The 53,057-nt window shown below is 63.9% G+C and carries 64 protein-coding genes (2 of these 64 cut by a window edge); 34 read left to right on the top strand and 30 right to left on the bottom strand.

The genetic code is table 11. The features are described 5' to 3' along the window. From ACQY4G_RS05550 to ACQY4G_RS05525, 6 genes are all read left to right on the top strand, one after another. On the top strand, positions 1–406 hold the 3' portion of the coding sequence (locus tag ACQY4G_RS05550; RefSeq protein ID WP_421989331.1) for a DUF2141 domain-containing protein. The gene continues 80 nt to the left of window position 1, outside the view; the window shows 406 of its 486 coding nt (coding positions 81–486); the start codon falls outside the window, past its left edge; it ends in the stop codon at positions 404–406. A gap of 102 nt (positions 407–508) precedes the next feature. Then, entirely contained in the window at positions 509–2,452 is a 1,944-nt protein-coding gene (locus tag ACQY4G_RS05545; protein ID WP_421989329.1) for a PAS domain-containing protein, read from the top strand. Positions 2,453–2,511: 59 nt separating this feature from the next. Further along, positions 2,512–3,618 (top strand): phosphatase domain-containing protein, encoded by a 1,107-nt coding sequence (locus ACQY4G_RS05540; protein WP_421989327.1) that lies wholly within the window; start codon positions 2,512–2,514, stop codon positions 3,616–3,618. A gap of 8 nt (positions 3,619–3,626) precedes the next feature. After that, entirely contained in the window at positions 3,627–4,529 is a 903-nt protein-coding gene (locus ACQY4G_RS05535) for an alpha/beta hydrolase (protein ID WP_421989325.1), read from the top strand. An 11-nt stretch (positions 4,530–4,540) separates the two neighbouring features. After that, positions 4,541–5,920, top strand: coding sequence for a M48 family metalloprotease (locus ACQY4G_RS05530; protein ID WP_421989323.1), 1,380 nt, complete (start codon positions 4,541–4,543; stop codon positions 5,918–5,920). 19 nt (positions 5,921–5,939) lie between these two features. Continuing rightward, on the top strand, positions 5,940–6,626 hold the full coding sequence (locus ACQY4G_RS05525) for a DsbA family protein (RefSeq protein ID WP_421989321.1): 687 nt from the start codon (positions 5,940–5,942) through the stop codon (positions 6,624–6,626). Between the two features lie 4 nt (positions 6,627–6,630). On the opposite strand, the gene ACQY4G_RS05520 is transcribed toward ACQY4G_RS05525, so the two are convergent. Beyond that, a complete protein-coding gene (locus ACQY4G_RS05520; protein ID WP_421989319.1) occupies positions 6,631–7,242 on the bottom strand; it encodes an HD domain-containing protein in 612 nt (203 codons plus the stop codon). 82 nt (positions 7,243–7,324) lie between these two features. Between ACQY4G_RS05520 and ACQY4G_RS05515 the strand changes: the two genes are divergently transcribed. From ACQY4G_RS05515 to ACQY4G_RS05490, 6 genes are all read left to right on the top strand, one after another. Beyond that, positions 7,325–8,557 (top strand): sensor histidine kinase, encoded by a 1,233-nt coding sequence (locus ACQY4G_RS05515; RefSeq protein WP_291168478.1) that lies wholly within the window; start codon positions 7,325–7,327, stop codon positions 8,555–8,557. Further along, the gene (locus ACQY4G_RS05510) at positions 8,554–9,351 is read left to right on the top strand and encodes a LytR/AlgR family response regulator transcription factor (RefSeq protein ID WP_067692277.1); all 798 of its coding nucleotides are present in this window, start codon (positions 8,554–8,556) and stop codon (positions 9,349–9,351) included. The genes ACQY4G_RS05515 and ACQY4G_RS05510 overlap by 4 nt, the downstream gene beginning before the upstream one ends. 74 nt (positions 9,352–9,425) lie before the next feature. Next, the gene (gene nadC / locus ACQY4G_RS05505) at positions 9,426–10,286 is read left to right on the top strand and encodes a carboxylating nicotinate-nucleotide diphosphorylase (protein WP_421989317.1); all 861 of its coding nucleotides are present in this window, start codon (positions 9,426–9,428) and stop codon (positions 10,284–10,286) included. Between the two features lie 40 nt (positions 10,287–10,326). Continuing rightward, complete coding sequence (locus tag ACQY4G_RS05500; protein WP_421989315.1) at positions 10,327–10,749, top strand: hypothetical protein; 423 nt, start codon at positions 10,327–10,329, stop codon at positions 10,747–10,749. After that, complete coding sequence (locus ACQY4G_RS05495; protein ID WP_421989313.1) at positions 10,736–11,449, top strand: ribonuclease T; 714 nt, start codon at positions 10,736–10,738, stop codon at positions 11,447–11,449. Before ACQY4G_RS05500 ends, ACQY4G_RS05495 begins: the two co-directional genes overlap by 14 nt. Positions 11,450–11,711: 262 nt before the next feature. Next, entirely contained in the window at positions 11,712–12,146 is a 435-nt protein-coding gene (locus tag ACQY4G_RS05490; RefSeq protein WP_421989311.1) for a pyridoxamine 5'-phosphate oxidase family protein, read from the top strand. A gap of 211 nt (positions 12,147–12,357) precedes the next feature. Here ACQY4G_RS05490 and ACQY4G_RS05485 read toward each other — a convergent pair whose 3' ends face one another. After that, on the bottom strand, positions 12,358–12,813 hold the full coding sequence (locus ACQY4G_RS05485) for a nucleoside deaminase (RefSeq protein WP_421989309.1): 456 nt from the start codon (positions 12,811–12,813) through the stop codon (positions 12,358–12,360). Between the two features lie 158 nt (positions 12,814–12,971). Here ACQY4G_RS05485 and rpmB point away from each other — a divergent pair, with 158 nt between their 5' ends. Further along, positions 12,972–13,262, top strand: coding sequence for a 50S ribosomal protein L28 (rpmB, locus tag ACQY4G_RS05480; RefSeq protein ID WP_421989308.1), 291 nt, complete (start codon positions 12,972–12,974; stop codon positions 13,260–13,262). A 56-nt stretch (positions 13,263–13,318) separates the two neighbouring features. Here rpmB and ACQY4G_RS05475 read toward each other — a convergent pair whose 3' ends face one another. From ACQY4G_RS05475 to xseA, 4 genes are read right to left on the bottom strand one after another with little or no spacing between them, the layout of a single operon-like run. Next, positions 13,319–14,299 (bottom strand): esterase-like activity of phytase family protein, encoded by a 981-nt coding sequence (locus ACQY4G_RS05475; RefSeq protein WP_421989306.1) that lies wholly within the window; start codon positions 14,297–14,299, stop codon positions 13,319–13,321. Between the two features lie 44 nt (positions 14,300–14,343). Next, positions 14,344–15,270, bottom strand: coding sequence for a M23 family metallopeptidase (locus ACQY4G_RS05470; protein WP_421989304.1), 927 nt, complete (start codon positions 15,268–15,270; stop codon positions 14,344–14,346). Then, entirely contained in the window at positions 15,267–15,476 is a 210-nt protein-coding gene (locus tag ACQY4G_RS05465; protein ID WP_421989302.1) for a DUF2093 domain-containing protein, read from the bottom strand. The genes ACQY4G_RS05470 and ACQY4G_RS05465 overlap by 4 nt, the downstream gene beginning before the upstream one ends. 24 nt (positions 15,477–15,500) lie before the next feature. Next, entirely contained in the window at positions 15,501–16,958 is a 1,458-nt protein-coding gene (gene xseA, locus ACQY4G_RS05460; RefSeq protein ID WP_421989300.1) for an exodeoxyribonuclease VII large subunit, read from the bottom strand. Here xseA and purD point away from each other — a divergent pair. From purD to ACQY4G_RS05445, 3 genes are all read left to right on the top strand, one after another. Continuing rightward, positions 16,957–18,231 carry a phosphoribosylamine--glycine ligase gene (gene purD, locus ACQY4G_RS05455; protein ID WP_421989298.1) on the top strand — a complete coding sequence of 425 codons (1,275 nt, stop codon included), beginning with the start codon at positions 16,957–16,959 and terminating at the stop codon, positions 18,229–18,231. The genes xseA and purD overlap by 2 nt on opposite strands. Before the next feature lie 294 nt (positions 18,232–18,525). Further along, positions 18,526–19,557 carry an Acg family FMN-binding oxidoreductase gene (locus ACQY4G_RS05450; protein WP_421989296.1) on the top strand — a complete coding sequence of 344 codons (1,032 nt, stop codon included), beginning with the start codon at positions 18,526–18,528 and terminating at the stop codon, positions 19,555–19,557. A 10-nt stretch (positions 19,558–19,567) separates the two neighbouring features. Beyond that, positions 19,568–20,056, top strand: a complete 489-nt coding sequence (locus tag ACQY4G_RS05445; RefSeq protein WP_421989294.1) for a flavodoxin family protein — start codon at positions 19,568–19,570, stop codon at positions 20,054–20,056. A gap of 42 nt (positions 20,057–20,098) precedes the next feature. Here ACQY4G_RS05445 and ACQY4G_RS05440 read toward each other — a convergent pair whose 3' ends face one another. Beyond that, positions 20,099–21,094: an adenosine kinase gene (locus ACQY4G_RS05440; RefSeq protein WP_421989292.1), complete on the bottom strand. Its 996-nt coding sequence runs from the start codon at positions 21,092–21,094 to the stop codon at positions 20,099–20,101. Positions 21,095–21,206: 112 nt separating this feature from the next. Between ACQY4G_RS05440 and ACQY4G_RS05435 the strand changes: the two genes are divergently transcribed. After that, positions 21,207–21,899, top strand: a complete 693-nt coding sequence (locus ACQY4G_RS05435) for an EI24 domain-containing protein (protein ID WP_421989290.1) — start codon at positions 21,207–21,209, stop codon at positions 21,897–21,899. Further along, positions 21,892–22,311: a hypothetical protein gene (locus tag ACQY4G_RS05430; protein ID WP_425061723.1), complete on the top strand. Its 420-nt coding sequence runs from the start codon at positions 21,892–21,894 to the stop codon at positions 22,309–22,311. Before ACQY4G_RS05435 ends, ACQY4G_RS05430 begins: the two co-directional genes overlap by 8 nt. Positions 22,312–22,324: 13 nt before the next feature. Here the strand turns inward: ACQY4G_RS05430 and ACQY4G_RS05425 are convergent, their stop codons facing one another. From ACQY4G_RS05425 to ACQY4G_RS05380, 10 genes are all read right to left on the bottom strand, one after another. Next, positions 22,325–22,684 (bottom strand): HesB/IscA family protein, encoded by a 360-nt coding sequence (locus tag ACQY4G_RS05425; protein WP_421989286.1) that lies wholly within the window; start codon positions 22,682–22,684, stop codon positions 22,325–22,327. Beyond that, a complete protein-coding gene (locus ACQY4G_RS05420; RefSeq protein ID WP_421989284.1) occupies positions 22,684–23,190 on the bottom strand; it encodes an SUF system Fe-S cluster assembly protein in 507 nt (168 codons plus the stop codon). Before ACQY4G_RS05420 ends, ACQY4G_RS05425 begins: the two co-directional genes overlap by 1 nt. Further along, the gene (locus tag ACQY4G_RS05415; RefSeq protein ID WP_421989282.1) at positions 23,187–24,416 is read right to left on the bottom strand and encodes a cysteine desulfurase; all 1,230 of its coding nucleotides are present in this window, start codon (positions 24,414–24,416) and stop codon (positions 23,187–23,189) included. The genes ACQY4G_RS05420 and ACQY4G_RS05415 overlap by 4 nt, the downstream gene beginning before the upstream one ends. Further along, the gene (locus ACQY4G_RS05410; protein WP_421989280.1) at positions 24,413–25,171 is read right to left on the bottom strand and encodes a SufD family Fe-S cluster assembly protein; all 759 of its coding nucleotides are present in this window, start codon (positions 25,169–25,171) and stop codon (positions 24,413–24,415) included. The genes ACQY4G_RS05415 and ACQY4G_RS05410 overlap by 4 nt, the downstream gene beginning before the upstream one ends. Then, positions 25,164–25,925, bottom strand: a complete 762-nt coding sequence (sufC, locus tag ACQY4G_RS05405; RefSeq protein WP_421989278.1) for a Fe-S cluster assembly ATPase SufC — start codon at positions 25,923–25,925, stop codon at positions 25,164–25,166. Before sufC ends, ACQY4G_RS05410 begins: the two co-directional genes overlap by 8 nt. Before the next feature lie 2 nt (positions 25,926–25,927). Further along, complete coding sequence (locus ACQY4G_RS05400; RefSeq protein WP_421989276.1) at positions 25,928–26,458, bottom strand: DUF559 domain-containing protein; 531 nt, start codon at positions 26,456–26,458, stop codon at positions 25,928–25,930. After that, on the bottom strand, positions 26,455–26,823 hold the full coding sequence (locus tag ACQY4G_RS05395; RefSeq protein WP_421989274.1) for a hypothetical protein: 369 nt from the start codon (positions 26,821–26,823) through the stop codon (positions 26,455–26,457). Before ACQY4G_RS05395 ends, ACQY4G_RS05400 begins: the two co-directional genes overlap by 4 nt. Beyond that, a complete protein-coding gene (sufB, locus tag ACQY4G_RS05390; RefSeq protein ID WP_067692210.1) occupies positions 26,823–28,319 on the bottom strand; it encodes a Fe-S cluster assembly protein SufB in 1,497 nt (498 codons plus the stop codon). Before sufB ends, ACQY4G_RS05395 begins: the two co-directional genes overlap by 1 nt. Beyond that, complete coding sequence (locus ACQY4G_RS05385; protein ID WP_067692207.1) at positions 28,316–28,726, bottom strand: SUF system Fe-S cluster assembly regulator; 411 nt, start codon at positions 28,724–28,726, stop codon at positions 28,316–28,318. Before ACQY4G_RS05385 ends, sufB begins: the two co-directional genes overlap by 4 nt. A 104-nt stretch (positions 28,727–28,830) precedes the next feature. Beyond that, positions 28,831–29,640 (bottom strand): helix-turn-helix domain-containing protein, encoded by an 810-nt coding sequence (locus tag ACQY4G_RS05380; protein ID WP_198147677.1) that lies wholly within the window; start codon positions 29,638–29,640, stop codon positions 28,831–28,833. 461 nt (positions 29,641–30,101) lie between these two features. Here ACQY4G_RS05380 and ACQY4G_RS05375 point away from each other — a divergent pair, with 461 nt between their 5' ends. The 3 genes from ACQY4G_RS05375 (at position 30,102) to ACQY4G_RS05365 (ending at position 34,755) form a co-directional block, all read left to right on the top strand. Then, positions 30,102–31,130 carry a quinone-dependent dihydroorotate dehydrogenase gene (locus ACQY4G_RS05375; protein WP_421993574.1) on the top strand — a complete coding sequence of 343 codons (1,029 nt, stop codon included), beginning with the start codon at positions 30,102–30,104 and terminating at the stop codon, positions 31,128–31,130. Positions 31,131–31,141: 11 nt separating this feature from the next. Beyond that, positions 31,142–32,857, top strand: a complete 1,716-nt coding sequence (gene ggt / locus ACQY4G_RS05370; RefSeq protein WP_421989272.1) for a gamma-glutamyltransferase — start codon at positions 31,142–31,144, stop codon at positions 32,855–32,857. A 95-nt stretch (positions 32,858–32,952) separates the two neighbouring features. Continuing rightward, positions 32,953–34,755, top strand: a complete 1,803-nt coding sequence (locus ACQY4G_RS05365) for an AMP-dependent synthetase/ligase (RefSeq protein ID WP_421989270.1) — start codon at positions 32,953–32,955, stop codon at positions 34,753–34,755. On the opposite strand, the gene ACQY4G_RS05360 is transcribed toward ACQY4G_RS05365, so the two are convergent. The 3 genes from ACQY4G_RS05360 to ACQY4G_RS05350 form a co-directional block, all read right to left on the bottom strand. Next, positions 34,752–35,279: a hypothetical protein gene (locus tag ACQY4G_RS05360; RefSeq protein ID WP_291168424.1), complete on the bottom strand. Its 528-nt coding sequence runs from the start codon at positions 35,277–35,279 to the stop codon at positions 34,752–34,754. The genes ACQY4G_RS05365 and ACQY4G_RS05360 overlap by 4 nt on opposite strands. 201 nt (positions 35,280–35,480) lie before the next feature. Then, complete coding sequence (thiS, locus tag ACQY4G_RS05355; protein ID WP_421989268.1) at positions 35,481–36,452, bottom strand: sulfur carrier protein ThiS; 972 nt, start codon at positions 36,450–36,452, stop codon at positions 35,481–35,483. A gap of 10 nt (positions 36,453–36,462) precedes the next feature. Next, entirely contained in the window at positions 36,463–36,867 is a 405-nt protein-coding gene (locus ACQY4G_RS05350) for a MerC domain-containing protein (RefSeq protein WP_421989266.1), read from the bottom strand. A gap of 141 nt (positions 36,868–37,008) precedes the next feature. Here ACQY4G_RS05350 and ACQY4G_RS05345 point away from each other — a divergent pair, with 141 nt between their 5' ends. The 5 genes from ACQY4G_RS05345 to rpsI all read left to right on the top strand — a co-directional run bounded on the left by ACQY4G_RS05345 (position 37,009) and on the right by rpsI (position 40,259). Beyond that, positions 37,009–38,034, top strand: coding sequence for a COX15/CtaA family protein (locus ACQY4G_RS05345; protein ID WP_421989264.1), 1,026 nt, complete (start codon positions 37,009–37,011; stop codon positions 38,032–38,034). Next, positions 38,031–38,336, top strand: coding sequence for a divalent-cation tolerance protein CutA (cutA, locus tag ACQY4G_RS05340; RefSeq protein ID WP_421989262.1), 306 nt, complete (start codon positions 38,031–38,033; stop codon positions 38,334–38,336). Before ACQY4G_RS05345 ends, cutA begins: the two co-directional genes overlap by 4 nt. Positions 38,337–38,355: 19 nt before the next feature. After that, on the top strand, positions 38,356–39,075 hold the full coding sequence (locus tag ACQY4G_RS05335; protein WP_421989260.1) for a hypothetical protein: 720 nt from the start codon (positions 38,356–38,358) through the stop codon (positions 39,073–39,075). Positions 39,076–39,243: 168 nt separating this feature from the next. After that, positions 39,244–39,723 (top strand): 50S ribosomal protein L13, encoded by a 480-nt coding sequence (rplM, locus tag ACQY4G_RS05330; protein WP_421989258.1) that lies wholly within the window; start codon positions 39,244–39,246, stop codon positions 39,721–39,723. Next, on the top strand, positions 39,723–40,259 hold the full coding sequence (gene rpsI, locus ACQY4G_RS05325; RefSeq protein ID WP_083508234.1) for a 30S ribosomal protein S9: 537 nt from the start codon (positions 39,723–39,725) through the stop codon (positions 40,257–40,259). The genes rplM and rpsI overlap by 1 nt, the downstream gene beginning before the upstream one ends. A gap of 70 nt (positions 40,260–40,329) precedes the next feature. On the opposite strand, the gene ACQY4G_RS05320 is transcribed toward rpsI, so the two are convergent. The 4 genes from ACQY4G_RS05320 to ACQY4G_RS05305 form a co-directional block, all read right to left on the bottom strand. Next, the gene (locus tag ACQY4G_RS05320; protein WP_421993524.1) at positions 40,330–40,527 is read right to left on the bottom strand and encodes a hypothetical protein; all 198 of its coding nucleotides are present in this window, start codon (positions 40,525–40,527) and stop codon (positions 40,330–40,332) included. An 88-nt stretch (positions 40,528–40,615) separates the two neighbouring features. Then, complete coding sequence (locus ACQY4G_RS05315; protein ID WP_421993522.1) at positions 40,616–41,476, bottom strand: metallophosphoesterase family protein; 861 nt, start codon at positions 41,474–41,476, stop codon at positions 40,616–40,618. Next, the gene (locus ACQY4G_RS05310; protein ID WP_421993520.1) at positions 41,466–42,320 is read right to left on the bottom strand and encodes a diacylglycerol/lipid kinase family protein; all 855 of its coding nucleotides are present in this window, start codon (positions 42,318–42,320) and stop codon (positions 41,466–41,468) included. Before ACQY4G_RS05310 ends, ACQY4G_RS05315 begins: the two co-directional genes overlap by 11 nt. 38 nt (positions 42,321–42,358) lie before the next feature. Next, positions 42,359–42,625 (bottom strand): hypothetical protein, encoded by a 267-nt coding sequence (locus ACQY4G_RS05305; protein ID WP_421993518.1) that lies wholly within the window; start codon positions 42,623–42,625, stop codon positions 42,359–42,361. 194 nt (positions 42,626–42,819) lie between these two features. Here ACQY4G_RS05305 and ACQY4G_RS05300 point away from each other — a divergent pair, with 194 nt between their 5' ends. Next, positions 42,820–43,116: a UrcA family protein gene (locus ACQY4G_RS05300; protein WP_421993516.1), complete on the top strand. Its 297-nt coding sequence runs from the start codon at positions 42,820–42,822 to the stop codon at positions 43,114–43,116. Between the two features lie 107 nt (positions 43,117–43,223). Here the strand turns inward: ACQY4G_RS05300 and ACQY4G_RS05295 are convergent, their stop codons facing one another. From ACQY4G_RS05295 to ACQY4G_RS05285, 3 genes are read right to left on the bottom strand one after another with little or no spacing between them, the layout of a single operon-like run. Next, a complete protein-coding gene (locus ACQY4G_RS05295) occupies positions 43,224–43,976 on the bottom strand; it encodes a LytR/AlgR family response regulator transcription factor (protein WP_421993514.1) in 753 nt (250 codons plus the stop codon). Then, the gene (locus tag ACQY4G_RS05290) at positions 43,969–45,210 is read right to left on the bottom strand and encodes a sensor histidine kinase (protein ID WP_421993512.1); all 1,242 of its coding nucleotides are present in this window, start codon (positions 45,208–45,210) and stop codon (positions 43,969–43,971) included. Before ACQY4G_RS05290 ends, ACQY4G_RS05295 begins: the two co-directional genes overlap by 8 nt. 60 nt (positions 45,211–45,270) lie before the next feature. Next, a complete protein-coding gene (locus ACQY4G_RS05285; RefSeq protein ID WP_421993572.1) occupies positions 45,271–46,788 on the bottom strand; it encodes a fumarate hydratase in 1,518 nt (505 codons plus the stop codon). Between the two features lie 160 nt (positions 46,789–46,948). On the opposite strand from ACQY4G_RS05285, the gene ACQY4G_RS05280 reads away from it, so the two are divergent. Genes ACQY4G_RS05280 through ACQY4G_RS05265 form a run of 4 tightly spaced genes read left to right on the top strand, consistent with a single transcriptional unit; the run spans position 46,949 to position 49,951 of the window. After that, the gene (locus tag ACQY4G_RS05280) at positions 46,949–47,545 is read left to right on the top strand and encodes a protein-L-isoaspartate O-methyltransferase family protein (RefSeq protein ID WP_067692163.1); all 597 of its coding nucleotides are present in this window, start codon (positions 46,949–46,951) and stop codon (positions 47,543–47,545) included. After that, positions 47,546–49,027: a TolC family outer membrane protein gene (locus tag ACQY4G_RS05275; protein ID WP_421993510.1), complete on the top strand. Its 1,482-nt coding sequence runs from the start codon at positions 47,546–47,548 to the stop codon at positions 49,025–49,027. Between the two features lie 53 nt (positions 49,028–49,080). Further along, entirely contained in the window at positions 49,081–49,560 is a 480-nt protein-coding gene (locus ACQY4G_RS05270) for a DUF2497 domain-containing protein (protein WP_421993508.1), read from the top strand. 16 nt (positions 49,561–49,576) lie between these two features. Then, positions 49,577–49,951, top strand: coding sequence for a (2Fe-2S) ferredoxin domain-containing protein (locus ACQY4G_RS05265; protein ID WP_421993506.1), 375 nt, complete (start codon positions 49,577–49,579; stop codon positions 49,949–49,951). On the opposite strand, the gene ACQY4G_RS05260 is transcribed toward ACQY4G_RS05265, so the two are convergent. Next, entirely contained in the window at positions 49,948–50,238 is a 291-nt protein-coding gene (locus tag ACQY4G_RS05260) for a hypothetical protein (RefSeq protein WP_067692152.1), read from the bottom strand. The genes ACQY4G_RS05265 and ACQY4G_RS05260 overlap by 4 nt on opposite strands. A 113-nt stretch (positions 50,239–50,351) precedes the next feature. Here ACQY4G_RS05260 and ACQY4G_RS05255 point away from each other — a divergent pair, with 113 nt between their 5' ends. The 3 genes from ACQY4G_RS05255 to xth are packed head-to-tail and all read left to right on the top strand — an operon-like array spanning position 50,352 to position 51,968. Next, complete coding sequence (locus tag ACQY4G_RS05255; RefSeq protein WP_421993504.1) at positions 50,352–50,783, top strand: CBS domain-containing protein; 432 nt, start codon at positions 50,352–50,354, stop codon at positions 50,781–50,783. 31 nt (positions 50,784–50,814) lie between these two features. Further along, a complete protein-coding gene (locus tag ACQY4G_RS05250) occupies positions 50,815–51,144 on the top strand; it encodes a HesB/IscA family protein (RefSeq protein WP_067692146.1) in 330 nt (109 codons plus the stop codon). Between the two features lie 38 nt (positions 51,145–51,182). Further along, on the top strand, positions 51,183–51,968 hold the full coding sequence (xth, locus tag ACQY4G_RS05245) for an exodeoxyribonuclease III (RefSeq protein WP_421993570.1): 786 nt from the start codon (positions 51,183–51,185) through the stop codon (positions 51,966–51,968). Between the two features lie 65 nt (positions 51,969–52,033). On the opposite strand, the gene ACQY4G_RS05240 is transcribed toward xth, so the two are convergent. Both ACQY4G_RS05240 and ACQY4G_RS05235 read right to left on the bottom strand, forming a co-directional pair. After that, positions 52,034–52,693: a cell wall hydrolase gene (locus ACQY4G_RS05240; RefSeq protein ID WP_067692140.1), complete on the bottom strand. Its 660-nt coding sequence runs from the start codon at positions 52,691–52,693 to the stop codon at positions 52,034–52,036. Positions 52,694–52,894: 201 nt separating this feature from the next. Continuing rightward, positions 52,895–53,057, bottom strand: partial view of a DUF1491 family protein gene (locus tag ACQY4G_RS05235; RefSeq protein WP_421993502.1) — the end only. The gene runs 173 nt beyond the window's last position; only the last 163 of its 336 coding nucleotides appear in the window; its start codon lies off the right edge, out of view; it ends in the stop codon at positions 52,895–52,897.

Below are 53,057 nucleotides of genomic sequence, written 5' to 3'. Positions count from 1 at the left end.
GGCGGCTGCGGTCCCGTTACCCGGGAAGGGCGCTACCATCACCGTCACGGTAACCGATCTGCGCAATGCCAAGGGCATCGTGCGCGCCTGCATGACCATGGACGAGGACAAGTTTCCGCGATGCCGCGGCGTGGCGGGCGCACATGGCGCAACCGCGCGAGCACGCGAGGGCGGCGTGTCCTTCACTTTCGAGGGCGTTCAGCCCGGTCGCTACGCCATTGCCCTGCTTCATGACGAGAACGGCAACGGCAAGGCCGATCGCGCACTGGGCATGATGCCCAAGGAAGGGTTCGGTTTTTCGCGCGACGCCAAGGTCCGTATGGGGCCGCCCAAATTCTCCGACGCGGCCTTCGATATCGGCGCCGAGGACCGCGCAATGGCGATCCGGATGCGGTACATGCTTTAGCACGATCCACCCCGCGGCAATGGTTAATCCACTTAACCGGATGTTTACCACGCGGGCCTCATACGGCTGTCGAATGAGCAGAATTCTTCGGGAGCCCATATAGTGATCGACAGGCTAGGCGGCTTTTTCGGCTCGCGCGACGCGGAGGAGGATTTCGACGACGAACACGTCGAGGAATCCGACGCCGATATCGAGCCGCCGCCTTCGCCGGTGGGCCAGGACGAGCGCCGCATGCAGGTGCGCGCCTACAATCACTGGGCAAGCCAACTGGGCGACCTCAACTTCCCGCATATCGACGATCTCGAACCCGGCGCGCTCGAGGATTTCGGCCCCTATTCGCTGCTGCTCGACCTGTCCGACGACATCGAAGACCCCAGGGTCGGCTTCGTCGGCACGGAACTGGCCGCCGAATGCGGGCACGATGATTCGCTCGAGCGGCTCTCCCGCGTGCCCGGCCGCTCCGTCCTGAGCCGCATCACCGACCACTATATGCAGATCCTCGCCAATCAGGCACCGATCGGTTTCGAGGCGGAATTCGTCAACGAGCACGGCGCAACGGTACTCTACCGCGGCATCCTTCTGCCCTATTCGAGCGACAATGCGACGATCGATTTCATCTATGGCGTGATCAACTGGAAGCAGATGGCCGATCAGCAAACCGCCGACGCGCTGCTGCTGGAACTCGACCATGCGCTGGACATCCCTTCCGGCGACGAGGCCGAAGACGAAGCGGCGATCGAGACCGCCGAGACGCTCACCAATGGCGTACGTGGCCAGTATGGCGAAGACGTGCTCGAACTCGGGAACGAGAACATGATGGACAATCACGCACCCGACATGCTGCCGGAGCCTGCCTTCGGCACGGCGGATGAGGACGAAGACGAGAACGCATTTGCCGAACCGGCCGCGCGAACTGCGCTATCTCCGCGCGTCGATGCGCTCGGCAATCCGCTCGGCGGGCCTCATGCGGGCGGCGATAGCGGCGCACGGGACGAAGACGATTTCGACGGCGGCCTGAAGACTGCCGCCGATTACGGCCTGCCGGAATGGGACGAGGACGAAGAAACCGACGAGGATGTCGACGATGTCGTCGACCCGCTCGCCGATGACAGCGCTACGAGCGGCCTCGTCGCACTCGTCAATCGCGGCGACCGCACCAAGAAGAGCGTGGATCTATCGGCCGCGCAGGGGGTACCGGCCATGCCGCAAGCCCACGAAGCCGGCGATGACCCGCTACCCGCAAGGATGCCGCAGGCCTATGAGGTCCCCGCGGAAGCCCCTGTCGAACCGGATGCGCAGAGCGCCGCGGACGATACCGAGTTCGCCATCGTCGCCGAAGACGATGCGCCCGCCGCAGTCGAAGACGGCACGCCGGAAACCGAGCCGCCGGTCGAGGCGTTCGCTGCCGATGCAGTGGATTCTGCCGACATCGGCGCCTCGCCCGAGGGCCTCTACGATTGCCTTGCCGCCGCGCGCCAGATGGCGCAGGCCGCGCAGAGCACCGAGGATCGCAGCCGCAAAGCGCTCTACGCCGCGGTCGGACGGGCCTACGATTTCAGTCTCGAAGCGCAGGACGCGCCCGAAGACTTCGACGAACTGGTGGCAGAACATGGCCTGACCGTTCAGGATCGCGCGCCGATGACGCCGGTGGTCAAGCTGGTTTTCGGCACCGATTACGACAAGACGCGGATCACCGAATATGCCGCGGTGCTGATGCACGCGCACCGCGTGGGCATCGAACGTGGCAGGCTGGCGGCCTTCCTGCGCGAGACCGAAGGCGGCCTGAAGGGCGTGGTCCAGGCCGAACGCAAGGCGCGCAAGGAGGAACAGGGCAAGCCGGTCGACACCAAGAAGGCCGTGCGCCCCGCCCTCGCAGAGAAGCTGCGTGCGCTCGAAACGCTTTCCTTGGCCGAGCTGGAAGAGGACGGCCCGGAATTCGCGCTCGTGATGGTTCGCCGCACGTCCGAGGGAGAACTGGAAGTCATCGGCGAAGTGCCCGAGAATATTCCCCTCGTCGAACGCGCGGCACGCAAGCTGCTCGGCTAAAACGACAAACCCGATAAATCGCTTGTCGCCTGCGTGCCGGATTGGCTAGCGCGGAGGCGATGCCGTTCCTGCCCACCGCGCCCGTCCGTATCCAGCCCTATTTCGGTTATCGGAACCGCGAGCGCCTGCGCATCACCGCACGCGCCTTGCGATCGCGCGTGGGCACGTTCGAGAAGCGAGGGAAATGGCGCGCGGCCAAGACCATGCTCGGCCAGTTCGCCAGCCATGAAGTCGCCGAATTCCCGGTCGAACTCGAGATTGCGCGGCCCGGGATCGCCAACCGCCGGCACCGGGGTCTGACCGACGAGGAAGGGTTCGTCCATTTCGATATCCGGCTCGATCCCGCCTGGGGCTATGACGAGCAACCGGCGTGGGAGACGGTCACCTTCCATTGGTCGGCGGGCGAGGGACAACAGTGCCTCGACGCACATGTGCTCGCGCCCGGAAGCGATACCGGCCTGGCGGTCATTTCCGATATCGACGACACGATCGTCGAGACGGGCATTACCGGGGACTTTCGCAAGGTCATGCGCAACTGGCGGCGCGTCCTGATGCAGATGCCCGAAGAACGCATCATCGTGCCGGGCGCGGACGTGTTCTACAATGCGTTGGGCGGCGGCGAGGTACTGGCCCTGGGCGAAGGCCATGCGGGCGAAAGCCAGCCGGCGACGCACCGGCCGTTCTTCTATGTCTCCTCCAGCCCGTGGAACCTGTTCAGTTACCTCGTCACCTATATCCGCGGGCGCGGCCTGCCTTTGGGCCCGATCTTTCTGCGCGACTGGGGCCTTAACCGAGCGACCTTCGGTTCAGAGAGCCATGGTGCGCACAAACGCGCGGCGATCGACGGCATTCTCGCCGCCTATCCGGAACTCAAATTCGCGCTGATCGGCGACGACAGCCAGGGCGATCTGACTGCCTTTGCCGATGTCGCGCTGGATAATCCGGGGCGTGTGCGCGCGATCTTCATCCGCAAGGTCGGCGAGCGGATGAGCCCGGAGGAGTTGACCGCAAAGGCGAAGCTCAAAGCTGCGAACGTGCCATTGTGGGTGGGAGACCGCTACGATACGGGTCACGAGTTTCTCGCCTCAATCGGCCTGCTGGCCGATGACGAGGCGAGAGCCATCGTCGAAACGGTCGAGCAAACCGATCCGAGACGGGCGGTGTGAGGCGGGCGATGAAAATTCTCGCAGGCCTCGTCGTCATCCTCCTGCTGGCGAGCGCAGCACTGCTGCTTGCCATTCGCAACAACGGCCCCGCCGTACTCGACGCCATAGACCGGCTGACCGGGGGCACTCGCGACGTGACGCTCGTGGCCAAGACGCCTTATGGCGCACACCCGGCGCAGAAGCTGCGCATCTACTCGCCTCGGAATGCGGACACAGCGCTTCCCGTCCTGCTCTTCGTCCATGGGGGCAGCTGGCGCTGGGGCGATCCAGACGATTATAACTTCATCGCCCGTTCGCTTGCGCCCGAAGGCTTTCTCGTCGTGCTCGCTGGCTACCGGCTCGGCGAGGATGGTCGCTATCCCGCCATGCTCGAAGACACCGCCGCAGCCATTGTCGAGACCGCGCGCCTGGCCCCTCGCTATGGCGGCGATCCCGCACGGATCGTCCTCGCCGGCCATTCGGCGGGTGCCTACAATGTCATGCAGGTCGCGCTCGAAGAACAGTGGTTGGCCTCCAGCGGCGTTGTCCCCAACGGGGTGATCGGCCTTGCCGGGCCTTACGACTTCTACCCCTTCGACAGCGAGTCGACCCGTGCCGGCTTCGGCTCGGTTGGCGCCGGGGCGGAAAGCCAGCCCGTCAACCACGCCCGATCCGATGCGCCGCCCATGCTGCTGATCCACGGCGAGCGGGACACGCTGGTCAAACCGCGCAATACCCGCGCCCTCGCCCGCACTCTGGCAAAGGAGGGCGCGCCGGTCGAGGCGCTCTATTACGAGAATCTCGACCACAACGCTCCGCTCGTGTCGCTGGCCAGCCCCTGGCGCGGTTCGCGCGACGTCCACGATGCAGTGGTCGCATTCGCGCGGCGCGTGACCGAGGTTTCAGTTCCGGTTCAGGCCGAAACGCCTTAGGCTGTCCGCCGATGCGCCTCATAGCCCGCCTGCTCGCTTTCCTTGCCGCCGCCATGCTCTCGGCGCAGCCGGTCGCCGCTCAGTCCATTCTGCGCGATGCCGAGACCGAAGCCTTCCTCGACGAAATCTCGGCTCCGCTGATCGAGGCGGCGGGGCTGGAGCCCGAAAATGTCGATATCGTCCTCGTCAACGATCGCTCGATCAATGCCTTCGTCGCGGGCGGGCAGATTGTCTATATCCATTCGGGCCTGATCGAAGCGGCCGATACCGCCGAGGAAGTCCAGGGCGTGATCGCTCACGAGCTGGGCCACATTACCGGCGGACACATATTGCGCTACGGCGAGGGCATCGCCTCTGCGACGAGGATCTCGTTGCTCTCGATGCTCGCCGGGATCGGTGCCGCGCTGGCCGGTGCGGGCGAAGCGGCCATGGGCGTCATGGCGCTGGGCCAGCAGGCCGCGATCGGACAGTTCCTGGCCTTCAGCCGCACGCAGGAATCCTCCGCCGATTTCGCAGGTGCCGAATACCTTTCGAAGGCGGGCATTTCCGGCCGGGGCTCGCTGACCTTTTTCGGCAAGCTGCTCAATCGCGAATATCGCTATGGCTACAGCCAGAGCGACGAGGCGGGCTATTATCGCACGCACCCGCTTTCGGGCGACCGTATCTCCGCGCTGCGCGAAGTCTATGAGAAGGACCCGGCCTGGGATGCGCCCCCCAATGCGCGCAACCAGGCCAATTTCGAACGCGTCAAAGCCAAGCTGACCGGCTATATCGCCAAGCCGTCGGCTACGCTGCGCGACTACCCCGAGACCGACCAGACGGTGCCCGCGCTCTATGCCCGCGCCTATGCCTATCACCAGAATGCACGGGTGGATCGCGCGCTCGAAGCGGCCGACGCGCTGATCGCGAAGGATCCCCAGGATCCCTATTTCCTCGAGCTCAAGGGGCAGGTGCTGCTCGAATCGGGGCGCCCGGGCGAAGCGCTCGACCCGCTGCGCCGCGCGACTGCGCTGACCAATGCCGAACCGCTCATTGCCAGCATGTTCGGCCATGCGCTGGTCGCGACCGAAGACCCGGCGAATTACGAAGAGGCCGAGCGCGTGCTGCGCGCCGCCGTGGGCCGCGACCGGCGCAATCCCTTTGCCTGGTACCAGCTTGGCGTCGTCTACGCCGCGCGTGGCGATACCGCCCGCGCGCGCCTGGCCACCGCCGAACAACAGGTGATGAGCGGGCAATATGCGTTGGCCTTGCGCAGTGCGCAGGCGGCCGAGGGCGGGCTGGATCGTGGCACGCCCGACTGGATTCGTGCGCAGGACATCGGCATGCAGGCGCGTGCGCTGCTCGAGCGGCAGTGCGAAATGGAACGCGGGCGCAATTGCGCACCGGGCTGACACACGGAATAAAACGATAATGAAAAACTATCTGATGACCGCGCTGATCGCGCTGGTGTTCGGCTTTGCCGGGGCCGGCCTGTGGTCCGTTTCGGGGCTCGGCAATGGCCAGACGCGCGACTATCTGCTCGCCAATCCGCAAATCCTGCCCGAGATCGCCGAGGCCTATCAACGCGGCGAGGCGCGCGATCGGCTGGCGCAGGTTTCGGACGAGGTGACCCAACCCTTCGCGGGCGCGGTGCTCGGCAATCCGGAAGGGTCGAAGGTGCTGGTCAAGTTCACCGATTACGGCTGCACCTATTGCCGCCAGTCGGTCGAGGGAATCGACGAACTGATCGCGGGCGATCCCGAGCTCAAGGTGGTCGTGCGCGAATGGCCGATTTTCGAAGGCAGCGAGCAAGCCGCACGCATGGCGCTAGCAGCGGCTAAACAGGGCAAGTATCCCGCCTTCTACCACGCTATGTTCGAGCAGGGTACGCCGAGCGAGGCAGGAATCGAACGCGCAGCGCGGATTGCCGGGCTCGACATGAGCGCCGCGCAGGCCTTTGCACGATCGGACGAGGCGACTGCGGAGCTGGCCAAGACCATGGCCTTTGCCCGCACGCTGCAATTCACCGGCACGCCGAGCTGGATCGCGGGCGGTGAGGTGATCGAGGGGTTGGTACCCGCCGAAAGGCTTGCCGAAGCGCTCGACGCCGATACCTAGGCGCCTATTCCTCTTCCATTGCCTTGGCATACATCGAGGCCAGCGGCTTGGCCATGACGCGGCGCACCATCGGTTCGAAGAATTCGAGCGGCTCGCTGTCGTAATCGGGGTCGAAGGCCGCCTGATCGTACTTCTCGCAAAATTCTCGGCACGCCTCGAAATGCGGGTGGTCGGCGAACTTGTCGCGCGCATTCTGGTCCATGCCGAGGAAATGGAAATAGTAATAGCCCTGGAAGGCGCCGTGGTTCTGGCAGATCCAGTGGATCTCCTCGGTGACGAAAGGCTTGATGATCGAGGCGGCGACTTCGGGATGATTGTAGCTGCCGAGCGTGTCGCCGATGTCATGGAGCAAGGCCATCACGACATATTGCTCGTCGCGCCCGTCGCGATGCGCGCGCGTCGCGGTCTGCAGCGAGTGTTCGAGCCGGTCGACCGGGAAACCGCCGAAATCGCCGTCGAGCAGTCTGAGATGATCGAGCACGCGATCGGGCAGGCCCTTGGCAAAAGTGCGATATTCCTCGCCGATGATCGCCCAATCTTCGGCAGTCCCTTCCTTCATCTCGCGAAACTTGGCGCGTTCGGCGACCGCATGTTCGATATTTTCCTGCACGCCCATCGCGTCTCTCCCTCGCTTCGGCTGTCGGTTGCACTCTAGCGACTGGCGCAGTTCGTCGCAATTGCGCTAGGGGATGCAGCACATGGCCGTGTTGCCCATCCAACCCACGCCGTTCTTCGCCAACAAGAACCAGGCGTTCTGGAACCTCCAGCTGGCCGGCTGGGGCGGGGCGATGATGCTGCGCGCGATGTCGGCACTGGCGAACGGCCAGCCGCCCGACCGCCTCGTCATCATCCTCATAGCGACGATCACCGGCTTTTCGATCAGCCTGATCCTGGCGGTAATCTACGGCCGGCTGATCAGGCAGAGACCGCTCGTGACATGGGGGGCGACGGCATCGGTCCTTGCCGTGGCGACCGGGGTCTACGCCTTCATCGACAGCTGGGTGCTCGATGTCGCCGGCGCGACTTCGGGCACTGCCAGCTTCGCCAATCTGTTCGTTGGCATCTATTTCATCGATCTGACGCTGCTCGGCGCCTGGTCGGCGCTGTATTACGCGATCAACTTCTTCCTCCAGGTGGAAGAGCAGGCCGACCGGCTCGAACGGCTTGAGGCACAGGCGACCAGTGCCCAGCTGGCCATGCTGCGCTACCAGCTCAATCCGCATTTCCTGTTCAATACGCTCAATTCGATCAGCACGCTGGTGCTCTTGAAGCAGAGCGAGACCGCCAATGCCATGCTCACCCGGCTCTCGAGCTTCCTGCGCCACACGCTGGTAACGCAGCCCGGCGGCAAGGTGACGGTTGCGCAGGAAGTCGAGACCTTGCAGCTCTATCTCGGTATCGAGCAGATGCGCTTCGAGGATCGGTTGCGGTCGAGTTTCCGGGTTGAGCCCGACGCCGCCAAGGCGAAGCTGCCCGCTATGCTGCTTCAGCCGTTGGTCGAGAATGCGATCAAATACGGCGTCAGCCCGCTGGAAGAAGGCGCGGAAATCGCGATCGTAGCACAGGTCGTCGGCCCCCGACTGCGCGTGACCGTGTCCGATACCGGTCCGGGTATGACGACCGACGATATCGAGGACGGCCTTCCCGCGGTCCGCCCCACCAATGCCCGGCGCGATTCGACCGGCGTCGGGCTTGCCAATATCCGCGACCGGCTGGCGCAGGCCTATGGCGAGGAACATCGCTTCGAGATCCGCTCGCCCGAAAGCGGCGGTTTTTCCGTATTGATCGAACTGCCCTATGAAACCGAGGAGGCCGAAGCGTTAAGCGCAGCGCAAGCCGCGCCGGCGCAGGCCTCCCTACCCCAGAAACCCGCGGCTCCCCCGGCCGTTATACCCTCACACACACCCCCGAAAGCACACCAGGCAACATGACTATCCGGACCATCCTCGTCGACGACGAGAAGCTCGCCATCCAGGGCCTCCAGCTGCGCCTCGAACCGTTCGAGGACGTCGAGATCATCGAGACCTGCCAGAACGGGCGCGAAGCGATCCGCGCGATCAAGACGCAAAAGCCCGACCTCGTCTTCCTCGACATCCAGATGCCCGGTTTCGACGGCTTCAGCGTGGTGCAGGGCGTGATGGAAATCGACCCGCCGCTGTTCGTCTTCGTCACCGCCTTCCAGGAGCATGCGATCCGCGCCTTCGAGGCGAATGCGGTCAACTACCTGATGAAGCCGGTCGATGAGGACAAGCTCGCCGATACGATCGAACGTGTGCGCCAACGCCTCGCGGAGAAGAAATCGACCGAAGAGGCCGAAAAGCTCAAGAGCGTGCTGTCCGAAGTCGCTCCGGAAGCGGCCGAAAACCTCGCCGCCGAGGACGCCGAGGCCACCAGCCGCTACGAAAAGCTCATCAATGTCAAGGATCGCGGCCAGATCTTCCGTGTCGAGACCGATACGATCGAGCATATCGAGGCCGCCGGCGACTACATGTGCATTTATACCGGCGACAATTCGCTGATCCTGCGCGAGACGATGAAGGATCTCGAACGCCGCCTCGACCCGCGCAAGTTCCAGCGCGTGCATCGCTCGACCATCGTCAACCTCGACCAGGTGCGGCAGGTCAAACCGCACACCAATGGCGAGTGCTTCCTCGTGCTCGACAGCGGCGCGGAGGTGAAGGTCAGCCGCAGTTACCGCGACGTCGTGGCGCGCTTCGTTCACTGAGTTTTCGTTTCCGCACCCGCTGCGGGCGGCCAGTCGGCCTAGCCTCGCCTGCGGCTCGGAACTGGAGATAACCGATGGGGTTCGCGCTGGAAGGCTTCGATCTTGACCAATTCGTTCGCGACACGCTTGCTGAGGACCTCGGCGAGGGGCTGCCAGGCGGTGGGCGTGACGTCACCAGCGATAGCGTCATTCCCGCCGATGCGCGGTTCTCGGGCGTGATGGACACGCGCGATGCGATCCATGTGGCGGGGCTGCCAGTGGCGGAGGCGTTCTTCCGCGCGCTCGATCCCGACATGGAGATCGACATCCTCGTCGCGGAAGGCGCGAGCGTCCCGGCGCGCACCGACCTCATGCGGATGAAAGGCAATGCACGCGCCATGCTGACCGCGGAGCGCAGCGCGCTCAACACCGTCCAGCACCTCTCGGGCATCGCCACCATGGTCGCCGAATATGTCCGCGCAATGGACAGTCCGGACTGCACATTGCTCGATACGCGCAAGACCATTCCCGGCCTGCGCATCCTCGAGAAATACGCCGTGCGCATGGGCGGGGGATCGAACCACCGCATGGGGTTGTGGGACGCCGCGATGATCAAGGATAATCACGTCCTGGTCGCCGGATCTGTGGGCGAAGCGGTGCGCCGCGCGGTCGAGGCGGGCGTGCAGGATATCATTTGCGAGGTCGACCGCATCGATCAGATCGAGTCCGCGCTGGAAGCAGGCGCCACGCGGCTGCTGCTCGACAACATGGCCCCCGACACCTTGCGCGAGGCGGTCGCGCTGGTTGCCGGACGCGTGCCCACCGAGGCGAGCGGCGGAATCAATCTCGACACCATCAAGGCAAAGGCCGCAACCGGCGTCGATTACGTGTCGGTCGGTCGCCTCACCCAGAGCGCGCCCGCTTCCGATATCGGTCTCGACTTTACGCCCCTGTAATTTGCAGGCATTCCCCGCTCGATCAGAGGGAGGAATTGCAATGCGTCCGGTTTCCATCATTTGGTTCGAGCGCCTGTTTCTGCTCAGCATCGCGCTGGCACTGGTCAGCAGCGTGGTTCAGTACGACGCGCTTCTCGCGCAGATACAGACCGACCCGGCCTTTGCGCGGATGGGCTGGGGTGGCGGCTTTCTGATCGGCGTATTGGCGCTGAGCGCGCTGATCCCCTTGCTGCTGTGGTACTTCATCGCCCGCCGCGCGAGCAATCTGGCCAAGTGGCTTCTCGTGGCGCTGATCGTCGTCGGGCTGTTCTTCGTGAACTTCGATTTCGCGACCATGTGGGCACCCGGCAATCTGGCGAGCATTCTGGTCACCCTGATGCAGATCGCCGCAGTGGCCCTGCTGTTTCGGCCCGACGCGCGCGCCTGGCTCGGCAGCGGCGGCGACAGGCATGTGGCGCCTTAGGTATATCACGACGCTCGTACTGGCGGGCACGCTTTGCCACGCAGGCCCGCTGGCAGCGCAGCACTATCAGTGCAGCCCGCCGCGGGCGGTTCAGGTCCCGCAGGTTCGGCCCGATGCGCCGCCACGCCGGCTGCCGGTAACGGGCTATACGCTTGCGATGAGCTGGAGCCCGGAATTCTGCAAGCCGCGCAAGGGCCAGCGCCGTCATGCACGCCAATGCGGCGGTCGAGGAGGCATGTTCGGCCTGGTGGTCCATGGATTGTGGCCCGCCAGCGGGCGCAGCTGGCCGCAATGGTGCCCGAAATCGCGAGCGCCCCTGCCGCGCGAGGTCGCCGCGAATATGTGCATCTCTCCCTCGGCGGCGCTGATAGCGCGCCAGTGGGCCAAGCACGGCGCCTGCATGACGCGAAAACCCGCCACCTATCTCAAGGTCACACGGATCCTGTGGGAGGGCCTGCGCATCCCCGATCTCGATCGCATCAGCCGCGAGGACGGCCTCACCGCCGGCACGATCCGCACGCGCTTCGTCGATGCCAATCCCGGCTGGATGCGAGAGGCCGTAGGCGTTAAACTGAATGCACGCGGCTGGCTCGAAGAACTGCGCCTGTGCTACGACAAACGCTTCATGCCGACAGAGTGCAACCGGTCACTGTTCGGCGCGCAGGATGAGGCCGAGGCGAAAATCTGGCGGGGGCTTTGATCAGGACTGTCGGTGCTTGAAGGCGGGTTGAAAGCCGGCACTCGGCCCGATCGATCCGACTTCCCAATTCGGGCCCGGAAGCGGACTGTCCGACTTTTCTCGTCGTATCCTGAGAAGCGGTCTTTCGACTAACGAACCGGTAGCGGATATTCGGCGTCGCTGAATTTCCGGCCGAATACAGTCATACGGATCGGTTTTCGGCGGCTCGGATTTGATGTAAATGCTGCGCGGGATGGACCTAACGAGCGAAATAGAGAAATTCGTGGCCGATCAGCGCCTCGGCTTCTTGGCCACTGTTTGCTCGGATGGCACCCCGAACTTGTCACCTAAAGGTCTTACGTTCGTCTTGAATGAAAAGCAGATTGTGATCGGCGAAATTCGCTCTCCCAACACTGTCTCGAACTTGTTGCGTCAACCAGTTGCAGAATTAAATGTGGTTGATCACTTCTCTCGTAAGGGCTTCAGATTCAAAGGCGAATGTGTTGTGCTTTCTGAAAGCAGAGCGCACGACAAGTTGATCAGGTTTTTACGGTCCAAAGGTGCTCAGTCGGAAGTCAACTCGGTGATAGTGATGGATGTAAGGTCAGTTCGCCCGTTGGTTTCTCCTGCATATGATCAAGGCTTTTCTGAGCAGGATCTGCGAACGCAATGGAAGAAGCATTACGTTCAAATGGACGCGGACAGCCTCGCTAAATAGCGAAATGGGCGACGTCGTTTTGTTCGACATTTATGCCAATTAGCCGTCATTCCGCTTCCCACCCGCTATCAGACATAGCTCTTGTCCGCCGGCAGTGGTTGGCCGCCAGGTCGGTTTCGAGCATTTGCAGGCAATCTCCAACGTCTGGAATGGGGCAAAAGATGGACCCAATGGGCATGTCCGCATTCAGGGTTGCAAGCGGACATGCGGCTCACCGCCGCTCTCTGAAAAACTCCCGTAGCAAATCCGCCGCCTTCGCCTCGCCCATGCCCGCATAGACTTCCGGGCGGTGAAGGCATTGCGGCTGGTCGAAAACCCGTGCGCCGTGTTCGACCGCGCCGCCCTTGGGATCGCTGGCGGCGTAATAGAGCTTGCCGATTCGCGCGTGGACGATGGCGCCGGCGCACATCGCGCAGGGTTCGAGCGTGACCCACAGCTCGCATTCTGTGAGGCGTTCCTCGCCCAGCGCTTCGGAGGCGCGGCGAATCGCCAGGATTTCGGCGTGGGCGGTCGGATCGCATGTCTCGCGCGGGGCATTGTGCGCCTCGGCGATTACCTCGCCACCGCAGGTCACGACCGCCCCAACCGGCACTTCACCCCCAGCCGCCGACTCCTCCGCCAGCTCTAGCGCGCGTGTCATCGGTTGCGGGAGGGTCCAGAACGACATACCAGCGCCTCGCTAGCCCGCGGCATGCGGGGGCGCAACGTGCTTGACGATTCGCACCCTCGCCGCTATGCGCGCCGCTTTCCGGGACAAGAACGGACCCACGCTGCTCCAGCGCAGCACGGGGAAGCTCGCCCGCCCATTCGAACGAGAGACGTATCATGTCGCGCATTTGCGAACTCACCGGCAAGGGCCGCCAGGTCGGTCACAATGTGAGCCACGCCAACAACAAGACCAAGCGGGTCTTCCTGCCGAACCTGCAGAACGTCACGCTGATGAGCGAGAAGCTCGATCGCAGCTTCAAGTTCCGCGTGTCGACCCAGGGCCTGCGTTCGGTCGAGCACAATGGCGGTCTCGACAACTGGCTGCTCAAGACCAGCGACGACAAACTGTCGGCCAATGCGCTCAAGGTGAAACGCGAGCTGAAGAAGGCGGACGCCGCTTCGGCGTGAGGTGAACAGGCGCCCCGGCGCCGCAACCGACGCACCGGTTCGAAGGGCGCGCGAGGTTACTCGCGCGCCTTTTCGCGTTGGTCCCAGCGCAGCTTGAGCAGCAAGGTACGCTGGATCGACATGAAATTGTCGTCCGAGATAAGCCACACATGCGTTCCGTCGGCATCGCGGGTCAGCGCGATACCCTCGTAATTGTCCTGCGGGATGGCAGGGCCGAATTCGGTCAACAGCGCGGCAGCAATCGTCCCGTCGGCCGCATGCCGGTCGACATCGACTTCGGCGATCGCGCTTTGGAAGACGGGGGGTATACCCCAGCTCACGCGCCGCAGCAGGACCAGCGCCTTGCCGCCCTCGACCGGCGTCGCATCGACCGGACGGTAGCCTGCGGGTATCGCGATGCGCAACTCCTCCGGCGCGCGTTCCTCGATCGGGTCGCCGGCAAATAACAGTGCGCGATGCCCGGGCTCGCGCCAGCGCTGAGGACGCTCTTCGATCACCAGGAAGCGCCCATCGGCCAGCCGGGCAAGCGATTCGGCCCCCGAATTGGCGCCCCAATAGCGCATTGCGGCAGGGCGGACCTCCTCATCCGGCTTCAGATCCGCGTCGAAGCGCACGATCGACTCGCGAAATTCGAAGCCTCCCCAGACGGTGCCGCTCACCGGATCGATCGCCAGCGATTCGAGATCGCGCCCCAGCTTGTAGCTGGTCTCGTTCTCGCCAAGCCGGCTGAGCTCGCCAGGCGCAGAGCTGCGGTCGGGCCGCTCGAACACCAGCTTGCGCCCGGTATCGCTACCCGCGAGGAACCGCATGCCGTCCAGCGCGACGAGCGCCGAAAGCCCGCCAAACTGCACCCGGTCGCCGGTCAGTTCCCACGCCGCGACGAGGGCGAAGGGGCCTGATCGCTGGAAATCCTGGTCCAGGGGTTCGATCGCCACCGCTCGATGGAAGTTTCGCGGCAATTCGGGATCGCGCAGCCATGTCCCCGGTGCGAGCGCGCTGGCAAGCATAAGGGCGAGGAGGAGACGCTTGGGGCGCATGGACGGATCGCTCTCTTGGCGGCGTCGGCGGACGCGTCAAGCGCTCAGCGCATGGGCCCGGTGAAGAGCAGCGGATCGAGCCGGGCGTTACGCCACTTGAGGCTCCAGTGGAGATGCGGGCCGGTGGCACGGCCGGAGGAGCCGATATCGCCGATATGCTGGCCCTGACGCACCCGCTCCCCCTCGCGCACATAGAGCTGCGAGGAATGCAGGAAAGCGCTGTTCAGGCCCTGCCCGTGGTCGATAATCAGCAGCTTGCCCTCGAGGCTGAAATCCTGCGCGGCCAGCACTACCACCCCATCGGCCGGGGCGACGTAGGGCACCCCGTGTCCGGGTGCGATATCGATGCCCGAATGATAGCTGCCGGGTTCACCGCGATAGATGCGTTGCGAGCCGAATCGGCCCGAGATGCGACCGGTTGCCGGCCAGATGAAATCTTGCCGCCAGCCTCCGGCGCCTGTCTCTTTCAACCGCGCATTCCAGATCGCGTCGAGCTCGGGCTGGCGACGACGCATGAAGGCCGCGCTCGAGCTGCCCGGCCTGCGCGCGACATTGACATGTTCGATCTCCCAGTCGCGCGGAGCGACGGTCAGCGGGCTTTCGATGGTTCGCCCGTCCGCCAGCCGTGCGGTGAGCGTCACCGCGCGCGGCGAATCGCGATCGAAGGCAGCGAAGAACCGGCCGTCTGCGTCGAAGGAGAGTTTCTCGTCGCCCAGCATCGCTTCGCTCGTGCCGCCTGGCACGACGCCGCGAATCCAGCCGCCCTGTTCGAGCTCTCCCGCAAAGGTGAAGACTGCCGAGCGCGATGGAGCCGGCGTGGGTGTTTGTGTCGGCGTCGACGGCGGGGCCGGCGCGGCGCGCGCCGGCTGCACGACCTGCGCGGCGGGCGGCGGTGGCGGAGCTTGGGGCTCTGCTGCCGGGACACAGGCCGTGGCGAAGATGAAGAGCGGCGCGACCCCGGCGGGCTTCACGGCGCCAGTCGCTCGGTGGCCAGCTTGGCGCTGGCATAGGCCTCCTGGTGCTCGACCGACCAGTAGCGCAGTTCCTCAAGTGGAATGGGCACCCCGCTCATCGCACAGAACACGTGGTTGCCCGCGCGCAAAACGCGAAAACCCGAAGGGCCATATTGCAGCTTGGCCTCGCCATTGGACGGGGCGGAATTCTTCTTCATCAGCATAGCGCCATCCCTAGCATTTGCGCGTCATCCGAACAAATCGTCCTGCTTGGGCGCGGTTCCGGATTTGCGCGGTTTGCGGCGCGGCGCGGGAGGGGATGGAATCCCGCCGGTCGCGACATCGAGTTCGCCGTCGCGGAATTTGAGCGTCAGCGTGGTTTCCTGTGCCGCTGCGGCCTTGTCGGTGATGGTGCGCCCATCGGGGCCGGTGACGCGGACATAGCCGCGCGCCAAAGGGCGGTCGGGATGGAGCTGCTCGGCCAGCCGCGCCAGCGCCGCTAGCCGCTCGCGCCGCTCGGCCAGCGGGCGCTCGACCAGCGCGGGGGCCAGCTTCTGCCCCGCCAGTGCGCGCTGCGCCTCGCGCAGATTGCGCTCGAGAATGGCAGGCGCCAGCCGCAGGTTCGACAGCTTTTCACGCCCCTGCGCCGCGCGGTCGCGCAAGCCCCTGCGCAGCCGCTCCGCGAGGTCGTCCAGTCGCTGCGCATGCGGTTCGAGCAGCGCCTCGCGCTTGGGCAGCCGGTCGGTGCGCGCCTGCAGGCGTTCACGACCCAATTGCACGGGCCGCAGGATCGCGCGTTTCTTGCGCGCTTCGAAATCGGCCAGCGTCGCGGCGAGTTCGGCACGCACCGGCACGGCGATCTCGGCCGCGGCGGTCGGTGTGGGTGCGCGGCGGTCGGCGGCGTAATCGGCCAGCGTGGTATCGGTCTCGTGCCCGACCGCGCTGATGGTGGGGATGGGACAGTCGGCGATCGCGCGGACCACGACCTCCTCGTTGAAGCTCCACAGATCCTCGATCGAGCCGCCGCCGCGCGCAACGATGACGAGGTCGGGCCGGTCGGAGTGGCCTTCGGGCAGCGCGGAAAAGCCGCGCACCGCACCGGCCACCTGCTCCGCCGCGCCCTGCCCCTGCACCAGCACCGGCCACACGATCACGCGGCTGGGAAAGCGATCCGCCAGCCGGTGGAGGATGTCGCGGATGACTGCCCCAGTGGGCGAGGTAACCACGCCGATGGTGCGAGGAAGGAATGGGAGAGGCTTTTTCCTCTCCTGTGCGAAGAGACCCTCGGCCTGCAAGCGCGTGCGAGTCTTTTCGAGCAGCGCCAGCAGCGCGCCCTCACCCGCCAGCTCCATCCGCTCGATCACGATCTGGTATTTCGACCGTCCGGGATAGGTGGTGAGCTTGCCCGAAGCGACCACTTCCAGCCCGTCTTCGGGCGTGAACGGCAGACGGCCCGTATTGCCGCGCCACATCACCCCGTCGAGCACCGCCTTCTCGTCCTTGAGCGCGCAATACATATGCCCGCTCGCCGCGCGCTTCACCCCCGACAATTCGCCGCGCAGCCGCACGAAGCCGAAGCGGTCCTCCACCGTGCGTTTCAGCGCCTGCGAAATTTCGCTCACGGTCAGCGGCTCGGCGTTGTCGCCCGCACGACCCTTCGCTACCAAGCTGGCATCTTCGCCATTGGACGGGAAATCGCTTGCCATGAATATCCTTTTGCTTGGCTCGGGCGGTCGCGAGCATGCGTTAGCCTGGAAGCTGGCGCAATCGCCGCTGTGCGACAAGCTGTGGGCGGCGCCGGGCAATCCAGGCATCGCACAGGAGGCCGAATGCGTTTCGCTGGATGCAGCCGATCATGACGGGGTGGTCGATTTCTGCAAGGACAACGCCATCGGCCTCGTCGTGATCGGCCCCGAGGCGCCATTGGTCGACGGTCTGGCAGATACGCTGCGTGCGGCGGGTATCGACACATTCGGTCCCTCGAAACAGGCGGCGCAGCTCGAAGGCAGCAAGGGCTTCACCAAGGAGCTGTGCCAGCGCGCAAATATTCCGACGGCACGTTATGAACGCTGCACCTCCTTGGAGGCCGCCTGGGGCGCGCTCAAGAAATTCGACCCGCCCTTCGTCCTCAAGGCCGACGGTCTTGCCGCGGGCAAGGGCGTGGTCATCGCCGAGACGCGCGCAGAGGCGCAGCACGCGCTCGACGAAATGTTCGACGGCAAGTTCGGCAGCGCGGGCAGCGAGGTGGTGATCGAACAGTTCCTGATGGGGGAGGAAGCGAGCTTCTTCGCGCTGACCGACGGCACGGCGATCGTCCCCATCGGCACCGCGCAGGACCACAAGCGCGTGGGCGAAGGGGACAGGGGACCCAACACCGGCGGGATGGGCGCCTATTCGCCCGCCCCGGTGCTGAGCGAGGCACTGCGCGAGCAGGTGATGCGCGCAATCGTCGAGCCGACGGTCCGCACCATGGCCGCCGAGGGCACGCCCTATTCGGGCGTGCTCTATGCCGGGCTGATGCTGACCAAGGACGGCCCGCAGCTGATCGAATACAATGCGCGTTTCGGCGATCCGGAATGCCAGGTGCTGATGATGCGGCTCGAGAGCGATCTCGTCGAACTGATGCAGGCCTGCGCGCAAGGCACGCTGGGCGAGGTCGCCGCACCGGTCCTGTCGGACGATTTCGCGCTCACCGTGGTGATGGCCGCCGAGGGCTATCCCGGCACGCCGAAAAAGTGCGGCACGATCGATCTAGGCGAGGCCGAGGCGAACGGCGCCAAAGTCTTCCACGCCGGCACGAAGCTGGACGGCGACACACTGACCAGCAGCGGTGGCCGCGTGCTCAACGTGACCGCGCGCGGCGCGAGCGCCACCGAAGCGCAGGCAAGGGCCTATGCGGCGGTCGACGCGATCGATTTCGCGGACGGTTTCTGCCGAAGGGATATCGGCCAGCGCGAGGTAAGGCGGGAGCAGGGGTAGGTGCGGCGGTTTGCGACCCGCTCGCGGACGATGTGGTTTAGAAAACGACCCTTCAAAGCGGACATCGCCTTCTCGGACGATGATACCCGCTCGATCCGGCGCGTCCGCAAAGTTTCGGAGACTGGACCTCGGTCAATTACGTAATCGGTCGAGTTTGCGGACCTTATACACTTGGTTCTCGATGGCTCCCCGGTTCACCCAACCTACGGGAACACCACGGTTGGAGATGTCGAGATGAGGTGGTCACGGAGGAACTTTCTCGCAGCAGGCGGTGCCGGCGTGACTGCAACCTGGTTGGGCGGCTGCAGCGGTAGCGGCATGGGAACCTACGATGATGCCGCGGGAGCCCTTCGTGCTCCGCTTCCCGCCGATGCCAAACCGGAAGATTTTGTCCGCTTCGCGTCACTGGCCCCGAATTCCCACAACACCCAGCCTTGGAAATTCAGGCTGGGCGATGACGCTGTCGACATACTGCCCGACCTGAGCCGCAGCTGCCCTGTTGTTGACCCAGATGACCACCATGTCTTCGTGTCTCTAGGTTGCGCGGCGGAAAACCTGCTGATTGCCGGAAATGCCCGAGGCCGACCCGGAGAAGTGTCGGTCAATCCGGCGGGCAAGGCGTCTTCGATCGCGGTCGCGTTGGGGAACGGCGCCATTTCCGACCGAGAGCTTTGCGATGCGATACCGCTGCGCCAGTCGACCCGCTCGGACTATGACGGCCAGCCGCTCTCGACGGAGGACTTGCGTAGGTTGGGTCGAGCGGCTGCCATGCCGGGCGTGGAAACGTTGTTCATCACCGACCGGGCGAGGATGGACGGCGTGCTCGATTATGTGATTGCAGGGAACAGCGTGCAATGCGACGATCCAGCTTTCGTCGAGGAATTGAAGGACTGGATCAGGTTCAACCCCGAGGCGGCGCTTGCAACGAAAGATGGCCTCTTCACCGCCTGTTCGGGCAACCCGACTTCCCCGAGCTGGCTCGGGAGCCTGATGTTCGACCTCTTTTTCTCCAAGGAATCGGAAAACGAGAAGTATGCCGGGCATGTGAACAGCTCGGCCGGTATCGTGATCTTTGTTGCCGACCGGGACGATGAGGAAGGTTGGATCAATGTCGGGCGCAGCTTTCAGCGCTTTGCGCTGCAAGCGACCGCGCTCGGCATTCGGCACGCCCATCTCAACATGCCCATCGAAGTGGCGGACATCCGACCCGAGTTCGCCAGTTGGCTTGGTATTCCGGACAAGCGCCCGGATCTCGTGATCCGGTTCGGCAAGGCGCCAGCGCTTCCGATGTCGCTCAGGCGGCCGATCGCCGAAGTGCTGGCTTAGGAGGCGGAGAATGATCAACGCCGCCATTCTTTACTACTCGCGAACGGGCACGACGCAGGCGGTCGCCAGGATGCTGGGACGAGAGCTCGATATCCAGCCGATGAAGATCGAATGCCCTCGCTACGACGGAGGATGGTTTCGGTATCTTCTTGCTGGATACGACAGCGTTCGGGGTCGTCTACCCGAAATCCAGACCCCACCGGCGTCGTGGTCTGGCGACGACGTTCTCCTTCTGGGCGCACCTATCTGGACGAGCTATCCCGCATTGCCACTGCGATCTTTTCTGGAGAGCAAACCTGCCCTGCCTCGGCGCGTCGCCCTATTTCTTACTCACGGCGGACATTCACCGCCGCAAAAGGCGATCGATTTCGTCTCCGATCTGCTGCCACACCCTCTTGTGGCGTCGCTGGGCTTGCAACAGGAGCAGGTCCGCCAGCAGGAATGCGATGAGCAAATCGCGGGATTTATTCGCAAGCTGAAACAGGCAGGCGGAGTTTGATCTTTCGAGAGGCCGGGGTGATCCGAGGGTGCGCTGGATCGCTCAGCCCAGCTTTTCGGCCACCAGCGCCCTCAGATCGGCCTCGCTGCGTGCGCCGTAGTGAGAGATGATCTCGGCGGCGCAGATCGAGCCCATGCGCAGGCTGGTTTCCAGCCCCAAGCCCCGCGCGTGGCCTGTAAGGAATCCGGAAGCGAAAAGATCGCCGGCGCCGGTGGTGTCGACCACCTTTTCCACCGGCTCGGCGGCGACTTCGGCACGCTGGCCGTTCGCGATGCCGACCGCGCCCTTGGCGCTGCGGGTCGCGACGAGCACGGGGACGTTGTCCTTTACCATCGCGAGGCCGGCTTCGAAATCGTCGGTGCCGGTCAGCGTCGCCAGCTCGTGTTCGTTGACGAAGAGGATGTCGATCTGTCCCTCTTCGATCAGCGCGCGAAAATCGTCGCCGTGGCGTTCGATCACGAAGCTCTCGGATGCGGTGAAGGCGACCTTGCGGCCGGCCTTGCGGGCCACCTCGATTGCCCGGCGCATCGCGCTGCGCGGTTCCTCGGGATCCCAGAGGTAACCTTCGAGGTAGAGAATGCCCGCGCTGGCGATCAGCTCGTCGTCGAGCGCGGCGGGCGGGAGAAACTGGCTCGCACCGAGGAAGGTGTTCATCGTGCGCTCGCCATCGGGCGTCACGAAGATCAGGCAGCGCGCGGTAGCAGGCTGGCCTTCGCGTGCAGCGGTGTCGAAATCGATACCCACCGCGCGGATGTCGTGGCTGAAAACGTCGCCCAGCTGGTCCTTCGCCACTTGGCCGACAAAGGCGCATTGGGCGCCAAGCGCGCTCATGCCTGCCAGCGTGTTGGCCGCCGAACCGCCCGAGATTTCCCTGGCCGGGCCCATCGCTTCGTAGAGCCGACGCGCGCCGTCTTCGTCGACCAGTGTCATGCCGCCCTTGTTGAGCTCGAGTTCGGCGATCAACTCGTCGTCGCAAGGGGCCATTACGTCGACGATGGCATTTCCGATGGCGATTACGTCGTAGCGGGGTTCGGTCATATGTGCTCCGGGGGAGGTGAATTCATTGCGTCGGGCGCCGTTAGCCGTTCGTCGCGACGAGGCCAAGGGCGGCGTTGACTTGCGAGGGGGCGGCGCGCATCCCGCGAAATGCATGTTGTCGTTGCCCGCCGCCCTCGCCCTCTCGCAGCGCCAGCTCGGCGACCCGGCAATTTTGAAAGTATTGCTCAAGACCGCATTGATCACGCTCGCGATTTTCGCCGCAGGGGGCGCAGCGCTCTATGTCGGAGTGGAGCGCGCCATCGCCTCCGTCACCAGCGCCGACACCTTCGGCCTGGGCGCGCTGGTCGCCGTGGCAGGAATGTTCCTGGCGGGCTGGTTTCTCTTTCGCGTGGTGGCACTGTTCGTGCTGCAGTTCTTCGCCGAGGACGTGGTGCGCGCGGTCGAGGCGCGGCATTATCCCGGGGCATCGCATACGGTGCGCGACATCCCGCTGGCAGAGGAAGCGGGCAACGCGCTGCGCTCGCTGCTGCGAACCGTGCTCGCCAATGCCGCCGCGCTGCCGGTGGCAGCAGCCCTGCTGGTGACCGGCATCGGGGCGGCTGCGGTCTTCTGGGCCGTAAACGCCTATCTGATCGGACGCGAATTGCGCGACATGGTGTGGCTGCGGCACCGCGCGGACGCGGCCGAGATCGCCCCGATCGGCGGTCTAAAACGCTTCCTGCTCGGCGGCGTGGTCGTGGCGCTGCTCGCAATACCTTTCGTCAATCTGATTGCGCCGATAATAGGCGCCGCCAGCGCGACGCATCTCGTTCATCGCGCGCGTGAGAAAGATCTGCATGCGTAAATCCGTCCTGTTCCTCCTCCCCTTACTCGGCGCCTGCACCACCGTGCCGGCGAGCGGACCATCTGCACCGCCGGTCTCGCGGCCCGGCGCCTCGCCTCCACCGCAGGAAGTACGCGTTGCGCCGAGCACTCAAGGATTTCGTGCGCCGCGCGTGATGAACGTTCCGGGCCTGGAAGGCGTGATCGGGAGGAACGAGACGGCGCTCGCCAATCTGTTTGGGCCGCCCCGCCTGAGCGTGACCGAGGGAGATGCGAAGAAGCTGCAGTTTACCGGTGAAGCCTGCGTGCTCGATGTCTATCTCTACCCGCTCGAGCCGCGCGGCGAGCCGAGCGCGACCTATGTCGACGCTCGCCGCGCGAGCGACGGGCTCGATGTCGACCGCGCTGCCTGTGTGGCTGCGCTAGAGCGCTGAGCCCCCGCGAGGGTCAGACCATGAAGCTTTCGCCGCAGCCGCAAGCACCCTTGGCATTGGGGTTCTCGAAAACGAAGCCGGCAGTGAAATCGTCTTCCACCCAGTCCATCGTGCTGCCGATGAGGTAGAGCACACTCGCGCCGTCGATGTAGAAAATGCCCCCAGGCGTCTCGATCTTCTCGTCGAACTTGGCTTCCTCGGTGACGTAATCGACCGAATAGGCGAGGCCCGAGCAGCCGCGACGCGGGGTCGAAAGCTTGACGCCGATCGCATCGTTAGGCGCCTTCGCCATGAGATCGGCCACGCGCTGCTCGGCCGCCTTGGTCAGGACGACGGCGGCCTTTGGTGCGCGGCGGGTCTTGGTATCGCTCATCACAGCATCCCCAGTTCGAGGCGCGCCTCGTCGGTCATCTTGTCCGGGCCCCAAGGCGGGTCCCACACCAGGTTGACCTCTGCATCGCGCACGCCGGGCACGCTGGCGGCGCGCAGTTCGACTTCGCCCGGCATGGTTTCGGCGACCGGACAATGCGGCGTGGTCAGCGTCATCGTGACGGTGACATCGCTCTCGTCATCGACCTCGACGCCGTAGATCAGTCCGAGATCGTAAATGTTCACCGGGATTTCCGGATCGTAGATTTCCTTGAGCGCGGCAACGACCGCTTCGTAGAGATCGCCGCCCGGCGCGCCAGCAGGCACGTTTTCCGGCTTTTTCTGCAGGAAGCCTTCGAGGTAGTCGCGCTTGCGCTCCATCGTCTCGCGCGGGGTTTCCTCCGTGTCGACGGCGTCCTCGACTCGGGCGCGCGGCGGCTTCGCAGGCACAGCGTCGGCAGGCGAGGGGGCCGCGATGAAATCGGTGTCGTTTTTCGTTTCTTCGCTCATCCGAAGATCCTCTGGGTCCGTTCGATGCCGCGCATGAGGGCGGCGATGTCGCTTTCGTCGGAATAGAGCCCGAAGCTCGCGCGGGCGGTGGCGGGGACGCCGAGATGGTCCATCAGCGGCTGCGCACAGTGGTGGCCAGCGCGGATCGCGACATTCTCTTCATCCAATATGGTGCCGAGATCGTGCGGGTGAACCCCTTGAATCGCGAAGCTCACGATGCCGGCACTTTCGTCGGGTCCGAACAGCGTGACCGAGTTGAGCGAGCGCAACTCGTCGCGCAGTTGGCGAGCAAGACCGCTTTCGTGCTCGAAGAGCCTGGCCGGCCCCAGCGCATCGACATAGTCGATCGCCGCATGCAGCGCGATCGCCTCGGTGATCATCGGCGTGCCGGCCTCGAAACGCTGCGGCGGCGGAGCATAGGTGGTCTTCTCGAAGGTGACGCGATCGATCATTGCCCCGCCGCCCTGCCAAGGGGGCATGGCATCGAGGATGTCTTCGCGCGCCCACAGCACGCCGATTCCGGTAGGCCCGTAGATCTTGTGGCCCGAGAAGGCGTAGAAATCGCAATCGAGCGCCGCCATGTCGAGCGCCATGCGCGGTGCCGCCTGGCAGCCGTCGAGCATGATCTTGGCGCCCACCGAATGTGCGAGGTCCGCCGCCGCGCGTGCGTCGAGCACGCTGCCCAGAACGTTCGAGACATGCGCGAGGGAGACGAGCTTCGTCCTCGGCGTCAGCAGCGATTCGAGCGCGGCGAGGTCGATGCGGCCGTCCTCGGTCAGCGGGCAGACATCGATCCGGGCGCCGGTGCGTTCGGCCAGCAATTGCCAGGGGACGATGTTCGAATGATGCTCGAGCGTCGAAAGGACGATGCGGTCGCCTTCGCCGAGATTCGCCATGCCCCAGCTGGAGGCGACGAGATTGATCGCCTCGGTCGCGCCGCGCACGAAGACGATCTCGTTCTCAGATCGGGCGCCCAGGAATTCGGCCGTACGGCGCCGCGCCGCTTCATAGCCCAGCGTCATTTGCGCGCTACGACCGTAAACACCGCGGTGCACTGTGGCATAGTCCCGCCCAAGCGCGCGCGACATCGCATCGATCACCGCCTGCGGCTTCTGCGCCGAAGCGGCCGTATCGAGGTAATGCCACGGCTGTCCGTCGGCGGTGACGAGGCCCGGAAACTCCGCTTTCAGGCCTTTCGAGCGGGTGAGGGCGACTGCTTCGTTCACAGCGCCTTGTCCACCTTGTCGAGCGCAACCTGCATCATCGCCTCGCGCGCTTCGTCATCGTCGAGCGCGACCAGCGCATCGCCGAGGAAGGCCTGCACCAGCAGGCGGCGGGCGAGATCGGGCGACAGGCCGCGCGCAGCCATGTAGAACCGTGCATTCTCGTCCATCTGGCCGACGCTGGCGCCGTGGGCGCATTTCACGTCGTCGGCGAAGATTTCGAGCTGCGGCACCGCGTTAACGCTCGCGCCCTTTTCGAGCAGCAGGCCCTTGAAGTCCTGCGCCGCGTCGGTTTTCTGCGCACCGCGCACCACGTCGATATTGCCGAGGAAATTGCCCGTTCCATGGCCCCAATGGACACTGCGGACCGTCTGGTTGCTGGTCGCCTCGGGCGCGACATGGACCGTGCGGGTGACGAATTCGCGAACCGTCTCGCGTCCGCCCACTGTGATCCCGCCAAGCTCGAAATGCGCGCCCTTGTGCAGCGTCACTTCAACCTCGAGCCGCGCGTATTCGGCCGAGGCGAGCACCGCGAATAGCTCGCAGGTCGCGCCTTCGCCGACGGTCACACGCCAGCGGTGCAGTTCGGTGGGCCTGGTACCCTTGCCATCGGCGATCACCAGCGTCTCGCGGACGGTTTCGCCCGCTGCGATATCGAGTTCGCGCCAGTCGTTTAGCGCTTCGCCCTGCAGCCGCTCGACCGCGGAATAGCGCCAGGCTTCCTCGCGCCGTGTTGGAAGTTCAGCAGCTTCAGGCATTGGCAGTCTCTGGAGCCATCACCGCGTCGTAGCCTTCGTTCTCGAGCTCGACCGCGAGTTCGGGCCCGCCGGTACGCACGATGCGTCCTTTCGACAGGATCGAGACCTTGTCGGGTTTCACCACTTCGAGCAGGCGTTGGTAGTGGGTGATCAGCAGCACGCCCTTGGCCGGGCCGCGCATGATCGCATTGATGCCTTCGCCCACCACGCGCAGCGCGTCGATGTCGAGGCCACTGTCGGTCTCGTCGAGCACGGCGAACTGCGGATCGAGAATGCCCATCTGGACCATCTCGGCGCGCTTCTTCTCGCCGCCGGAGAAGCCGACATTGACGTGGCGCTTGAGCATTTCGGGGTCGAGCTTGAGCAGCGCGGATTTTTCCTTGGCGAGCTTCAGGAATTCGCCGCCGGTAAGCGGTTCTTCGCCGCGCGCCTTGCGCTGCGAATTGAGCGCCTCGCGGAGGAACTGCAGGTTGGAGACGCCGGGGATTTCGACCGGATACTGGAAGCCCAGGAACAGGCCGGCGGCGGCGCGCTCGTGCGGTTCGAGGTCGAGCAGGTTCTGGCCGTTAAACTCGACCGAACCCTGCGTGACCTCGTAGCCGGGCCGTCCGCCCAGCACATAGGCGAGCGTCGATTTGCCCGCGCCGTTGGGGCCCATGATCGCGTGCACCTCGCCAGCCGGCACTTCGAGACTGAGGCCGTTGAGGATCGTCTTGCCGTCGATTTCGGCGTGGAGATTGTCGATTTTCAGCATTGTCACTTCCTGTCGTCGCGACGCTGGGGCCGCGAGCGGCGGGGCGTCGAACCGTATTTCGATTGGTGTTCGCGGCGCGCGGCCTGCTTGTCGCGGTAGCGCGCGTTCATGGCGGCGAAGATCGGCTGCATCGCGGCCTCGACATCCTCGAGGATGGTCGCGGCAGGGATGCGGAAAACCTCGATGCCGACGCTGGCGAGACTCTTGTCGCGGCGCTTGGCGACGCGGTCGTCCTGCCCCTCCTCGTCGATCGCGATCGCGAGGCCGAGCGGGTGCGAAACGAAATCGAGGATCGCCGAGCCGACAACCGTGTGGCGGGTGAACTTGTATTTGCCGAAATCTTCCCTGGCGAAGCGCGCGGCGAGCGCCTTGTGCGCCGGGCTCGCATGCCGCCGCAAATAGCGCGCACGCTCGTGAATCGCGTCGAGCCGCTTCTCCGAAATCTCCCACCCGCGGCCCTTCTTTTTGAGCGCGGGGGTTTCGTCGGCCGTCTCTGACGGATCGCGGAGTTGGAGGGTTTTGCGGGAGGTCATCGAGAGCCCCCAAAGCGCTCGCGAGCCCGCTTCTTGCCAAGCTCTTGGGCACGATCAGCCGCGGCGATATCAGCACGAATCTCTCGGATTTGGCGATTAGTCATCGGGAGGATTCGATTGATCTGCTTGAAGTCCTCTTCGCCTGATTGGATCGCCGATTTTGCCTTTGGCAGATTCTCAGTGAACTGAGAATGCACCCTTCGCCAAAGCTGAATGAACTCATCATCGCCGGGCTTTGCTATACCCAACCTGACAGCCAGTTCGAACTGCTCTTCGTGGTATGAGATGCGTTTATCGATGATGGCCAGTTCGTCCATCAACGCATCTATTTTCTGGCATACCTTTTCGAGGTTCGTCCCAAACATCACCCCACACTCCCCTCGAGCGAGATCGCCAGCAGCTTCTGCGCCTCGACGGCGAATTCCATCGGCAGCTCTTTCAGCACGTCCTTGGCAAAGCCGTTGACGATCAGCGCCATGGCTTCCTCATCGTCGAGGCCGCGTTGCATGGCGTAGAAGAGCTGGTCGTCGCTGATCTTGCTGGTGGTCGCCTCGTGCTCGATCTGCGCGCCGGGGTTCTTCACCTCGATATAGGGCACGGTGTGCGCGCCGCACTGGTCGCCGATCAGCAGCGAATCGCACTCGGTGCGGTTGCGCACGCCGTCGGCATTGGCCGCCACGCGCACCAGCCCGCGATAGGTGTTGTTCGACTTGCCCGCCGAAATGCCCTTGGAGATGATCGTCGAGCGGCTGCCCCGCCCGTTATGGATCATCTTGGTGCCGGTATCGGCCTGCTGGTAATTGTTGGTGACCGCAACCGAGTAGAACTCGCCCACGCTGTCTTCGCCATTGAGCACGCAGGACGGGTATTTCCACGTCACCGCGCTGCCGGTTTCGACCTGCGTCCAGCTGATCTTGCTGCGCGCGCCCTGGCACAGGCCGCGCTTGGTGACGAAATTATAGATCCCGCCGACGCCCTCCGAATTGCCCGGATACCAGTTCTGCACGGTCGAATATTTGATCTCGGCATCTTCGAGCGCAACCAGTTCGACCACCGCGGCATGGAGCTGGTTCTCGTCGCGCATCGGCGCGGTGCAGCCTTCCAGGTAGCTGACATGGCTGCCCGGTTCGGCGACGATCAACGTGCGTTCGAACTGGCCTGTGTTCTCGGCGTTAATGCGGAAATAGGTGGAGAGCTCCATCGGACAGCGCACGCCCTTCGGCACGTAGACGAAGGTGCCGTCCGAAAAGACCGCGCTGTTCAACGTGGCGAAGAAATTGTCGTGCTGCGGCACGACCTTGCCGAGCCACTTCTTCACCAGCTCGGGGTGCTCCTTGATCGCCTCGCTGATCGACAGGAAGATGACGCCCGCCTTCTTGAGTTCCTCGCGGAAGGTGGTGGCGACCGAAACGCTGTCGAACACGGCGTCGACCGCGACCTTGCGTGCGCCCTCGACCCCGGCGAGCACTTCCTGCTCCGCCACGGGAATGCCGAGCTTGTCGTAGACCGCCTTGATCTCCGGATCGAGCTCGTCGAGCGACTTGAGCTTCTCCTTCTTCTTTGGTGCGGCGTAGTAATAGGCGTCCTGGTAATCGATCGCGGGATAGCCGAGCTTTGCCCAGTCGGGCTCTTCCATCTCCTGCCACAGGCGGAAGGCCTTGAGGCGCCATTCGAGCATCCACTCAGGCTCGCCCTTCTTGGCGCTGATAAAGCGGACGGTGTCTTCGGTCAGACCCTTTTCGGCGAACTCGGTTTCGATCTCCGCCGACCAGCCGTGTTCGTATTCCGCAGCTTTTTCGGCGGCTTCCTTCGCTTCGGCGTCCATTTCGGGTTTGGTCTGGATGTCGATTTCTTCGCTCATGCAATCTCTCTTGTCCGGGCGAGCTGGGTCAGCGGGATCGCCGCCAGCGCGCCGCGCAACGCTTCATTCACGACCGGCCAGTGCGGCTTGACCGTACAGTCATGCTCGACCGAACATTCGGTCCCTTCGATGCAGGCGGTCAGTGCGATGGGCCCCTCGACCGCCTCGACGATATCGGCGAGCGTGATCGCCGCCGCCGGGCGGGCCAGCTGCAACCCGCCACCAGCGCCACGAGTCGATCGCAGCAGGCCGGCCGCCGACAGCTTGCTGACCAGCTTCTGTACCGTCGGCACCGGGAGGCCCGTCTCCGCCGCCAATTCCGCCGCGCTGGTCCTGCCGTCCCCGCAATGGCGCGAGGCGGCACACATGGCGACGACCGCATAATCGGCAAGGTTCGAAAGTCTCATCTCACAGGCACATGGCTTAATCGGACCAAATCGATCCGATTACCCAGTTAGGCGCCCGCCTCCGGTGTTTCAACGGAAAACGCCTTGTTGCGAGTCGTTTGCAATCAGGCCTTGTCGAGCCCGTCCCGCCCGAGCTGCTCCGCTTCGCCGGAGCCGAACAGATCGACCGCACTGTATCCGTCGGGGCCGAGCATTTCGTTGATCGGTAATCCCGCATCGGGCTGTAGACGCTTCGGGGTGCGGCCGGTGAAGAACCGGATCTCCTTGATGAGATGCGCCTGATCGTAGAACGCTTCGCGGATTTCGGCCTCGATCTCCTCGGGAAGGTCGGGGATGGAAAGCAGGGTTGCAGCGCGCACCGCCCGATATCGGCGCACCAACCTTACGGGCGACTGGCCGAAAAACTGTGCGACCAGTCGCTGCGACTGTCGCTTCGAATAGGGCAGTCGCTCATAGAGCTCGTCCAGATCGGGCTTGAACGAGCTCGACAGCCATTCGAGCGTTCGATCTATCACGGTGAGATGCTGTTCCGGCAGCTTCGACAATCCACGCCGAACGATGCCAGCCATGGAATCGAGCACAGACGTGTCGTCAAGCTCGCCATTGCGCCAGCGCGGTGCGAGACTTGCAAATTCCTCCGCGAGTCCGTCGGGAAGAACCGTTTCCGGCTGGAGGAAGCAATCGTGATAATCGTGCACTGACAAGCCTGAAAGCGCCGCCCAGCCGCGGAAATTGAGCGAGACGCCGAAAACCTTGGCCGGCCCGCTGACGCTGAAGTGGCGCGCCTGGCATAAAGGCGCGACAAACAAAGCGTCGCCGGTTTCCGAAATCTCGCCCGGATCGAATTGCATGCGGCCGACACCGCGACCGAACATGACCATCTGGCCCGAATAGGCAGGAAGAACATCGTCCATCTGGGAGTCGGGGCTTCGCCAGATGTAGAGCGAATTGAGGTAGGGCGCGAGATCGGAAGGCGCTGCTACAAACTCGAAAGAATGCGACGTTTCGTCACCCTGCGGACCCGACAAACCCCTGTTCCGATCATTATTTTGCCCAACAAATTGTATAAATACGCCAAAATCCTCGCAATCGCAATCGGGTTGCGAAAAGATCTTCTCCGGCATTGCGCATGGAACGAAAAAAAGGGGCGGCCCGTGAAGGCCCCCCCTTTGAAGTCGAGAACTCGTTGCAGATTTGCTCCGAGCCCTTCGGGTCGCGGGAATCTGCTAGGACGAGTCTGTGACAATTGATTGTATGCAAGCGACAGGGTGCCGAATCGATTGACTTTTTCTTGATTAGCCGCCCCGCAGACTGGTGAACGCCGGATTTCGGATGCATCTCGACAGGCTGCGCCGGAGGCGGCATGGCGCGCGCCATGCTGTTCGACCTCGCCCGGCCCGTCCTGTTTGCGCTCGACCCGGAGCGTGCCCATCGCCTGACGGTAAAGGCGCTCTCGATCTCGCCACAGGCCGGTGCGCAAGAGCCCGGGCCGCTCGCGATCGATGTCGCGGGAATCGCTTTTCCCAATCCGCTCGGCATGGCGGCGGGTTTCGACAAGGATGCCGAAGTGCCCGATCAATTGCTCGGCCTCGGCTTCGGCTTCGTCGAGGTCGGTTCGATCACTCCGCGCCCGCAAGCCGGCAACCCCAAGCCGCGCCTGTTCCGGCTGATCGAAGACCGGGCGGTCATAAATCGCATGGGGTTCAACAATGCGGGTGCGCAAGTCGCACGGTCCCGGCTCGCTCGGCGGGCAGCGCGCGGTGGCATCGTCGGCATCAATATCGGCGCCAACAAGGACAGCGAGGATCGCACGGCCGACTATGCGACGATGACGCGGATCATGGCGCCGTTGGCATCCTACCTTGCGGTCAATATTTCGAGCCCCAATACGCCGGGCCTGCGTGCTCTGCAGGACGAAGGTGCGCTGTCGGGTCTGCTCGATGCCGTTCTTGAGGCGCGTGGAGGGGGTGGGCCGCCCGTTTTCCTGAAGGTCGCGCCCGACCTCGAACCGGCCGATGTCGACGCCATCGCGCGGATCGCGCTCGACAAACAGCTGGGCGCCCTGATCGTTTCGAACACCACCGTTTCCAGGCCCGCGCTTAAGTCCTGCCATGCAAGCGAAACCGGCGGATTGTCCGGCGAGCCTCTGCGCGATCTTGCCCAGCAGAGGTTGCGCGATTTCCGCGCGGCGACCGGCGGCGGCATTCCGCTGGTTGGCGTTGGCGGGATTGGCAGCGCTGATGATGCCTGGGCACGCATCCGCGCCGGCGCAAGCCTCGTCCAGCTCTACAGCGCTATGGTGTACGAAGGCCCGGGCCTGCCGCGCCGGATATTGCGGGGCCTTGAGAAATTGATGCGCCGCGATGGCTTCGCCTCGATTGCCGAAGCGGTTGGAACCGAATAGGCATGCGGCGCATGACCAGGCCCCTTACCGCATCGTTGTCGGCGCTCGCCTTAGTCGGCTGCACTGTCACTCCCCCACTCGCCACTGCGCCCGAACAGTCCGTACCCGCATTTACCGGGGCGGTCTCGGCAGCCGATCCGCGCGCGCAAGCCGCCGGCGAGGAAATGCTCGCGCGCGGGGGAAGCGCGACCGACGCGGCCCTTGCGGTGATGTTGGCATTGACCGTCGTCGAGCCGCAGAGCTCGGGCATCGGCGGAGGGGGCTTCCTGGTGCGCGGAACGACGGACGGGGCGGTCGCTACGTACGATGGCCGCGAAACCGCACCGGCCGGAGCGACCCCCGAATGGTTCCTCGATGCAAACGGCGAGTTGCCGCCCTATATCGAATCGGTCCGCAGCGGGCTTTCGGTTGGAGTGCCCGGCAATATCGCGCTGGCCGCGAAGGCCCACGCCGCGCATGGCAAGCTTGCGTGGGCGACCCTGTTCGAACCCGCAATCCGCTTGGCCCGCGAAGGCTTCGCGATGAATCCGCGTCTCAACGGAATGCTCGAGCGTGCCAAGAACCGCTCCGCGCACTCCGCCGAAGCGCGGGCCATGTTCTTCGATGCGACGGGCAAACCGCTCCCCGTGGGAACGCTCGTTACCAACGAGCGACTGGCGCGGACGTTCGAAGCGATTGCACAGGCGGGGCCCTCGGCCTTCTATTCCGGAGATCTTGCGCGCGAAATCGCCGCCACCGTTGCTGCCGACACGCCGCGCGATGGTGCGATGACCTATGCCGACATCACCGACTACAGTGCCAAGACACGCGATGCGGTGTGCGGAACCTATCGCGCCTATCGGGTCTGCACCATGGGCCCGCCGACCTCGGGCGGGGTCGCAGTGCTGCAAATTCTCGGCCAGCTCGAGCGGTTCGATCTGACAGCACTAGGGGCCGAAAACCCGGTCACCTGGCACCTGTTCGTCGAATCGCAGCGCCTCGCCTATGCCGATCGCGAGCTCTATCTGGCAGATAGCGACTACGTGTCGGTACCGGTCGCGGGATTGATCGATCCCGACTACCTTGCCGAGCGGAGCGCCCTGATCGCCGATGACGGCCGGCTAGCCGAGGTCGAGGCCGGGACGCCGGCCGGAGCTCCCGCTGCGCTGGCCGACGGCGACGAACCCGAAGAGAAAGGCACATCGCACTTCGCGGTCGTCGATACGGACGACACCATGGTGAGCTACACCTCCACCATCGAGGGGCCGTTCGGTTCGGGGCTGATGGCCGGGGGCTTTTTCCTCAACAACGAGCTGACCGATTTCAGCCGCTCGCCAGTCGTCGACGGCAGGCTCGTCGCCAATCGGGTCGAAGGCGGCAAGCGCCCGCGCAGCTCGATGGCGCCCACCATCGTCTGGGATCCCGCGGGCAGGCCGTTCCTCGCAGTCGGCGCGGCGGGCGGCGGCACCATCCCGGTCCAGACCGCGCGAAGCATCATCGGAGCGATCGATTTCAGCCTTTCCGCCGAGGACATTCTCGGGCTGCCTTTCATCATGGCATTCGGCGACCGCGTGCTGCTCGAAAAGGATACCTGGCTCGAAGCGCAGGCCGACGCGTTCAGGGCCCTGGGCCACGCCGAAATCATCCCGCGCGCAGCGCCCGTAAAGGGCGGCGCGGTCCTGCGCACGCCGGACGGATGGCAAAGCGCCCGCGACCCACGGCTCGCGGGTCAGATCGAAAGCCCCTGATCCTTGCAGCCACCTGCTTGCCGTTGCGCGGCGAGCGGCTTAAGCCGTCGCAAGCATAAGGTCGCATAAGAAAAGAACTGCTGAGGAGCCTGCCCGTGCTGACGGATATCGATTCCGCCAACAATCTGGTCGAACTTTTTCTGAAACGCTCCGGGGAGAAAGGTGACCGCCCATTCCTCGGCGCCAAGATCGACGGCAGCTGGCAAACGATCAGCTGGAACGAAGCGGCGGAACGGGTGTGCCTGCTTGCCGAAAACCTGCGCTCGCTGGGGCTCAAGGAAGGCGACCGGGTATGCCTGGTATCGGAAAACCGGCCCGAATGGTGCATCGCCGATCTCGCGATCATGGCGGCGGGCTGCATTACCGTGCCTGCCTACGTCACCAATACCGAACGCGACCACGTCCATATTCTCGACAATTCGGGCGCCAAGGCGGTCATCGTCTCGACCGAAAAGCTACTGCGGCCGCTGCACGGCGCGTTGCAGGCTTCGGGCGTAGCGGAGCATGTCATCGGCATCGACGATCTGCATCGCCAGCAATCGGGAAGTTTTACCTTTCACACCTGGGACAAGGTTCTCGAAGGGGATGCGGCTGCCGCGCGCGCGGCAGTCGAGCAACGCATCGCCGGGATCGGGCGCGGTGATACCGCCTGCATCATCTACACCAGCGGCACCGGTGGGGCGCCGCGGGGCGTGCTGCAGCACCATGGCGCAATCCTGTGCAATGTCGCCGGTGCAGCGGAAATCCTGATCGAGGATTTCGGCATTGCCGACGACGAACGCTTCCTATCCTTCCTCCCGCTGAGCCATGCCTATGAACACACAGGCGGGCAATTCCTGCCGATCAGCGTGGGTGCGCAGATCTACTATTCCGAAGGGCTCGAAAAGCTCGCCAGCAATATCGAGGAAACGCGGCCGACCATCATGGTCGTCGTCCCGCGCCTGTTCGAGGTGCTGCGCACGCGGATCATGAAGCAGGTGCAAAAGCAGGGCGGCCTCGCGGAAAAGCTGATGAACACCGCACTCGAAGTGGGTGAGCGCCGCGCTGCCGGCGAGCCGAAATTCGGCGACGGACTCAAGGACTTCGCCGTGGGGCGCCTGTTGAAGCCCAAGATCCGCCAACGCTTCGGCGGAAGGATCAAGGCGATGGTGTCGGGCGGCGCGCCGCTCAACCCCGATGTCGGCATCTTTTTCGAATCGATGGGTCTGACCATGCTGCAGGGCTATGGCCAGACCGAAGCCGGCCCGGTGATCAGCTGCAACCGCCCCACCGCCGGTATTGCCATGCATTCGGTCGGCCCGGCCATGCGCGGGGTGGATATCAAGATCGCCGAAGACGGCGAGATCCTCGTCCGCGGCGAGCTTGTGATGCACGGCTATTGGCAGAACGAGAGCGAGACCGCGCGCACGATCAAGGATGGCTGGCTGCATACCGGCGATATCGGCCATCTCGACGAGAAGGGCCGGATCGTCATCACCGACCGCAAGAAGGACATGATCGTCAACGACAAGGGCGACAACATCGCCCCGCAGAAGGTCGAGGGCATGCTGACGCTGCAGCCCGAAATCGGTCAGGCGATGGTGGCGGGCGACAAGAAGCCCTATATCGTTGGCCTGATCGTACCCGATGCGGAATGGACGCTCGAATGGTGCCGCGAACAGGGCAAGCAGTTCGACTGCAAGAAGGTCCAGGAACTACCCGAATTCCGCAACGCCATCCGCGCCGCGGTCGACCGGGTGAACAAGGATCTTTCGGTGGTCGAGAAGGTCCGCCAGTTCACCTTCGCCGACGAGCCCTTCACTATCGAGAACGAGGAAATGACCCCCTCGATGAAAATCCGCCGCCACAAGATCAAGGACCGCTACGGCGAGCGGCTCGCCGGGCTTTATCGAAGCTAGGCCGCGGCTTCCTCGATGAATTCGGGATAGAAGCTCGGCTTGCGGTCGCTCCAGCCGGGCGCTGTCGCCGCGGCTTCACTGAGCGACTGGAGCAGCATCTTGCGGCGTTCCGGCCGAATTTGCGGCAGGGCGGCAGCGGCGCAGAAGGCGCTGGGAAGCCACGGGCGGACATCGGCGGAGATCAGGCGCTCGTAGAGGAAGCGGAAAGCGGAAAAGCTGTCGATGCGTTCCTGCGCAAGGTCGAAGGCGGCGACGCGGGTAAGCTTGCCGACGAAGCCTTCGACGCTGTCGAAGCCCGATTGTTCGGGGATCGACTGGCGCAGCGCTTTCAGTTCCTGATAGGCGACATACTGGCTGCGGATCGCGGCGTTTTCGCTCGCATTGCGCCCCCAGATGCGAAAGGCATCGCAACGGCCGAGGCCGATATCGAGGCTGCGGCGGATATAGCGCTGCTCGGCGGCTGTCAGGCCGGCGAACTCGCGCATTTCGGCGATAGTGATCGATGCGGTACCCGTTACGGCCATGATCGGCACTCCCTAGCTACGACGCCGAGTGTCACCGAATATGGTTAACAAGCGGTAAGCCGGGGCAAGGCTCACCATGTCGCACCAGTCTTCGTTCCGTTCGGACTGTCGTATGGAGAACGGACGAGACGTGGCGATATGAAGACCCGACCGATCAACCCGCCCAATCTTGCCGGCCCATACGCTGCGCCCTTCGAACCGTCAGATGAGGCCCGCCAGCGGGCTGCTCGGATCGGCATATTTGCGCGTGGCCATGCGCCCCGCAAGATAGGCATCGCGTCCAGCCTCTACCGCCAGTTTCATCGCGCGCGCCATGCGGATCGGGTCCTTCGCCTCGGCAATTGCGGTGTTCATCAGCACGCCGTCGCAGCCCAGCTCCATCGCGACTGCCGCATCGCTGGCAGTGCCCACGCCGGCATCGACCAGCACCGGAACCTTTGCCCCTTCCTTGATCAGACGAATGGTCACGCGGTTCTGGATTCCCAGACCCGAACCGATCGGCGCGCCCAGCGGCATGACCGCAACCGCGCCCGCGTCTTCGAGTTGCTTGGCGGCGATCGGATCGTCGACGCAATAGACCATCGGCAGGAAGCCTTCCCTGGCCAAGGTCTCGGTCGCGGTGAGCGTTTCGCGCATGTCGGGATAGAGCGTCTTCGCTTCGCCCAGCACCTCGAGCTTCACGAGGTCCCATCCGCCCGCCTCACGCGCCAACCGGAGTGTCCGGATCGCATCGTCGGCCGTGAAGCAGCCGGCGGTGTTGGGCAGGTAGGTGACCTTCTTGGGATCGATGTAGTCGGTCAGCATCGGGGCCTTGGGATCGCTGACATTGACCCGGCGTACCGCAACGGTAACGATCTCCGCTCCCGACGCCTCGAGCGCGGCGGCGTTCTGCTCGAAATCCTTGTACTTGCCCGTGCCGACGATCAGGCGGCTGTTGAAGGTGCGCCCAGCGACCGACCAGCTGTCCTCATCCTGCCCGCCTCCGACGAAATGGACGATCTCAAGCGTATCGCCTTCCGATACCCGATGTTTGGCCAGTTCGCTGCGCGGCGCAATGGTACCATTGTGCTCGACCGCGACCTTGGCGGGATCGAGATCGAGTTCGCGAACGAGTTCGGCAACGGTGGTGGCGGCAGTGCGGCGGCTTTCGCCGTTTACGGTGAGGGCAATCATGCCGCCCGACTTAGTCGCCGCAGCGCTCCTTGCAAGCGGCAGAATGCACATGGCGCAGGTTGAGGATGTGCCCGAGCGAAACGAGCGCGACACCGATGATGGTGAGGACCGCCTCCTTGTAGCCGTGCGGCACCGCCAAGGCACCACCCATGAAGGTGAGGCCCGTCATGGCAATCACGAAAGGTGTCGCCATGCGGTGGCGCAGCGCACCCCAACCGATCGCGACCGCTGCGATCAGCGTCGCCAGAACAAGGCCGAACCGATGGATTTCGGGTGAAAGGAAGAGTTCGCCGCCGATTCCAAGGCCAGATACGAGCACGATCGAGAGCAGGCAATGCACTGCGCATGCGCCCGACAGGAATATCCCCGCACGGTCGAGCCTCCGACGAATCGGCGAGATGGCGCGTTGCAACATGACATGGCAGTTATGTTATGGTGTATCCTCTTTCAAGCGAAACCGTGAAATGCCTTATGTTCGATTCGATTGCGGCAAGCGGTCCGCTGCTTGTTGGATTTGCACTTGCGTTGCGCATTTGCGGCAACCAGAGACAGGCGCATGTCTGAAAATAGCAAGCAGGCGCGGCCGATCGCACTGGCCAATTGGCTCTATTTCGTCGCCGCAATGGTCCTCCTGATGGTTGCCGTGGGCGGGATCACCCGTCTCACCGAAAGCGGCCTATCGATTACCGAATGGAAACCGATCACAGGTGCCATCCCGCCACTTTCCGAAAGCGCGTGGCAGGCCGAGTTCGAACTCTACAAGGCAACGGGCGAGTATCAGAACGTGACCGGGCCCGCCGGGATGGACCTGGCGGCCTTCAAGTTCATCTTCTTCTGGGAATGGTTTCACCGACTGCTCGGCCGGCTCATCGGCCTCGCATTTGCCGTACCGCTGGCATGGTTCTGGATCAAAGGCGCCATTCCGGCCGGATACAAGTGGCGGCTGCTCGCGCTGCTGGCGCTTGGCGGACTGCAGGGCGTGTTCGGCTGGTTCATGGTGCGCAGCGGTCTGTCGAGCACGATGACCGACGTGAGCCATTTCTGGTTGTCGATTCACCTGCTTACTGCGCTATTCACGCTCGGCGGCCTCGTTTGGACCGCGTTGGACCTCAGGCAGCTGGCCAATGCGAAGAGCGCACCGGCACGCTGGACAGCTACGGCCGGTTGGGTCGGGGCGATCCTTTTCATCCAGCTCTTGCTGGGTGCATGGGTAGCCGGGCTAAACGCAGGGCTCGCATCCGATACATGGCCGCTTATGCAAGGCCGCTTCGTTCCCGAATACGATCAGTCGCGCGGATTTCTCTGGGCGCTGACCCACGATCCATACCTGCTCCACTTCCTGCATCGCTGGTGGGCATGGATCGCGGTGATAGCGTTGGTGGTGATGGCGCGGCAGGTGAAATCGCATGTGCGCATGGCATCGATTGCGATCCACTCTGCATTCGGGACGCAGATTATCCTCGGCATCGCGACCGTATGGACCGGTGTTGCGCTGTGGGTCGCAGTCGCGCACCAGATCGTCGGCGCCCTGCTGGTGGCGAGTTTCGCCTGGGGCGCGCACATACTGGGCCGGCGGCTATGACCGCGCTGATCTATTGCCCCTTTCCGGACGCGGAAAACGCCGAGAGAGTCGGGCGCGCTCTTATCGAGGAGGGCCTTGTCACCTGCATCAATATCGGTGCGCCGATGCGCTCGGTCTTCGCGTGGGATGGCCGGCTGGACGAGGGCGAAGAAATCCCCTGCCTGCTGAAGACCTCCAGCGAAGCGCTCGATCGCGCAGTCGCCCGTCTCGAAACCTTGCACCCTTATGAAGCGCCCGCAATAATGGGTTGGCATTGTGATGCTGCGGGGGCGGCAACGAAAGAATGGCTTGGCGCACTTTAGCGCCTAAGACGGGGGAACCATGACAGCAAGCGGTCGCCGGGGCGCGCTCAAATACATGGGCGCGATCGCAGTATTGCCAGCCTTGGCCCTTGCGGGACCTGTCGGGGCGACCGGGCGGATCGTCATCCCGGCGCGACAATTTATCCTGCGGCGCGAGCTCGAACGCGGACTGGCGGGCGGCGCCAGCCTGATCGTCACACGCGAGTGGAAAGGGCAATTCGAGGCCGGTCCGAGCGGTACGCGGGTTACCGGCGAGCAGATCGCCTCGACGGTTGCCGCACCCGATCATCTCGAACCTATCGCCGCAATCGAACGCGAGCGGCGCGATGCGGGCCCCTTCCCGGCCTTGCTCGATAGCGCCGGTCGCTTGATCGGCCGCCGGACACAGCAGGCGGAAGGCAAGGCAGCCGCAGTCCGAACGGCAATTGCGATACTCGAACAAGCGGGCAAGTCCGCAAAGGATCTGCGGCAGGCAAAGCAGTTTCTTTCGCGGCTCTCCGAGACGGCGGGGGCGTTCATCAGCGCCGTTCCAGCGGACCTGTTCTTTCCGGTCGTGGGTGAAGCGCATGACGTCCGGACGCTGGAGTTACCGGGCGGGATGGTTGGCGAGGTATCGGTCTGGCTCGCCTCCCGGTCGGGAGCCGGCGGATTGCTCGATCTGTTCGAACGCCGGATCACGACGCGGATCGGCGAAGATAGCCGGCTTTCACGCGAAACCTGGCGCCTGAGGCTTGCCTGAAAGGGGTGGGGTTGCATTTTACCCCATTCGAAATGCGCGGAAATGCTTGACTGGCGAGCATTTCGACGCCATTTGCCGCGCGCTTCGCGGGTCCGCTTGCACGGATTCGCCGATTGGCGCCGACGCTCCGCAAGGGCACGGCACAAACACTAGGAACGGAAACCAGCCATGAAGGCTCTTACGAAGACCACCCGGTCGATCAAGCCGGCCGAGGTCGAAAAGAAGTGGCACCTCATCGACGCCGAAGGTCTCGTCGTCGGTCGTCTCGCCGCCATCATCGCCAACCACCTGCGCGGCAAGCACAAGCCGAGCTACACCCCGCACGTCGATTGCGGCGACCATGTCGTCGTCATCAACGCCGACAAGGTGAAGTTCACCGGCAAGAAGCTGAACGACAAGGTGTATTACAAGCACACCGGCCACCCGGGCGGCATCAAGGAAACCACTCCGGCCAAGGTGCTCGAAGGCAAGTTCCCCGAGCGCGTCCTGGAAAAGGCCGTCGAGCGTATGATCCCGCGCGGCCCGCTCGGCCGTGCGCAGATGCGCGCCCTCCACGTATTCGCCGGCACCGAGCACCCCTATGACGGCCAGAAGCCCGAGAAGCTCGACGTTGCCTCGATGAACCGCAAGAACAAGGTTGTCGCGTAATGGCTCCCGAATCGCCGAACGAAACCAAGAACGAAACCGTCTCGGATCTCGCCGATCTGAAGGACATCGCCGGTGACGCGCCTCAGGGCGATGCTGCCGATATCGCAGCCACCGCCGAAGTGCCCCTGCGCGAGCAGGAGCTGGACAAGGAAGGCCGCGCCTACGCTACCGGTCGCCGCAAGGACGCCACCGCTCGCGTCTGGCTCAAGCCGGGCAGCGGCAAGGTCACCGTCAACGGCAAGGACCAGGAAGTCTATTTCGCGCGTCCGACGCTGCGCCTGATCATCGACCAGCCCTTCACGATTACCGATCGCCAGGGCCAGTACGACGTCGTCGCCACGGTCCGCGGCGGCGGTCTTTCGGGCCAGGCGGGTGCGGTCAAGCACGGTATCTCGCAGGCTCTCGCCAAGTACGAGCCGACCCTGCGCAGCACGGTCAAGGCCGCAGGCTTCCTGACCCGCGACAGCCGCGTGGTCGAGCGTAAGAAGTACGGCCGCGCCAAGGCACGCCGCAGCTTCCAGTTCTCGAAGCGCTAAGGCCTTACCCGATCATCCGATCACCAAGGGGGCGGTTCCGCGAGGAGCCGCCCTTTCTGTTTGCGGCGTCTTAGCGCTGCAGTAGCATGATGCCCCAGGCCAACGCCGTGCCCGCAAAGAACAGCGGCCACGACCACCAGAAATCGACTTGGTAGATTTCGGCGCGAAAGATCGCGAGCTGGCCACCCGCCGATCCTTGAGAGCCGATCGTCAGCGCCACCACTAATGTAAGAATAGCGCCCAAGGGCGCCGCTTTGACAAGTTCCACCGCATCGCCCCCTGTCAGCAACGTGTCGAACCAGAAGGTAGCGACAGCAAGTTTCCGAACCCGTGCCGAGCGGACTTAGCCGATCTGGTTAATGGACCGGGGGATCGACGCGGGGCACTTGCCGGACCGGAGCGACCGGCTCGCCCTCGCTGCGGGGCGGCAGCGCGTTTTCCGGAACGTCGTCGATCTGCATGTCCGGTGTGTCGACATGCTGGAGGTTGCGCACATCCACAGTCAATCTCGTGCCGTCCCATTCGATCTCGTTGAAGCTCGGCGGCGTGGAGCGAGTGCGCTGGGATAGGGTCCCGGCGCCGATCATCCGAACCGGTCCTTCTTCCGTCTCCTCCATAATGTCGAACGCGTCATGGACATGGCCGGAAAGGACAGCTTCGACATTGCGCTTGGCCAATTCCCGCAACGCCTTCCCACCATGTTTCGTCAATGCGGTTCCCTGGGTCCCGACTTCGCGCAAGGGGTGATGCACTGCGACCAGCGCGCGTGTATCCCTGGGCAATGCATCGAGGGCCGCCAGGCAGCGCTCGAGCGCGCGACTGCTGACCCAGCCCTTCGACCAATTGAGCCTGGGCTGCATCCGGACCGCGGTTTTGAGCGGCACGATCGCCAGTGCGCCGAGATCGAGTTCCCTCTCTACCTTCTCCTGCATACCGCGAAACCGCTTGTAGGGCGCGAAAAACCGCTCGATCGGATTGAAATAGGGCATGTCGTGATTGCCGACTTCAACCGTGACCGGCGCATCCAGCGAATTGATCCATTCGGTTGCCGCCGCGAATTCGCGGTGCCGCGCGCGCATGGTCAGGTCGCCGGTAATCGCCACTGCATCGGGACGCTTTTCGACGATTTGCTGTTTCACCCAATCGAGCGCGCGATTGTTCTCGAGCCCGAAGTGGATGTCGGAGAGGTGGAAAATCCGGCGAAGTTCAGAAGCCATGGGCAGTCGCTAGCAGGTCGACGGGGCATTCAGCTACCGTGAATTCGGCGCGCGATCCGAGCTGGGCCGGCTCACCATCGATCAGCACCGGCAATCGCTCGCCCGCGCAGTTTTCGATGACCAATCGGTCGAGCAGGCCAAGCCGCTCGTGCGGGCCCTCGCGAAACCTGCGCCGCAGGACCGCCCAGCTTTGCTGCAGGAATTCTCCCGCGCTCTCGAGACGGAAGCCATCCGCCTGCATCCCACGATGGCTGGGAGTCAGCTCGATGAGGGGGTAGCCTTCCTCGTGGCCGATGGATGGATCGATCATTCGCACGCGCGAGCCACTGGTTGTCTCGGCCAATGCCTCTCCCGCTCCCCTGGCCAGGCCCGCGACGTCGAAATCGCGCATCGCCTCACGCACCTCGGCCCAAGCGGTGCCGGGTCCGACCAGCAGACCGGCATGGGCGCGGCCCGCCTCGCAGCATGCCATCATCGGGCGGACGGGTCGGAACGCGCCCCGGGCAACGCGGTCGAGAATCTCCTCGCATCCTGTATCGGAGCCGTGGAGCCGTGCACTCAAGAGGTTCATCGTTCCGCCAGGCAGGACGAGCAATTGACCTTCCCACCCCGACACCGCCTCGATTACCGCATTGAGGCTGCCGTCACCGGTAAAAATGACCAAGCGAGCGACGTCCCCTTCCTGCAGGCGGGCGGAGGTGGGCAGCTCTTCAGCTGGAAATTCGAACGTCCGTTCGGGCGAGAGCTCGCGCGCGGCGAGCGAGCGCAAGAGCGAGTCGCGCGCCGCATCGCTGTTCCCGCCGCTGCGCGAATTGACGACCAGCCATGAGCGTAGCGAACCCATGCCAACCAAGCGTCGCTGGACCGTTGCGGTTCCCGCAGTCAGATCCGGCGGTTGAGCAAGAGCCAGGCAGTGACGCCATTGATCACGCTGTAGAAACCGTAGCCCCAAACGGCAGCCCTCCAGCCGCTGCCCGCCAGAAGCATGGCAGCAAGCAGGACGAAGAACTCGAACATGAGCGAAAACCGGCCGCCGCGCGCGCGAAAGGACGCGGGAAGCGTATCGAGCAAGGGATGGTTCGACTCGATGACCGCCTTATGGACCGCGAAATTGGCAATCCCGAGTACGAAGATGATTCCGATGAGCATGGGACGAGTGTTGTAAGCTCGACGTTCGCCGATTGCCAAATGCCATTGGTCGCCGGTTTGGTGCTGCCGGTCCAATCTTCCCGCATTCGGTCGAACCGCGCGTGCGATTACAGGTGTAGCCATGTAATACAGTTTGTGCGGCGGGCATCTCCCCCCTCACAGATCGGGCCCGCCGCAGACCCGGAGAAGACATTATGAAGACGACCCTCGTTACCCTCGCCGCCGCTGCCGGTCTCGCGCTGTCGGCCACCGCAGCCCAGGCCGGTTCGGTCAGTGTTACCTATGATGACCTCAATCTCGATACCGAAGCCGGCCAGAAGGTTCTCGATCAACGGATCGAAGCCGCCGCCCGTGCTGCATGCGGCCTCGACGAGCAGCGCACCGGCACCCGGCTGCAGAGCAATGCCGCGCGTACTTGCTTCAAGGAAGCCAAGGCCAATGCCAGCGCACAGATCGCGGCCCGCATCAAGAGTGACGGCTTGGGCGGCTGATACCCCCAGCCCGCCCACTCACGGACCCCGGCCGGATGCAGTCCCCCGGTCGGGGTCTTCTTTTGTGCTTGGCGGATTTTCCTTTTGGGGCAGGAATTTAACGGCGGTCAGCGCCCCGCCATCGCCTTTACCTTGGGCAGATAGGTGCGGCCGATCCGCAGGGCTTCGCCATCGTCCAATTCGACCGACCACACGCCGAGGCCATCGTGGCGCAAGCCGGTAATGCGGTCCTTGCGCAGGATGGTCGAGCGGTGGATGCGGATGAATTTGGCCGGGTCGAGCCGCTTTTCGAGCCCTGCGATCGTCTGCAACAGCAGATAGGTTCTCGCCGTTTCGCCTTCGCCGACATGTAGCCGGACATAGTCGCGCTCCGCATCGATTCGGCCGACTTCCGAGGTCGCGATGCGAATCAGCTCGGACCGATGTGGGATCCATAATTCCTCCAGCCACGCGCTGTCGGACCGTTCGCTGTCGCTGCGACGCGCGAATGCGCGCGATACGGCTCGCTCGAGCCGCTCGGGCTTGACCGGTTTGAGGACGTAGTCGACCGCATCGAGATCGAAGGCTTCGACCGCATAATTATCGTGCGCGGTCACGAACACGACGGCGGGCCGCGGCGATTTCTTGGCCAGCGCCTTGGCGACCGACATGCCGTCCACTTCGGGCATGGTCATGTCGAGCAGCATCAGGTCGGGCTGGAGCGCATCGACCAGGCGCAGGGCCTGTGCCCCGTCGCTGGCCGTCCCGACGACCTGCAGTTCCCCGATCTTCGAACAGATGACCTGCATCCGCTCTACCGCGAGCGGTTCATCGTCGACGATCAGCGTCTTGAGCTTTTCGCCCTCTTCTTCGTCAGCCATGTTTCACCATCGGAATACGCAATTCGGTCTCATAGCCGGTGAGCGAGGGGCCGGAAACGATCGTCGCGGCATTGCCAAAACGCGCCTCTAGCCGGTCACGCACATTGGCGAGACCGATACCGAAGCCGTGCTTGCCCGACGTGCCGGGGCCGTCATCGCTGACAGTCAGGACCAGCCGGCCATACTCCTCACGCGCCGAGATCGTGACCGTAACCGGCTTGCTGGAAGCCGACACACCGTATTTGACCGAATTCTCGACCAGCGGCTGCAGGATCATGCCGGGCACCTTGTACCCTGCCAGTTCCGATGGAAGGTCGACCTTGACCTTGAGCCGCTCGGGGAAGCGCACCGATTCGATCTCGAGGTAATGCTCCTGCAAGTCGATTTCGTCCTCGAGGCTGACATCGCCCGTCGGATCGTCGGCGAGGCTATGGCGGTAGAAGCGCGAAATAGTCTGGATCATCTGCTCGGCGCGTTCGCTCTTCCCGGTCATGACGAGGGCGGACAGCGAATTGAGCGTGTTGAACAGGAAGTGCGGATTGACCTGATAACGCAGCGAGCGCAGCTCGGCCGCCTTGGCAGCGGTGCGGAACCGCTCGCCGCGCCGCTCCGCCGCGCGCGCCTGCGCGCCGGCCAAAAGGGCAAGAAACAAGGCCGCCCACGCGAGCAGCAGGAAATAACGCCCGATCGCGAGGTCGAAGGTCATCCGCCACTGGTCGAGCGGGGTGGGCGCCGGGGCGATGACCACGCTTTGCGGAGCTGCTTCCCCGGCTTCTTCGACTTCCTCGTCGAGCTGCTTGCGCGGCAGGTCGATCAGCAAATTGCCCGCATCGTCGCGACGCAGGGCAATACCGCGTTCCTTGCCCATCTGCTGCTCGACCTTGGCCTCTATGGAATCGAAAATCCAGCGATTGGCCTGCGCAATCATGATGGCTCCGGGCATCGCGGCAATGAGCGCAACCGCGATCTTGATTCCCAAGGAGCGGTTTTCGACCGCGCGCAGCAAGAGCCACAGGAGGCCGGTCACGCCGACTCCGATGACGCACACCAGTGCGCGACGCCACAGCAACTCGTCCTGGAATTCAAGGCCGACGATCACGCCGCGCAGCGTGATCAGCAGGAAATAGCACAGCCAGACGCCCACCATAGAGGCAAGGACAATCTTGCCGGGAAGGCGCTCGTTTTCGCGATTCATCGGGCGTTCATCAATCGACACGGTTTGCGATGTGCCCATTCGCGCGCGCAAATGCCAGCGCCGCGGTCGAACAGGCTGTGCGGTTGGTCGAGAGCCTTGCTATTCGGCGAGCTCCAGATCCCCTTCGGCGATTCGGCGGCGCCACTCGGCGGGCGCAAGCGTGTGGACGTTGTTGCCGGCGGCATCGACTGCAACGGTCACCGGCATATCCTCTACCTCGAATTCGTAGATCGCTTCCATGCCCAGGTCCTCGAAGGCCACGACTTCGGCGCCCTTGATCGCGCGGCTGACGAGATAGGCGGCACCGCCCGTCGCCATCAGATAGGCGACCTTGAACTTGCTGATCACCTCGACCGCATTGTGCCCGCGCTCCGCCTTGCCGATCATGGCGAGCAGGCCGAGATCGAGCATCATCTCGGTGAACTTGTCCATCCGCGTGGCAGTGGTCGGGCCTGCCGGTCCGACGACTTCGCCCATCACCGGGTCGACAGGGCCGACATAATAGATCGCGCGGCCCTTGAAATCGACCGGCAGCTCCTCGCCCGCCTCGAGCATGTCCTTGATGCGCTTGTGCGCCGCGTCGCGGCCGGTGAGCATCTTGCCCGAGAGCAGCAGGCGATCGCCATGCTTCCAGCTCGCGACCTCTTCAGGCGTGAGCGAATCGAGATTTACACGTTTGGCGGCCGCGTCGGGTTTCCAGGTGACCTGCGGGTATTCGTCGAGCTTCGGCGGCTCAAGATAGGCCGGGCCCGAGCCGTCGAGCGTAAAATGCGCGTGGCGGGTGGCGGCGCAATTGGGGATCATCGCCACCGGCTTGCCCGCCGCATGGCAGGGGGCGTCGAGGATCTTCACATCGAGCACGGTCGACAAACCGCCCAGTCCCTGCGCGCCCACGCCCATCGCGTTGACCGCATCGAAGATGTCGATGCGGAGCTGCTCGATATCGTTCTGTGCCCCACGTTCCTTCAACTGGCCCATGTCGATCGGGTCCATCAGGCTCAGCTTGGCGAGCTTCATGCAGTGTTCGGCCGTGCCGCCGATACCGATGCCCAGCATACCCGGGGGGCACCAGCCCGCGCCCATCGACGGGATCTGTTCGAGTACCCAGTCGACGATATTGTCGGAGGGGTTCATCATCTTGAACTTCGACTTGTTCTCGCTGCCTCCACCCTTGGCGGCGACATCCACGTCCACACGATTGCCCGGTACCATTTCGACCGACAGGACCGACGGCGTATTGTCCCGCGTATTGCGGCGGGTGAAGGCGGGGTCTGCCAGGATCGAGGCGCGCAGCTTGTTGTCGGGATGGTTGTAGGCACGCCGCACGCCCTCATCGACGACCTCCTGCAAGGACCGCCCGCTATCGAGGCGACAGTTCATTCCCCATCGGACGAAAACATTGACGATGCCGGTGTCCTGGCAGATCGGTCGGTGACCCTCGGCGCACATGCGGCTGTTGGTCAGGATTTGCGCGATGGCATCCTTCGCCGCCGGGCCCTTCTCCGCCTCGTGAGCCTCGCCCAGCGCGCGGATGTAATCCATTGGATGGTAGTACGAAATATACTGGAGTGCGTCGGCGACGCTCTCGATAAGGTCGTTTTCGCTGATGACGGTCATGTCGCTCATCGCCGCAAATTCCCATGTTGCAGATTTGCGCTCCCCGATAGGCGCGTTTGCCGCCATCGGTCAAAGCGCTTGGCCACGACGGGCCATACGCCTAAGGCAACCGGAGCTTGCATAAGCGTGTTATTGATGTAATACAGCTCGCGGAACGACCATGACCCTGACGACCACCCGCCCCGACTATGCCGCCGCCCGCAAGGCGATGATCGACAGCCAGCTGCGCACCAGCGGCGTGAACGATGCTTTCGTGATCGAACGCATGAGCAGCGTCGCGCGCGAAGATTTCGTCCCCGAAAGCGCCAAGGCTACGGCCTATATGGACCGCGCCATCCGGCTCGAGGACGGCGGCTTCCTGGCCGCCCCGCTGTTTCATGGGGCCATGCTGGCCGAGGCCCGCCCCAAGCCGGACGATCGCGTACTCGTGGTCGATGCGGGAAGTGGCTATCTGCCCGCTCTGGTGGAGCCGCTGGTCGACAAGCTCGAAACGGTCGCGCCCGACAAGGCAGCGAACGGCGGCAAGCGCGGCGACTACACGCTCGTCCTGGTCGACGGGGCGATCGAACATGTCCCGCCCCAGCTCGCCAAACTGGTTGCCGACGACGGACGGATCGTGACCGGCATGGTCGAGCGCGGCGTGACGCGGCTTGCCACCGGTCGAAAATCGGGCAAGGCCCTGGCGCTCCTGCCGCTCGCCGAAATGGGCATCCCGCGGCTTGGCGCATTTGACCGGCCGCAAAGCTGGAGTTTCTGAATGCCTCGCGGAGGGTTTGCCAAATCGCTGGTTCTGGGCACGAGTGCCGGCGCGCTGGCGCTCGCTGCACCTGCCCATGCCGACACGCTGCAGGAAGCGTTGAGCCAGGCCTACCGGAACAACCCCACCTTACTTGCCGCGCGCGCAAACCAGCGCGCAGTCGACGAGAACGTGCCGATCCAGGAAGCTGCGGGCATTCCAAGCGTCGATGGCACCGCGACCTATACCGAATTCATCAAGAACTCGCCCAATAGCTTCACTGCGCCCGACCGCACCTTCAGAATCGGTCCGAGTCTCACCGTGCCGGTCTATGCGGGCGGCGCCATTCGCAACGCAGTCAAGGCCGCCAAGGAGCGCGTTTCCGCCGGTCAGGCCGATTTGCGCGCGATCGAGAGTTCGATTTTCAACCAGGTCGTTGCCGCCTACATGGACGTGCTCCGTAGCGAGGCGCTGGTTGCCCTATCGGCCAATCAGGTAGAGGTTCTCACGGTCAACTTGCAGGCGACGAGCGATCGTTTCGAAATCGGCGACCTCACGCGCACGGACGTCGCGCAGTCTCAGTCGCGCCTCGCGCTGGCGCAGGGCGATTTGCGCAACGCGCAAGCCACGCTCATCAATGCTCGCGAAACCTACATCCGTCTCGTGGGCGAGGCGCCGACCGACCTGCAGGCCCCGCCGGCGCTGCCCAATCTGCCGGAGAACGTGGAGATTGCCGTCGATGTCGCTCTGGAGAACAATCCCGATCTGATCGCCGAAAAGGAACGCGCCGATGCCGCGGGCTTCGATAGCGAAGTCGCCGGGTCGGGCCGCCTTCCGACGGTCGCGCTGTTCGCCAACGCCGCCTATACCGACTATTTCAATACGCTGGCCGGCGGGGCGGGAGGTATCGCGCAGGAAGAGACGACCGCCAATGCCGGCGTGCAGGTCAGCATTCCGATCTTCCAGGGCGGCCTCCCGGCCGCCCGGCAGCGGCAGGCACAGGCGCGCGAGACCGCAGCGCTGGAGCAGGTCATCGCGACCGAGCGCGAGGTTATCGCGCAGGTGCGGGCCGCGTGGTCCAGCTGGCAGGCCTCGCTTGCGGTCATCGAAAGCAGCCAGATCGCGGTCGAAGCCGCGGAACTCAGTCTCGAAGGTGTGCGGGCCGAGAATTCGATCGGCAGCCGCCAGATCCTCGACGTACTCAATGCCGAGCAGGAATTGTTGAGTTCGCGCGTCCAATTGGTGACGGCTAGGCGCAATGCCTACGTCGCCGGGTTCACGCTGCTTGCCGCCATGGGCCGTGCGGAAGCACGCGATCTTGGTTTCGTCGGCGAGGGACTACTCTATGATCCGGCGCTCAATTACGAACGCGTGCGCGAGCGGATCTGGGATTGGGACCGCGATCCCGAACCCACCGCGACAGCCACGAGCACGGTCGATGTGCCCGCGCCCGACGCCAGCGTTCCGGCAGAGGATGAAACCGAAACCGTTTCGGGCTATTGAGCCGATGTACCGAATCGGGGCACGCCGATTCGCCAACAGGGGCTAGACTGACGATGCAGCAACCGGGTGAACCCTCGGTCGAAGAAATTCTCGATTCGATCAAGAAAGTGATCGCGCGCGACAATCGCGAAAGTGCCACCCTCGATCGTCGGCGCCGTACCGCACACGCGCCGAACGAAAATTCGGCCGAACCCGCCGACGCCGACGAGGCGGAGCAGGTGCTCGAACTGGCCGAGGAAATCGCCCTCGATGACACCGAGATCGGCGATCCGCGCGAGACCGAAAGCGAAGCCGATGCCTTGACACGCGGCGATACGCGGGAAGCCATGCGCCAGAATCTCGCCGCACTCGCCATGCTCGCCAAACCGGGCAAGCAGCCGCAGATTGTGCGTTCGGGCGAAACGTCGCTCGAAGGCCTGGTCCGCGAAATGCTGCGCCCGATGCTGGCGCAATGGCTCGACGAAAACCTTCCCGGCATGGTCGAAGAACTGGTCAAGGCCGAGATCTCGCGGATTGCCGGAAAGCGTAGCTGATACCGATCCGGACCTGTTGGCTGCCACATCCAAATCCTTGCGCAAGGCCGAGCGAGCGCTGGCCAAGACCGGCGCCGCGAGCGCGGAACGGCAGATTTTCCTGTGCGCCCTTTCGGAAAAGCAGAAGTGCTGCCGCCGCGAAGACGGGAAGGAAGCCTGGAATTATTTGAAGCGGCGATTAAAGGAGCTCGGGCTCGCGGGGCGCGAGGGGACAGTGCAGCGCACAAAGGCCGATTGCCTGCAGATTTGCGAAGCGGGGCCGATCGCCGTCGTGTGGCCCGACAACGTCTGGTACCATTCCTGCACACCCGAGGTTCTCGAGGCGATCATCCAGCGCCACCTCGTCGGGGGCGTGCCGGTGGAGGAATTCCGGCTCAGGCCGTTTGACTAGTCTTCCTTGCGAAAGGGGTCCTCGATCGACTCGTCGTGCCCGCTGCCCGAAGACAGGAACACGAGCCCCATCAGCGCGCTGGTCAGCAGCATTGTGAAACCGATCCCCAGCGCGGCGGCGATGTAGAAGTGGATCGACACTTCCTCGTCGCCGAACTTGTAGAGCAGGGCGAGGGCAATGGTCACGATGGCGACAGTCAAGAGGAACATGAAACGCATGATCCGCCGGTAGCGCGCCCAGGCGAAAGCTGCGTTCTGGGGGTCGTCGAGAGGCGATTTACGGGTCATGCGGGGTGCACATGGCGGGTGTGCCTGCGAGATTCAACGCCGGCGGAGAAACCGATTCGCTTTTTTGCGTAGGTGGTGGCATTCTGGGCGCTCGCAGTTGGAGGATAGGGCGCATGGAAATTGGCAGGTTGATCGAAGGGCGAGCGAGTTCGGACATCATCTCCTGTTCAATCGACATGCCGGTCCGTGATGCGGTGGCGATGCTTGCCTCGAAGCGCATCGGTGCGCTGCCGGTGATCGATAACGGCAAGGTCGCTGGAATTTTTTCCGAACGCGATGTGATCTATCGCCTCGCGGAAGAGGGCGAAGCCTGTCTCTCGCGTCCGCTGGGAGAAGTGATGACCGCCCCACCCATTACGGTCGAGCGCGACACGCTGGTTCTCAACGCCCTGGGCCTCATGACGAGACGGCGAATTCGCCACCTTCCGGTGGTCGACGGCGAAACCATGTGCGGCTTCATTTCGATAGGCGACCTGGTCAAGGCCCGGCTCGACGAGATCGAACACGAGGCCGAAGCGCTGCGCGAGTATATCCAGACGGCTTGAGACGACCGGTCCGGCGCACTACATCAGGCAAATGACCACCGCTCCGACACTCACCGATGCCGCCGCCGCGCGTATTTCCGCCATCGCTTCGAAGCAGGCGAAACCCGCTATCCTGCGCCTGTCGGTGGAAGGCGGCGGGTGTTCGGGTTTCCAGTACAGGTTCGGCCTAGCAGACGAACCCGAAGCGGACGACCTGGTCAGCGAACGCGATGGAGTGAAACTGGTGGTCGATTCGGTAAGCCTCGACCTCGTTGCAGGAAGCACGGTGGATTTCGTCGAGTCGCTCGGCGGAGCGGCGTTTCGCGTCGAGAATCCGCAAGCCGCGGCCGGTTGCGGCTGCGGGTCGAGTTTCGGGATTTAGATTAGACCCGCGTGAGCGTTTCGGGCATCAGGCCCGGCATGCGTATCGCCAGCTTCAATATCAACGGCATCAAGGCGCGCCTACCGCGCCTCAAGGAATGGCTCGAGGAAACGCGCCCCGCCGTCGCCTGCCTGCAGGAAATCAAGACGATGGACGAAGGTTTCCCAGCCGAAGAATTCGAGAGCATCGGCTATCAGGCTATCTGGCACGGGCAGAAGAGCTTTAATGGCGTGGCCATCCTTGCCGATGGTGAAAAGCCCAACGAAATCCAGCGCGGGTTGGGTATCGATGGACCGAAGGACGGCGAGGGCGAGCAGGCCCGCTATCTCGAGGCCGAGGTGAGGGGTGTGCGCATTTGCAACCTCTACCTGCCCAACGGAAATCCGCATCCCGGGCCGAAGTTCGACTACAAGCTCGCCTGGATGAAGAAGCTGCGCGAACGCATGCACACGATCTGGAACGAGCAGGTTCCAGCTGTGGTGCTCGGCGATTTCAACGTGATTCCCGAGGACAAGGATGTCTGGTCTGTCCGCGCAATGGCCTCGGATGCGTTGATGCAGCCTGGATCGCGCGATGCCTATGCGCGGTTGCTGACCGATGGCTGGACCGATGCGATCGATACGCTCAATCCGCGCGGCGGCGTATGGACCTATTGGGATTATCAGGCCGGTGCGTGGCAGCGCGATCACGGTTTCCGCATCGACCATCTGCTCTTGTCGCCCGAACTCGCCGACCGGATGGGCGCAGCGGGCGTCGACAAGGAGTATCGCGGCCGCGAGAAAGCCAGCGATCACGCACCCGTGTGGGTCGAACTGCGCGACTGACGGCGCGAAGCATGAGGGCCGCCACTTGCGTGACGGCCCCCACGTTCGAATTCCGGATTGCTACCTCAGCGGTAGAAGACGTGCGTGTCGATGGTGGCGACTGCGACCTTGCGACGGCTCCAGCCGGGACGCACGTAGTTCGCGTGGAAATAGACCGCATCGCTGGCGCTGCTGTCCCACAGGCCGCGATGGGCGATGCGGGCGATCGCCTGCGCACGCTTCCAGGCCTTTGAGCCTGTGCGAATGCGCGGCATACGGCCATTCTTCACGAACGAAAACTGCGCGCGCTGGTAAACGACGCCGCAATAGCTCGAGGGCCAGCGGCGATCCTCGGCGCGGTTCATGACCACCTGTGCCACGGCAAGCTGGCCGTCGAGCGGCTCGCCACGCGATTCGAAATAGACGGCGCCGGCGAGGCAATGCAGCTCTTCCGAGAGCTGGCCAGTGGCAGGCATGGCAGCGACGAGCTCGCGCAGGCTGTCTGCCTGCGGTGCATCGGCGGCGAGAATCTCGGATTGATTCTCCACATCGTCGGAAAGCTCCTGCACCACTTCCTTCTCGACGAAGACGGGCACCACTTCTTCCGTGAGCGGAGCCTCGGGAGCACTGATTTCGGCTGCTTCAGCCGCAACCTGGGCGTTGGCGCCGGAACCTTCCGCTCCGGCAAACGTGGTAAGGGCGATCGCCGCGACAACCGCGGTGAAACCGGTAAACTTGCGAACCATTATTTGCTGACAACTAAGCGGTTGGCGGTCTGTCGCAGGCTGGGACCCTTGGCGCGTTGATTGCGTCCTTGTGAGCGGATCCGTTAGCGGGCCTGCCGGCCACCCCCCGTCTGCGTGCTAGCGTACCGACCCCATTGCCGTCCTACGCCGCCTGCGCATCGAAGTTGGCGGCCAAATAGTCGCAAATGAAATCAAGTCAAGTTAATGTGTCGCCGCTGCGACGAAACGTTCCGCATTTTCGACGTCCAGTTCGACCACCCAGCAATCCGGGTCCGAATTGCGTCGCTTCGCCACATAATCATCGAAATCTATTTTGTTTTCATCATCTTGGTCACGGGTGCAAACGAATGCACGCGACCCGTCG

It is taken from the genome of Qipengyuania sp., from assembly GCF_965277845.1.
GTDB lineage: Bacteria > Pseudomonadota > Alphaproteobacteria > Sphingomonadales > Sphingomonadaceae > Qipengyuania.
Note: the sequence above shows the minus strand (reverse complement) of the source record. Positions and strands in the feature narration are given on the sequence as shown.

Bases quoted from the DNA above. Each gene is read 5' to 3' on its own strand.
- ACQY4G_RS05540 (WP_421989327.1), top strand. From the start codon at position 2,512: ATGCCGTTCCTGCCCACCGCGCCCGTCCGTATCCAGCCCTATTTCGGT.
- ACQY4G_RS05260 (WP_067692152.1), bottom strand. From the start codon at position 50,238: ATGACCCGTAAATCGCCTCTCGACGACCCCCAGAACGCAGCTTTCGCC.
- ACQY4G_RS05350 (WP_421989266.1), bottom strand. From the start codon at position 36,867: ATGTTGCAACGCGCCATCTCGCCGATTCGTCGGAGGCTCGACCGTGCG.
- ACQY4G_RS05280 (WP_067692163.1), top strand. From the start codon at position 46,949: ATGACCCTGACGACCACCCGCCCCGACTATGCCGCCGCCCGCAAGGCG.
- rpsI (WP_083508234.1), top strand. From the start codon at position 39,723: ATGGCTCCCGAATCGCCGAACGAAACCAAGAACGAAACCGTCTCGGAT.
- ACQY4G_RS05300 (WP_421993516.1), top strand. From the start codon at position 42,820: ATGAAGACGACCCTCGTTACCCTCGCCGCCGCTGCCGGTCTCGCGCTG.
- ACQY4G_RS05270 (WP_421993508.1), top strand. From the start codon at position 49,081: ATGCAGCAACCGGGTGAACCCTCGGTCGAAGAAATTCTCGATTCGATC.
- ACQY4G_RS05520 (WP_421989319.1), bottom strand. From the start codon at position 7,242: ATGGGCGTGCAGGAAAATATCGAACATGCGGTCGCCGAACGCGCCAAG.
- ACQY4G_RS05435 (WP_421989290.1), top strand. From the start codon at position 21,207: ATGTTGTCGTTGCCCGCCGCCCTCGCCCTCTCGCAGCGCCAGCTCGGC.
- ACQY4G_RS05530 (WP_421989323.1), top strand. From the start codon at position 4,541: ATGCGCCTCATAGCCCGCCTGCTCGCTTTCCTTGCCGCCGCCATGCTC.
- ACQY4G_RS05240 (WP_067692140.1), bottom strand. From the start codon at position 52,693: ATGGTTCGCAAGTTTACCGGTTTCACCGCGGTTGTCGCGGCGATCGCC.
- ACQY4G_RS05465 (WP_421989302.1), bottom strand. From the start codon at position 15,476: ATGCTGATGAAGAAGAATTCCGCCCCGTCCAATGGCGAGGCCAAGCTG.
- ACQY4G_RS05485 (WP_421989309.1), bottom strand. From the start codon at position 12,813: ATGTCGTTCTGGACCCTCCCGCAACCGATGACACGCGCGCTAGAGCTG.
- sufB (WP_067692210.1), bottom strand. From the start codon at position 28,319: ATGAGCGAAGAAATCGACATCCAGACCAAACCCGAAATGGACGCCGAA.
- ACQY4G_RS05410 (WP_421989280.1), bottom strand. From the start codon at position 25,171: ATGCCTGAAGCTGCTGAACTTCCAACACGGCGCGAGGAAGCCTGGCGC.
- ACQY4G_RS05290 (WP_421993512.1), bottom strand. From the start codon at position 45,210: ATGGGCACATCGCAAACCGTGTCGATTGATGAACGCCCGATGAATCGC.
- ACQY4G_RS05295 (WP_421993514.1), bottom strand. From the start codon at position 43,976: ATGGCTGACGAAGAAGAGGGCGAAAAGCTCAAGACGCTGATCGTCGAC.
- rpmB (WP_421989308.1), top strand. From the start codon at position 12,972: ATGTCGCGCATTTGCGAACTCACCGGCAAGGGCCGCCAGGTCGGTCAC.
- ACQY4G_RS05445 (WP_421989294.1), top strand. From the start codon at position 19,568: ATGATCAACGCCGCCATTCTTTACTACTCGCGAACGGGCACGACGCAG.
- ACQY4G_RS05345 (WP_421989264.1), top strand. From the start codon at position 37,009: ATGTCTGAAAATAGCAAGCAGGCGCGGCCGATCGCACTGGCCAATTGG.
- ACQY4G_RS05305 (WP_421993518.1), bottom strand. From the start codon at position 42,625: ATGCTCATCGGAATCATCTTCGTACTCGGGATTGCCAATTTCGCGGTC.
- ACQY4G_RS05335 (WP_421989260.1), top strand. From the start codon at position 38,356: ATGACAGCAAGCGGTCGCCGGGGCGCGCTCAAATACATGGGCGCGATC.
- ACQY4G_RS05375 (WP_421993574.1), top strand. From the start codon at position 30,102: ATGCTGTTCGACCTCGCCCGGCCCGTCCTGTTTGCGCTCGACCCGGAG.
- ACQY4G_RS05510 (WP_067692277.1), top strand. From the start codon at position 8,554: ATGACTATCCGGACCATCCTCGTCGACGACGAGAAGCTCGCCATCCAG.
- xth (WP_421993570.1), top strand. From the start codon at position 51,183: ATGCGTATCGCCAGCTTCAATATCAACGGCATCAAGGCGCGCCTACCG.
- xseA (WP_421989300.1), bottom strand. From the start codon at position 16,958: ATGGCAAGCGATTTCCCGTCCAATGGCGAAGATGCCAGCTTGGTAGCG.
- rplM (WP_421989258.1), top strand. From the start codon at position 39,244: ATGAAGGCTCTTACGAAGACCACCCGGTCGATCAAGCCGGCCGAGGTC.
- ACQY4G_RS05430 (WP_425061723.1), top strand. From the start codon at position 21,892: ATGCGTAAATCCGTCCTGTTCCTCCTCCCCTTACTCGGCGCCTGCACC.
- ACQY4G_RS05495 (WP_421989313.1), top strand. From the start codon at position 10,736: ATGTGGCGCCTTAGGTATATCACGACGCTCGTACTGGCGGGCACGCTT.
- ACQY4G_RS05310 (WP_421993520.1), bottom strand. From the start codon at position 42,320: ATGGGTTCGCTACGCTCATGGCTGGTCGTCAATTCGCGCAGCGGCGGG.
- ggt (WP_421989272.1), top strand. From the start codon at position 31,142: ATGACCAGGCCCCTTACCGCATCGTTGTCGGCGCTCGCCTTAGTCGGC.
- ACQY4G_RS05440 (WP_421989292.1), bottom strand. From the start codon at position 21,094: ATGACCGAACCCCGCTACGACGTAATCGCCATCGGAAATGCCATCGTC.
- sufC (WP_421989278.1), bottom strand. From the start codon at position 25,925: ATGCTGAAAATCGACAATCTCCACGCCGAAATCGACGGCAAGACGATC.
- ACQY4G_RS05515 (WP_291168478.1), top strand. From the start codon at position 7,325: ATGGCCGTGTTGCCCATCCAACCCACGCCGTTCTTCGCCAACAAGAAC.
- purD (WP_421989298.1), top strand. From the start codon at position 16,957: ATGAATATCCTTTTGCTTGGCTCGGGCGGTCGCGAGCATGCGTTAGCC.
- ACQY4G_RS05360 (WP_291168424.1), bottom strand. From the start codon at position 35,279: ATGGCCGTAACGGGTACCGCATCGATCACTATCGCCGAAATGCGCGAG.
- ACQY4G_RS05420 (WP_421989284.1), bottom strand. From the start codon at position 23,190: ATGAGCGAAGAAACGAAAAACGACACCGATTTCATCGCGGCCCCCTCG.
- thiS (WP_421989268.1), bottom strand. From the start codon at position 36,452: ATGATTGCCCTCACCGTAAACGGCGAAAGCCGCCGCACTGCCGCCACC.
- ACQY4G_RS05380 (WP_198147677.1), bottom strand. From the start codon at position 29,640: ATGGACGATGTTCTTCCTGCCTATTCGGGCCAGATGGTCATGTTCGGT.
- ACQY4G_RS05525 (WP_421989321.1), top strand. From the start codon at position 5,940: ATGAAAAACTATCTGATGACCGCGCTGATCGCGCTGGTGTTCGGCTTT.
- ACQY4G_RS05255 (WP_421993504.1), top strand. From the start codon at position 50,352: ATGGAAATTGGCAGGTTGATCGAAGGGCGAGCGAGTTCGGACATCATC.
- nadC (WP_421989317.1), top strand. From the start codon at position 9,426: ATGGGGTTCGCGCTGGAAGGCTTCGATCTTGACCAATTCGTTCGCGAC.
- cutA (WP_421989262.1), top strand. From the start codon at position 38,031: ATGACCGCGCTGATCTATTGCCCCTTTCCGGACGCGGAAAACGCCGAG.
- ACQY4G_RS05400 (WP_421989276.1), bottom strand. From the start codon at position 26,458: ATGACCTCCCGCAAAACCCTCCAACTCCGCGATCCGTCAGAGACGGCC.
- ACQY4G_RS05395 (WP_421989274.1), bottom strand. From the start codon at position 26,823: ATGTTTGGGACGAACCTCGAAAAGGTATGCCAGAAAATAGATGCGTTG.
- ACQY4G_RS05500 (WP_421989315.1), top strand. From the start codon at position 10,327: ATGCGTCCGGTTTCCATCATTTGGTTCGAGCGCCTGTTTCTGCTCAGC.
- ACQY4G_RS05285 (WP_421993572.1), bottom strand. From the start codon at position 46,788: ATGACCGTCATCAGCGAAAACGACCTTATCGAGAGCGTCGCCGACGCA.
- ACQY4G_RS05475 (WP_421989306.1), bottom strand. From the start codon at position 14,299: ATGCGCCCCAAGCGTCTCCTCCTCGCCCTTATGCTTGCCAGCGCGCTC.
- ACQY4G_RS05425 (WP_421989286.1), bottom strand. From the start codon at position 22,684: ATGAGCGATACCAAGACCCGCCGCGCACCAAAGGCCGCCGTCGTCCTG.
- ACQY4G_RS05315 (WP_421993522.1), bottom strand. From the start codon at position 41,476: ATGGCTTCTGAACTTCGCCGGATTTTCCACCTCTCCGACATCCACTTC.
- ACQY4G_RS05275 (WP_421993510.1), top strand. From the start codon at position 47,546: ATGCCTCGCGGAGGGTTTGCCAAATCGCTGGTTCTGGGCACGAGTGCC.
- ACQY4G_RS05535 (WP_421989325.1), top strand. From the start codon at position 3,627: ATGAAAATTCTCGCAGGCCTCGTCGTCATCCTCCTGCTGGCGAGCGCA.
- ACQY4G_RS05385 (WP_067692207.1), bottom strand. From the start codon at position 28,726: ATGAGACTTTCGAACCTTGCCGATTATGCGGTCGTCGCCATGTGTGCC.
- ACQY4G_RS05250 (WP_067692146.1), top strand. From the start codon at position 50,815: ATGACCACCGCTCCGACACTCACCGATGCCGCCGCCGCGCGTATTTCC.